60 protein-coding genes and 5 pseudogenes are annotated in these 55908 nt (G+C 40.7%); 18 read left to right on the forward strand and 47 right to left on the reverse strand.

Translation table 11 applies throughout. The features are described from left to right. Both D3222_RS16570 and D3222_RS16575 read left to right on the forward strand, forming a co-directional pair. The coding region (locus tag D3222_RS16570; protein ID WP_441339108.1) for a hypothetical protein at positions 1-490 on the forward strand (490 nt) is incomplete at its 5' end. A 91-nt stretch (positions 491-581) separates the two neighbouring features. Beyond that, positions 582-962: pseudogene (locus D3222_RS16575) on the forward strand (helix-turn-helix domain-containing protein); the annotation flags it as partial. Between the two features lie 284 nt (positions 963-1246). Here the strand turns inward: D3222_RS16575 and D3222_RS16580 are convergent. Then, positions 1247-2071: pseudogene (locus D3222_RS16580) on the reverse strand (IS110 family transposase); the annotation flags it as partial. Here D3222_RS16580 and D3222_RS16585 point away from each other — a divergent pair. From D3222_RS16585 to D3222_RS16605, 5 genes and pseudogenes are all read left to right on the forward strand, one after another. After that, a pseudogene (locus D3222_RS16585) lies at positions 2060-2677 on the forward strand (IS630 family transposase); the annotation flags it as partial. The pseudogenes D3222_RS16580 and D3222_RS16585 sit on opposite strands and share 12 nt — an antisense overlap. After that, a complete protein-coding gene (locus D3222_RS16590) occupies positions 2671-2895 on the forward strand; it encodes a 2Fe-2S iron-sulfur cluster-binding protein (protein WP_118987148.1) in 225 nt (74 codons plus the stop codon). The pseudogene D3222_RS16585 and the gene D3222_RS16590, both read left to right, overlap by 7 nt. 17 nt (positions 2896-2912) lie before the next feature. Then, positions 2913-3761 (forward strand): formylglycine-generating enzyme family protein, encoded by an 849-nt coding sequence (locus tag D3222_RS16595; protein ID WP_118987149.1) that lies wholly within the window; start codon positions 2913-2915, stop codon positions 3759-3761. Continuing rightward, complete coding sequence (locus D3222_RS16600) at positions 3751-4287, forward strand: carbapenem self-resistance protein CarG family protein (RefSeq protein ID WP_118987150.1); 537 nt, start codon at positions 3751-3753, stop codon at positions 4285-4287. Before D3222_RS16595 ends, D3222_RS16600 begins: the two co-directional genes overlap by 11 nt. Beyond that, a complete protein-coding gene (locus tag D3222_RS16605; protein WP_118987151.1) occupies positions 4268-4822 on the forward strand; it encodes a CpmK protein in 555 nt (184 codons plus the stop codon). The genes D3222_RS16600 and D3222_RS16605 overlap by 20 nt, the downstream gene beginning before the upstream one ends. 122 nt (positions 4823-4944) lie before the next feature. On the opposite strand, the gene D3222_RS16610 is transcribed toward D3222_RS16605, so the two are convergent. From D3222_RS16610 to D3222_RS16660, 13 genes are all read right to left on the reverse strand, one after another. Beyond that, positions 4945-5493: a Tn3 family transposase gene (locus D3222_RS16610; protein ID WP_118987152.1), complete on the reverse strand. Its 549-nt coding sequence runs from the start codon at positions 5491-5493 to the stop codon at positions 4945-4947. A gap of 28 nt (positions 5494-5521) precedes the next feature. Continuing rightward, the gene (locus tag D3222_RS25580) at positions 5522-6793 is read right to left on the reverse strand and encodes a transposase (RefSeq protein ID WP_255417041.1); all 1272 of its coding nucleotides are present in this window, start codon (positions 6791-6793) and stop codon (positions 5522-5524) included. Beyond that, positions 6790-7647, reverse strand: a complete 858-nt coding sequence (locus D3222_RS25585) for a hypothetical protein (RefSeq protein ID WP_198672839.1) — start codon at positions 7645-7647, stop codon at positions 6790-6792. The genes D3222_RS25580 and D3222_RS25585 overlap by 4 nt, the downstream gene beginning before the upstream one ends. Before the next feature lie 60 nt (positions 7648-7707). After that, positions 7708-7821 carry a DUF4158 domain-containing protein gene (locus D3222_RS26115; RefSeq protein WP_232832553.1) on the reverse strand — a complete coding sequence of 38 codons (114 nt, stop codon included), beginning with the start codon at positions 7819-7821 and terminating at the stop codon, positions 7708-7710. 428 nt (positions 7822-8249) lie between these two features. Continuing rightward, positions 8250-9356 (reverse strand): aspartate-semialdehyde dehydrogenase, encoded by a 1107-nt coding sequence (asd, locus tag D3222_RS16620; protein ID WP_118987153.1) that lies wholly within the window; start codon positions 9354-9356, stop codon positions 8250-8252. A gap of 205 nt (positions 9357-9561) precedes the next feature. Then, the gene (locus D3222_RS16625; RefSeq protein WP_118987154.1) at positions 9562-9783 is read right to left on the reverse strand and encodes an ogr/Delta-like zinc finger family protein; all 222 of its coding nucleotides are present in this window, start codon (positions 9781-9783) and stop codon (positions 9562-9564) included. A gap of 75 nt (positions 9784-9858) precedes the next feature. Continuing rightward, positions 9859-10944: a phage late control D family protein gene (locus D3222_RS16630; protein ID WP_118987155.1), complete on the reverse strand. Its 1086-nt coding sequence runs from the start codon at positions 10942-10944 to the stop codon at positions 9859-9861. Continuing rightward, positions 10941-11405 (reverse strand): phage tail protein, encoded by a 465-nt coding sequence (locus tag D3222_RS16635; protein WP_112878681.1) that lies wholly within the window; start codon positions 11403-11405, stop codon positions 10941-10943. Before D3222_RS16635 ends, D3222_RS16630 begins: the two co-directional genes overlap by 4 nt. Before the next feature lie 2 nt (positions 11406-11407). Then, complete coding sequence (locus D3222_RS16640) at positions 11408-13834, reverse strand: phage tail tape measure protein (protein ID WP_232832554.1); 2427 nt, start codon at positions 13832-13834, stop codon at positions 11408-11410. After that, on the reverse strand, positions 13827-13946 hold the full coding sequence (locus D3222_RS16645; RefSeq protein WP_011144425.1) for a GpE family phage tail protein: 120 nt from the start codon (positions 13944-13946) through the stop codon (positions 13827-13829). Before D3222_RS16645 ends, D3222_RS16640 begins: the two co-directional genes overlap by 8 nt. 14 nt (positions 13947-13960) lie before the next feature. After that, positions 13961-14278: a phage tail assembly protein gene (locus D3222_RS16650; RefSeq protein ID WP_011144426.1), complete on the reverse strand. Its 318-nt coding sequence runs from the start codon at positions 14276-14278 to the stop codon at positions 13961-13963. A 26-nt stretch (positions 14279-14304) separates the two neighbouring features. Next, positions 14305-14820, reverse strand: a complete 516-nt coding sequence (locus D3222_RS16655) for a phage major tail tube protein (protein WP_118987157.1) — start codon at positions 14818-14820, stop codon at positions 14305-14307. A gap of 10 nt (positions 14821-14830) precedes the next feature. Continuing rightward, complete coding sequence (locus tag D3222_RS16660; RefSeq protein WP_118987158.1) at positions 14831-16006, reverse strand: phage tail sheath protein; 1176 nt, start codon at positions 16004-16006, stop codon at positions 14831-14833. A gap of 467 nt (positions 16007-16473) precedes the next feature. Between D3222_RS16660 and D3222_RS16665 the strand changes: the two genes are divergently transcribed. Both D3222_RS16665 and D3222_RS26795 read left to right on the forward strand, forming a co-directional pair. Next, positions 16474-16770, forward strand: coding sequence for a tail fiber assembly protein (locus D3222_RS16665; protein WP_232832558.1), 297 nt, complete (start codon positions 16474-16476; stop codon positions 16768-16770). A 79-nt stretch (positions 16771-16849) separates the two neighbouring features. After that, complete coding sequence (locus D3222_RS26795; protein WP_118987160.1) at positions 16850-16942, forward strand: tail fiber assembly protein; 93 nt, start codon at positions 16850-16852, stop codon at positions 16940-16942. Positions 16943-16995: 53 nt separating this feature from the next. On the opposite strand, the gene D3222_RS16675 is transcribed toward D3222_RS26795, so the two are convergent. From D3222_RS16675 to D3222_RS25590, 9 genes and pseudogenes are all read right to left on the reverse strand, one after another. Next, complete coding sequence (locus tag D3222_RS16675) at positions 16996-17592, reverse strand: tail fiber assembly protein (RefSeq protein ID WP_118987161.1); 597 nt, start codon at positions 17590-17592, stop codon at positions 16996-16998. 265 nt (positions 17593-17857) lie between these two features. Next, positions 17858-18068: pseudogene (locus D3222_RS26800) on the reverse strand (phage tail protein); the annotation flags it as partial. 23 nt (positions 18069-18091) lie between these two features. Further along, complete coding sequence (locus D3222_RS16685; protein WP_118987163.1) at positions 18092-19213, reverse strand: phage tail protein; 1122 nt, start codon at positions 19211-19213, stop codon at positions 18092-18094. After that, positions 19210-19824, reverse strand: a complete 615-nt coding sequence (locus D3222_RS16690; RefSeq protein WP_118987164.1) for a phage tail protein I — start codon at positions 19822-19824, stop codon at positions 19210-19212. The genes D3222_RS16685 and D3222_RS16690 overlap by 4 nt, the downstream gene beginning before the upstream one ends. Next, positions 19817-20818 (reverse strand): baseplate assembly protein, encoded by a 1002-nt coding sequence (locus tag D3222_RS16695; RefSeq protein ID WP_118987165.1) that lies wholly within the window; start codon positions 20816-20818, stop codon positions 19817-19819. Before D3222_RS16695 ends, D3222_RS16690 begins: the two co-directional genes overlap by 8 nt. Before the next feature lie 4 nt (positions 20819-20822). After that, positions 20823-21164: a GPW/gp25 family protein gene (locus D3222_RS16700; protein ID WP_118987166.1), complete on the reverse strand. Its 342-nt coding sequence runs from the start codon at positions 21162-21164 to the stop codon at positions 20823-20825. Next, positions 21164-21958, reverse strand: a complete 795-nt coding sequence (locus D3222_RS16705) for a phage baseplate assembly protein V (RefSeq protein ID WP_118987191.1) — start codon at positions 21956-21958, stop codon at positions 21164-21166. Before D3222_RS16705 ends, D3222_RS16700 begins: the two co-directional genes overlap by 1 nt. A 433-nt stretch (positions 21959-22391) precedes the next feature. Beyond that, complete coding sequence (locus tag D3222_RS16710; RefSeq protein WP_118987167.1) at positions 22392-22595, reverse strand: tail protein X; 204 nt, start codon at positions 22593-22595, stop codon at positions 22392-22394. A gap of 289 nt (positions 22596-22884) precedes the next feature. Further along, on the reverse strand, positions 22885-23049 hold the full coding sequence (locus tag D3222_RS25590; protein WP_165603259.1) for a hypothetical protein: 165 nt from the start codon (positions 23047-23049) through the stop codon (positions 22885-22887). A gap of 423 nt (positions 23050-23472) precedes the next feature. Here D3222_RS25590 and D3222_RS16715 point away from each other — a divergent pair, with 423 nt between their 5' ends. After that, complete coding sequence (locus tag D3222_RS16715; RefSeq protein ID WP_369973526.1) at positions 23473-24060, forward strand: phage repressor protein CI; 588 nt, start codon at positions 23473-23475, stop codon at positions 24058-24060. A gap of 240 nt (positions 24061-24300) precedes the next feature. On the opposite strand, the gene D3222_RS16720 is transcribed toward D3222_RS16715, so the two are convergent. Further along, complete coding sequence (locus tag D3222_RS16720; protein WP_118987168.1) at positions 24301-24873, reverse strand: recombinase family protein; 573 nt, start codon at positions 24871-24873, stop codon at positions 24301-24303. Positions 24874-24934: 61 nt separating this feature from the next. Here D3222_RS16720 and D3222_RS16725 point away from each other — a divergent pair, with 61 nt between their 5' ends. Beyond that, positions 24935-25399 carry a phage tail protein gene (locus D3222_RS16725; protein ID WP_118987169.1) on the forward strand — a complete coding sequence of 155 codons (465 nt, stop codon included), beginning with the start codon at positions 24935-24937 and terminating at the stop codon, positions 25397-25399. A gap of 135 nt (positions 25400-25534) precedes the next feature. Here D3222_RS16725 and D3222_RS16730 read toward each other — a convergent pair whose 3' ends face one another. The 19 genes from D3222_RS16730 to asnC all read right to left on the reverse strand — a co-directional run bounded on the left by D3222_RS16730 (position 25535) and on the right by asnC (position 43075). Beyond that, a complete protein-coding gene (locus D3222_RS16730; RefSeq protein ID WP_198672840.1) occupies positions 25535-26167 on the reverse strand; it encodes a tail fiber assembly protein in 633 nt (210 codons plus the stop codon). Continuing rightward, positions 26167-27237: a phage tail protein gene (locus D3222_RS26120; protein ID WP_232832557.1), complete on the reverse strand. Its 1071-nt coding sequence runs from the start codon at positions 27235-27237 to the stop codon at positions 26167-26169. The genes D3222_RS16730 and D3222_RS26120 overlap by 1 nt, the downstream gene beginning before the upstream one ends. 396 nt (positions 27238-27633) lie before the next feature. Continuing rightward, the gene (gene ykgO / locus D3222_RS16740) at positions 27634-27774 is read right to left on the reverse strand and encodes a type B 50S ribosomal protein L36 (RefSeq protein ID WP_118987170.1); all 141 of its coding nucleotides are present in this window, start codon (positions 27772-27774) and stop codon (positions 27634-27636) included. Positions 27775-27791: 17 nt separating this feature from the next. After that, complete coding sequence (locus tag D3222_RS16745; RefSeq protein WP_118987171.1) at positions 27792-28046, reverse strand: type B 50S ribosomal protein L31; 255 nt, start codon at positions 28044-28046, stop codon at positions 27792-27794. Between the two features lie 151 nt (positions 28047-28197). Then, positions 28198-30027, reverse strand: a complete 1830-nt coding sequence (gene glmS / locus D3222_RS16750; protein WP_118987172.1) for a glutamine--fructose-6-phosphate transaminase (isomerizing) — start codon at positions 30025-30027, stop codon at positions 28198-28200. Positions 30028-30134: 107 nt separating this feature from the next. After that, positions 30135-31505, reverse strand: a complete 1371-nt coding sequence (gene glmU / locus D3222_RS16755; protein WP_118987173.1) for a bifunctional UDP-N-acetylglucosamine diphosphorylase/glucosamine-1-phosphate N-acetyltransferase GlmU — start codon at positions 31503-31505, stop codon at positions 30135-30137. A gap of 128 nt (positions 31506-31633) precedes the next feature. Further along, a complete protein-coding gene (locus D3222_RS16760; protein WP_011144452.1) occupies positions 31634-32056 on the reverse strand; it encodes a F0F1 ATP synthase subunit epsilon in 423 nt (140 codons plus the stop codon). Between the two features lie 21 nt (positions 32057-32077). Then, positions 32078-33460 (reverse strand): F0F1 ATP synthase subunit beta, encoded by a 1383-nt coding sequence (gene atpD / locus D3222_RS16765; RefSeq protein ID WP_021325025.1) that lies wholly within the window; start codon positions 33458-33460, stop codon positions 32078-32080. A 34-nt stretch (positions 33461-33494) separates the two neighbouring features. Continuing rightward, a complete protein-coding gene (gene atpG / locus D3222_RS16770) occupies positions 33495-34358 on the reverse strand; it encodes a F0F1 ATP synthase subunit gamma (protein WP_118987174.1) in 864 nt (287 codons plus the stop codon). Positions 34359-34416: 58 nt separating this feature from the next. Further along, positions 34417-35958 carry a F0F1 ATP synthase subunit alpha gene (atpA, locus tag D3222_RS16775; RefSeq protein WP_021325026.1) on the reverse strand — a complete coding sequence of 514 codons (1542 nt, stop codon included), beginning with the start codon at positions 35956-35958 and terminating at the stop codon, positions 34417-34419. 14 nt (positions 35959-35972) lie between these two features. Then, positions 35973-36506, reverse strand: coding sequence for a F0F1 ATP synthase subunit delta (gene atpH / locus D3222_RS16780; RefSeq protein ID WP_118987175.1), 534 nt, complete (start codon positions 36504-36506; stop codon positions 35973-35975). 12 nt (positions 36507-36518) lie between these two features. Further along, positions 36519-36989: a F0F1 ATP synthase subunit B gene (gene atpF / locus D3222_RS16785; RefSeq protein WP_021325028.1), complete on the reverse strand. Its 471-nt coding sequence runs from the start codon at positions 36987-36989 to the stop codon at positions 36519-36521. A 58-nt stretch (positions 36990-37047) separates the two neighbouring features. Further along, positions 37048-37287 (reverse strand): F0F1 ATP synthase subunit C, encoded by a 240-nt coding sequence (gene atpE, locus D3222_RS16790; RefSeq protein ID WP_000429386.1) that lies wholly within the window; start codon positions 37285-37287, stop codon positions 37048-37050. Positions 37288-37335: 48 nt separating this feature from the next. Beyond that, positions 37336-38160 (reverse strand): F0F1 ATP synthase subunit A, encoded by an 825-nt coding sequence (gene atpB / locus D3222_RS16795; RefSeq protein ID WP_118987176.1) that lies wholly within the window; start codon positions 38158-38160, stop codon positions 37336-37338. Between the two features lie 30 nt (positions 38161-38190). Further along, positions 38191-38568 (reverse strand): F0F1 ATP synthase subunit I, encoded by a 378-nt coding sequence (atpI, locus tag D3222_RS16800; RefSeq protein WP_118987194.1) that lies wholly within the window; start codon positions 38566-38568, stop codon positions 38191-38193. 609 nt (positions 38569-39177) lie between these two features. Then, positions 39178-39798 (reverse strand): 16S rRNA (guanine(527)-N(7))-methyltransferase RsmG, encoded by a 621-nt coding sequence (rsmG, locus tag D3222_RS16805; protein WP_118987177.1) that lies wholly within the window; start codon positions 39796-39798, stop codon positions 39178-39180. Positions 39799-39811: 13 nt separating this feature from the next. After that, positions 39812-41701 (reverse strand): tRNA uridine-5-carboxymethylaminomethyl(34) synthesis enzyme MnmG, encoded by a 1890-nt coding sequence (mnmG, locus tag D3222_RS16810; protein ID WP_118987178.1) that lies wholly within the window; start codon positions 41699-41701, stop codon positions 39812-39814. A 380-nt stretch (positions 41702-42081) separates the two neighbouring features. Further along, positions 42082-42522, reverse strand: a complete 441-nt coding sequence (gene mioC / locus D3222_RS16815; protein ID WP_118987179.1) for an FMN-binding protein MioC — start codon at positions 42520-42522, stop codon at positions 42082-42084. Between the two features lie 91 nt (positions 42523-42613). Then, positions 42614-43075, reverse strand: coding sequence for a transcriptional regulator AsnC (gene asnC, locus D3222_RS16820; RefSeq protein WP_118987180.1), 462 nt, complete (start codon positions 43073-43075; stop codon positions 42614-42616). Between the two features lie 165 nt (positions 43076-43240). On the opposite strand from asnC, the gene asnA reads away from it, so the two are divergent. Next, a complete protein-coding gene (asnA, locus tag D3222_RS16825; protein WP_118987181.1) occupies positions 43241-44233 on the forward strand; it encodes an aspartate--ammonia ligase in 993 nt (330 codons plus the stop codon). Between the two features lie 6 nt (positions 44234-44239). On the opposite strand, the gene viaA is transcribed toward asnA, so the two are convergent. After that, positions 44240-45697: an ATPase RavA stimulator ViaA gene (gene viaA, locus D3222_RS16830; RefSeq protein ID WP_118987182.1), complete on the reverse strand. Its 1458-nt coding sequence runs from the start codon at positions 45695-45697 to the stop codon at positions 44240-44242. A 3-nt stretch (positions 45698-45700) separates the two neighbouring features. After that, positions 45701-47203, reverse strand: a complete 1503-nt coding sequence (gene ravA / locus D3222_RS16835; RefSeq protein WP_118987183.1) for an ATPase RavA — start codon at positions 47201-47203, stop codon at positions 45701-45703. 266 nt (positions 47204-47469) lie between these two features. Here ravA and rbsD point away from each other — a divergent pair, with 266 nt between their 5' ends. From rbsD to rbsR, 6 genes are all read left to right on the forward strand, one after another. Further along, entirely contained in the window at positions 47470-47889 is a 420-nt protein-coding gene (gene rbsD, locus D3222_RS16840) for a D-ribose pyranase (RefSeq protein WP_118987184.1), read from the forward strand. Positions 47890-47896: 7 nt separating this feature from the next. Next, positions 47897-49402, forward strand: a complete 1506-nt coding sequence (gene rbsA / locus D3222_RS16845; RefSeq protein ID WP_118987185.1) for a ribose ABC transporter ATP-binding protein RbsA — start codon at positions 47897-47899, stop codon at positions 49400-49402. A gap of 6 nt (positions 49403-49408) precedes the next feature. Beyond that, positions 49409-50380 (forward strand): ribose ABC transporter permease, encoded by a 972-nt coding sequence (gene rbsC / locus D3222_RS16850; RefSeq protein ID WP_118987186.1) that lies wholly within the window; start codon positions 49409-49411, stop codon positions 50378-50380. Positions 50381-50404: 24 nt separating this feature from the next. Continuing rightward, the gene (gene rbsB / locus D3222_RS16855; protein ID WP_118987187.1) at positions 50405-51295 is read left to right on the forward strand and encodes a ribose ABC transporter substrate-binding protein RbsB; all 891 of its coding nucleotides are present in this window, start codon (positions 50405-50407) and stop codon (positions 51293-51295) included. A gap of 63 nt (positions 51296-51358) precedes the next feature. Next, entirely contained in the window at positions 51359-52288 is a 930-nt protein-coding gene (gene rbsK, locus D3222_RS16860; RefSeq protein WP_118987188.1) for a ribokinase, read from the forward strand. Between the two features lie 2 nt (positions 52289-52290). Further along, entirely contained in the window at positions 52291-53292 is a 1002-nt protein-coding gene (gene rbsR, locus D3222_RS16865) for a ribose operon transcriptional repressor RbsR (protein WP_118987189.1), read from the forward strand. Here rbsR and mdtD read toward each other — a convergent pair. After that, positions 53289-54680: a multidrug transporter subunit MdtD gene (gene mdtD / locus D3222_RS16870; RefSeq protein ID WP_118987190.1), complete on the reverse strand. Its 1392-nt coding sequence runs from the start codon at positions 54678-54680 to the stop codon at positions 53289-53291. The two genes, rbsR and mdtD, sit on opposite strands and share 4 nt — an antisense overlap. A gap of 69 nt (positions 54681-54749) precedes the next feature. Further along, positions 54750-55430: pseudogene (locus D3222_RS16875) on the reverse strand (FadR/GntR family transcriptional regulator); the annotation flags it as partial. Positions 55431-55908 lie beyond the last annotated feature (478 nt).

A 55908-nucleotide genomic window follows, 5' to 3' on the forward strand; every position in this document is an offset into this window, starting at 1 on the left:
CAAAAGAAATCTTCGACCAATATTCAAAATATTAGAATTCACCTGTACAAATATTGAATTACGAAGTGCGGTGACATTTTTTAAACGTTATCTCCTTGAAGGTGGTGTTAATTTTCACTCTATCTCTATGGACGATATTCCTTTTGACTTTTTTCCAAAAGCACAACGTCATCACCTATTTTATAAAATAAAATCAATAGATGGTAAACAAATCAAATCAATTGATTCAGGCCGTTACGAATTTATGCTGTATTTTTGCCTGATGAAAGGCATTGAAAATGGTACTGTATTTATTCGAGATAGCAATAATTTTAGGTCACTGGAAGATGAGTTAATTAATGCTGAGGTATGGAAAAGAGATAAAGAAAAAATTCTTTCACAGTTAAATATGCCATTGTTAAAACACGATATCGCTAATTTATTGGAGATAGTAGAAATATCCTTAGAAAATAAATACCATGCCGTGAATACCCGTATCCAGCATGAGTGATCTTATGCGTTTTGTTGCCGAAGAAACACGTTATACCCGTAGTCATTGAAGATGCTTGATTTTATCCGAAATGGAGATCATTATCCTCGCTATGAAAATATTTATTACATCAGAACAAAAAATCAAACTTGAGCGTCTTCACGACACCACTCGCGATGGTCAAGTACGAGACAGAATAAAAGCTATCCTTCTGGCTTCTGAAGGGTGGAGTTCTGTGATGATAGCCCAGGCATTGCGACTCCATCAGACCACCGTTGACCGCCATATCAGTGATTACCTTAATCATGGTAAACTTAAATCGGGTAATGGGGGGTCTGACAGTTTACTTTCCCGAGAACAAACTGATTTTTTAATCAACCACTTATCTCAACATCTTTTCCATCACACCCATGAAATCGTGGCCTATGTCACTCAGCTCTGGAATATTACCTTTAGTATTCCCGGCATGAATAAATGGCTACACCGTCAGGGGTAAAAATCTATGGTCACCCCCGTTTTTGCAACACAAATTTTGATGTATGGTGGGCTTGCGTAAATCTATTCGGCGTCTGCGGCGTCTGGTGAGCAGTCATGCCCGCGCCACGATGAGTTCCGTGCCTGCCGAACCTTAAAAACCGGTCGGCTTCAGAGAGCCATTTTCTATATCAGGTTCATCAGCAGGCCGATATGCCGTTCATGTCATCAATTATCTGTCGTCGCAAAACCAGATGGTAACTGCTTAACTTACTGAGCTAACGCAGTTTTTCGTTGGCTCTTTTATTTAATGAACACCGTCTGATGTGCCGTAACGGCCCAGGCTATTCGTGCCAGTTTGTTCGCCAGCGCGCACGCCACAACGTTCGAGTGATGGCGGGCAAGCTGCCTGTTCACCCACTCTGCCAGACGCCCTGGATTATGCTCCAGCCGCGGCATAAAGATCCTGGCACACTGCACCAGCAGCCGTCTCAGATTTTTATCACCCCGCTTGCTGATGCCCATCAGTGTCGTTTTTCCACCCGTGCTGTACTGGCGGGGAACCAGCCCTGTTGAAGCCGCAAAGTCACGGCTGCTGGCATAGTTTTTACCGTCCCCCAGCCGCCTGGCTAACAGACTCGCCGTTACCGGCCCAACGCCAGGAATGGTCAGCAGGCGTTGCGCGGTTTCATCTTCCGCCAGAGGCGTTTTCAGTTCCTTATCGACTTCCTCAATTTCTCCGCTGAGGTAAACATAATGACTGTGGAGTCTGCTCAGAACCCTTGCCAGATAAGGCGGAAAGTCATTTTCTTCCAGCACAGCGGCCAGACGTCGTATCACGGCAATACCGCGCGGCAGACTGACGCCGAACTCCAGCAAAAAAGCGTGCATCTGATGGGTGGTTTTAACGCGTTGCCATATCAGTGCGTCTCTGACGCGATGGAGGGCGGCCATCGCCTGTTGGTCTTCTGTGCGGGGGGGCACAAAGCGCATGGAGGGCCGGGAAGCTGCCTCGCAGATAGCTTCAGCATCGACAAAATCGTTCTTGTTACTCTTAACAAAAGGACGGACGAACTGCGGAGAAATCAGCTTTGCCTCATGGCCTAAATCAGCGATCCGGCGAGCCATAAGGCAGAGAAACAGCGACAATTTATTGAATATGATGAAAATCTTAAAGTCACAGCGAAAGACGAACCCCTCCTTTTTCTTGACGCGGTTCACCCGACTCAAGGCACCAAACTCGGTTATGGCTGGATGCGAAAAGGTGAGAAAAAAACAGTCAAAACAACCGGAAGCCGAACTCGCCTGAATCTATTGGGCGCCCTCAACCTGAATGCCATTGGTCGTACGGTGTTCCAGGAATATCAAACCCTCAATGACTACAACATTTGCTGTTTTTTCAATGAAATAAGAAGGTCTTATCCTGACTATCATCAAAAAATTCATCTTATTGTGGATGGGGCGGGTTACAACAAAGCTCATCTTGTGAAGGAGTGGGCTTATGTTAGCAATATTGAATTACATTACCTTCCTCCATACAGCCCAAATTTAAACCCGATAGAGCGATTATGGAAGGTCATGAATGAACATGTTCGAAATAACCGTTATTTCGCGGATAAACATGAGGTTCGAGACAAAGTCTTCAAATTTTTCACCACAACGCTACCTGATATAGCGGACTCGCTGACGTCTAGAATTAACGACCATTTTCAGGTGCTAAAAACTGCATCTTGAAGTTTCTTGGGTATAATGAGACAATTTTAAAATGTGCTTATAAAAATGGAGTAAAGTTAAAGTATCATTGTGCTTCTGGACATTGTGGAAAATGTAGAGTTAAACTTGTTTCTGGTCAGGTTAACTTAAAACATTCAGGAGGTATATCTAGAGAAAAAATATCAGATGGATATATTTTAACTTGCTGCTCGTATCCAATTAGTGATATTGAAATATAAATGTTTGGAATAATAAAATGAAGAATGCTGTTTTATTTTTATCTATAATTATATCTTTGAAATCATATTCATTTAATGATGTTGAATTTAGCTTTGTTGAAGGAGGTGAATTTTATGTTGGTAATGTATTTGGTGTTCAAGATTATGAAAATCACTTTAATGTTAAATTAAATTCATTTTATATCATGAAAAATGAAGTAACTTATTCACTATATAAAGAAGTATATGAATGGGCAATATTAAATGGTTATGAATTTGATGATGGCTGCAATGGTGCGTCTTATGAAGATTGTCTTCCCTCAGAAGAAGATAATGGGAAACATCCTGTAACTAATATTGAATGGTTAGATACTATTGTCTTTTCAAATGCATTAAGTGAAAAATCAAATCTCAATCCTGTATATTTAAAAAAAGGAAATGAAATTATTAAGAAAAAAAGAAAAGAATTAAATATTTATATAAATGAGAAAGCTAATGGTTATCGTTTACCAACATTAAATGAATGGCATGTTGCAGCAAGAGGTGGAAAACCTGCACTACGATTAGGAAGATATGGATATTATCATTCAGGGAGCAATGATCCAAAAAAGGTAGCATGGTATCCTGAATTTAATCTAAATCATTTTGGCACACAAATAGTAGGTAAATTATCTCCAAATGATTTAGATTTATATGATATGAGTGGGAATGTTTCTGAGTGGATTTACCATATTGATGATTTTTATGGAGTGAATATGTACTATTTTTGTGGAGGTAGTTATCTTTCTCACTCAAAAAATTTATCAAGCTGCGATATGCATAGTTCAAATTATTTTCTTCCAGATGTTGGATTTAGATTAGTAAGGAATCACTTAAATGAAAATTAAATATTATTTAATCTTTATCTTTCTTTTTTCATTTGATACATTTTCTTGTAACGGAAGTAAAGTAAATCTAAAGAATGGTGCTAATTTTTTAGATTTAAACAGAGATGGAAAAAAAGATGTGGTTTTTTATGCTGAATTTGAAAATAACACATCACATCCAAGCCATACTTTAACAGTTTTCATAAAAAATAAAGATAATAGATTCAATATAATTCCTGTTCCAAATGATAGTGGGTTCACTTGGTTTGATTACAAATTATCTGCATATGATATAAAAATACAAGATTATGAATTAAGAGTAAAGAACGGTATTTATTATATTTTATTTTCAAAGAAAAAGATTGATACAGAAGATATATTTGGTGAGCACCCTGTTGAATTTATTATATATGAAATAAAATATAATGATGAAGATGCCGGTATTTCTGATTATTATTGGGATCGCGTTAATGAGTTTATCACAAAAAAAACATATAAAAGTGTTAGCAATGCTATTTTAGAATTCGATGATAGGTGTAACTTATGAAAATAATTTTTTTGGTTTTTTTTTGCCCTTTTTTTGCCACTCAAAAGAGGTTTTAATTTACACAAAGGAAGTGCAAAAAGCGATCGATAAAACAACTAATTTATGTTTAGGTGAAACTGAATGGCCAGCTTCAAATAATGATAATTCTATATGGGTCAATGCAAGAATGGAATCTCTTGTTGATTCGGGTTTGATTAAATCAAATCTAAAAGGAAAAAATAAGACATGGACACTTACTGATTTGGGAAAGAAAGAATATAATAAAAATGGTGATTTCTGTTACGGTAGAATGATGGTAAAAGAAATTTTAAATATTACCTACATAAACAAAAAAAAAGGTTTTATAGTTTTTAACTATTACATTCATTCATTACCAAACTGGGCTAGAAATAAATCAATAAGATTTGCATATACTTATCTAGATAATATTATCTTAGGCATTAACACTGAAAAATATCAAATCGATTTTGAAAAAACAAATACTGGAATGATTAAAATAATAAGTGATCCTGTGCAAGTTGAAATTCTTTATTAAGAACATATTTTTATAATAGGTATTTAAGTAGAATAAGCTACTTAAATACCTATTAGGCTATTTTTGCCCATCCTCCGATAGGGTTCAAAGTTGCTTTTCAGGTCCTTCCACTGTTTATGACTTTAATCTGTAAATAATGTCGCCAAGTCAACCGACTTGACGAACTCATCAACGCTAAATGTTGTTGCTATGTCATTAAACTCAAATCGACCATAGAAATTAATGTGTTGCCACGCCACTGGCGATATTTTCCCTAGCTGTCCCATCTCAAATAAACCGTCAGGATCACCTCTTTCAAGCAAATTGGACAAGAGTTCTGCGTTGAAATAAATAACTGCATTGGCTATGAGTCTGGTACATTCGTGGATAATATGTTGTTCATTTTCACTTTTTACATTCATTTTGCCCCCGTTGATATGCGCTATCGCTTTTTTCAATCGGTGGTAAGCTTCATCACGGTTTAATGCTTTGGCAACATATTGGCGCAGGGATTTATTATCAATATAGTCAAGCATATAGATGCTTCTTATAATATTATCCAGCTCCCACAACGCTTTTTTTGTTTTATTTTGTCGAGCATAAGAGCTTAATTTCCTAACAATGGATGATTGCGTCGTTTCCTTCTGACCAAGAGAAGCCATTATATGGGGTTTTCTGACCATAGCCCCCATTTGTTCCCTCGCACCCTCTCAACCCTTGCTACGACAGGTTTTCAAGGCAAATATCGTTTTCTGCACTCATCAATAGTAATTCAATAACTTTTTGAATATTAATGCTTTTATCTTTGTTGCAAAATTCATATTTTCCTAAGAAGCTTAAATGCCGCCAAGCAACGGGGGACATTTGAACTATCGCTTTCGCTTTTTGCTGATCTTTCTTTAAAAAATACTCATATAGTCGACATAGCAACTGTGCATTATAAAAAATAACTATTGTTGCAATAAGGCGAATGGATTCTGCATTGATACCCAAGTCTATTTCATCTTTTCCATTTAACACCTTACCGCCACTAATCTTTGCTATTGCTGATGTTAATTGATGGTAAGATTCACCACGACAAAGGCCGGACTGCACAATTTCACGTATTTCCTTCGAATCTATATAGTCTAATATATAATCATTCATGATGATCCGATCAAATTCCATCAGTGCTTTCAATGTAGGATTCTTTTTATAAACCGATAACTTACGAACAATTTTGCTTTGTGTTGTTTGTTTTAATGCTAAGGAGGCTAAGATCCTTAAAACATTATCCCATTCATTAATAATCAACCCAATATCTGCTTTATCACTCGGTTTTATCACATATTTAGCGTATTTTTTGGGCTCCTGAAATCCCACTAAGTTATTATTGGCTTTATTGTTTAGCTGTTTAAATCTCGGCATAAAACGGTATCCAAATAAATGGAGTAATGCAAAGTTCACCCGATTAATGCTGTGCATATCACCGGAAATGGAAGCTATTTCAACGTCGGACTGATTACTTTCAATGATATCTAAAAGATAATGTGATTCATGTTCATGAGCTCCAATCACTTTAAGACAGAGAGGCAGATGATTTGCATTAAGAGAATATAAAATGACCCCTTTTAATAATCCAAAATACTTTTTTGAATACCGAGATTTTATTGTACTGTATTTTGTACCGAATTTTTGTCCATCAACACTGGCATGAACTCCATAGTCTGCAAGATTATATTTACTGAAAATAGGGAGTTTTTTCATTTCGTTAATAATCAGATCACTTGCGTGGCTGAGTGTTTGCTTTCGGATAAAATTGTTCTGCATATTTTCGAAATTGTTAGCTTCAACATCGCTGATTTCTTGCATTTTAGCCGGTTCTATACCTGTAGCACTTGCAACTATGACCACATGAAGCGCCTCTTGGTTCTGTTTTTGCGTGACGAGGCTGAATATGAGTAAAAGATTTGATATAACGTGTTTCTTCGGCAACAAAACGCATAAGATCACTCATGCTGGATACGGGTATTCACGGCATGGTATTTATTTTCTAAGGATATTTCTACTATCTCCAATAAATTAGCGATATCGTGTTTTAACAATGGCATATTTAACTGTGAAAGAATTTTTTCTTTATCTCTTTTCCATACCTCAGCATTAATTAACTCATCTTCCAGTGACCTAAAATTATTGCTATCTCGAATAAATACAGTACCATTTTCAATGCCTTTCATCAGGTAAAAATACAGCATAAATTCGTAACGGCCTGAATCAATTGATTTGATTTGTTTACCATCTATTGATTTTATTTTATAAAATAGGTGATGACGTTGTGCTTTTGGAAAAAAGTCAAAAGGAATATCGTCCATAGAGATAGAGTGAAAATTAACACCACCTTCAAGGAGATAACGTTTAAAAAATGTCACCGCACTTCGTAATTCAATATTTGTACAGGTGAATTCTAATATTTTGAATATTGGTCGAAGATTTCTTTTGATAACAAGAGATTGCTGTCCATACCATTCCCAGCGATAGAAATCACGGTTTAAATTTGGCTTATGGAAATCTTTCTGATCCTTTTTTATCAGCGTTAATTTATAAAATAAATCATCCATATTCAAAAGGTTATCTAATTGGCTTCGAATCGTCGGTTCGATTTTGGCATAAAACTTATTATTTAATCTCTGTTGTTCTTGGCGAAGTGCGCAAGAAACAATGTTCTGCATTGTTGAGTAAGCTGGACGTAATAGATTGTTATTTAAACAGTAATCTAATAGCTCTTGAAGGATAAATTTAGGTAAAGCGTGGCGTTTGACTAGTGATTTGGCTTCTTTCTCTAATTGGTCGCTTTGTCGTATCCTCATTGAAGTATGTAATTAATTTTCTGAGATATACTTTTTATTGAGTCAAGGTATTTTATGTCTTCAGCGTCCGTCTAACTCAAACAAAAATTCTCTTTCTTCGTCATTAATATCAGGGATTTCATAAAGGGAATGAATTTCTTCATCGGTAAGAATGGATAAACGCGAAGATGCCATCTGAGAGTTCCATATCAGTGAAAATTAGACTTAAAAACTGTCGGAAAACAGTGGTTTTTCGACAACCAAGATCGACAAAGGGAAATATATCTATTTAGGGTTAAAAAAATATACGAAAAACCCTGTCGGTATGTTATACCATACGAAAATATTAAATTATAGGTTATAGGTTTTCCGTACATGCTTATTGGTTATATGAGAGTTTCTTCTTAAAGCCAGACGTAACAAGGGCTAGGAGGGAGCGAGGGAACAAATGGGGGCTATGGTTAAAAACCCCCTACTAGGTAGATAAAAATCACAAATATAATTTATGTAATATAACAAAAATAAACCAATAAAGAAACAATCAACAGAACCATCAAATGCCATATAGAGAAATCCACCCGAATAACGAGTGGATTTTTACATAAATAAATAGATTAAAATGATTAAGCCAGAATACGTAGCATACGACGCAGAGGCTCTGCTGCTCCCCACAACAATTGGTCACCTACTGTAAAAGCCGACAAATACTCTGGGCCCATATTCAGCTTACGTAAACGCCCCACAGGAGTATTCAACATGCCTGTTACCGCTGCCGGAGTTAATTCATGCATACTCAATTCGCGATCATTTGGAATAACACGAACCCAATCATTATGCGCAGCCAGTAATTGCTCAATTTCAGGAATCGGAATATCTTTTTTCAATTTCAAAGTAAATGCCTGGCTGTGGCAACGCAACGCCCCAATACGGACACACAAACCATCTACAGTAATGATATTATTACCAGTATTCAGGATTTTGTTGGTTTCTGCTTGACCTTTCCACTCTTCACGACTTTGGCCGTTATCAAGTTGTTTATCAATCCACGGGATCAAACTACCTGCCAACGGCACGCCAAATTGCTCAGTTGACATAACTCCACTACGGGTAAAATCCGTTACTTTTCTTTCAATATCTAGAATAGCCGATGCCGGATCTTGCAGCTCTTTTGCTACCTGAGTATGTAGAGCTCCCATTTGAACCAGAAGTTCACGCATATGACGAGCGCCCGCACCAGAAGCTGCCTGATAAGTTGCAGCAGAAGCCCATTCAACCAAATCATTGGCAAACAAACCGCCCAAAGACATTAACATTAGGCTAACAGTACAATTACCACCAACAAAAGTTTTTATACCTTCATTAAGACCTTGCTGAATATGCACATGGTTAACTGGATCAAGAATAATGATAGAATCATCATTCATACGCAGTGCTGACGCCGCATCAATCCAATATCCCTGCCAACCTGTTGCTCTTAACTTTGGATAAATCTCATTAGTATAATCTCCCCCCTGACAGCTAATAATAATATCCAAAGCACCAAGAGCTTCAATATCGAAAGCATTCTGTAACGTACCTTGCTGACCAGTAAAATCAGGTGCGGGCTGTCCGTGTTGTGATGTCGTGAAGAATACCGGACGAATAACATCAAAATCCCGCTCTTCAATCATACGCTGCATTAATACTGAGCCGACCATACCGCGCCAGCCGATAAAGCCCACACTTTTCATCATTATTGTCCTATTTTAGTGAGTGTTGATCAGTGATTCTGATTACACCAAAACTGACAAAATATGACCAGGGACGCAAGTGAATTTATTAACTAATTCACAAGATATTTAGCAACGTAGCTAGCAGCAAGATATATAACAAATCAAGCATCCGAGTAAAAAGCCACCTGTTTGGTGGCAAATATTTACAATTAACTTTTAATTTTCAAGTCATATTCAATTGAGTTTTAGTTTTTTCTTTGGGATGCGGCTTAACGCTTATTACTTCACCAGGTTTGGAAATAAAGCGGACAAACGTTTCATGGCTGACGAAAGTTGCACCACAATTGATATTTTGACATTGATTATAACGTTCTTTTGTATGGCAGGAATGCTCAAAGCTGCTACGTGCATGAGCAGCTTTACCACAAAGAGGACACTTGATCATATTTTTTACCTTTAACTAAAACATGAGCTCTCACTATGTGAACAATATAGCAATGTGATCTCACTTAAAGAACAATTATTTCATGTCGAGATCATCAATTTTTAATTCCAGAGTCAGTGCTGTTGTAAAACCACCACCAGATCCATTCACCATGTGAGTAACTGTCGTTAATGTCCATTCGGCGGCATCTATTTCTGGTTTAAAGCCGGTAACTTTGATTGGTATTTCAGGGTAGAGATCTGCACGCCCCTGAGCCAGTTGAATCGAAAACGTCGCTGCCCCACGTTGTATTTTCTCCCAGGTAACCTTGGCAGCACGTTTAGCACTGGCTTCATCAGCATAAGTACGGGAAAGTTCCAATACGTTATCTTTGCTACCCACTAAATAAGATGTTAATTTATCAGCATTCTTCTGACCTTTTCGCTCAACGGTTAAGGTATGTTTTTTCTCCGGTTTACGGACATCCAACCAGTTTGCTATCACGCCGGTATAAGCTTCTCGGTCAGATAGGGTAAAATTGTGATTGTCACCTGACCGACGTGTAATCACTAATTCAGGGATAACCGCACCACTGGCTGTTTTATTCTGTCCTTGCCGAATAAATATCAACTTACTATTTTTTACTGAAGCAATTGCCCCTTCTTGCCTTGCCAAACGCGTAAGAAAACTACCATCTGACTCATTCGTCTGATCAATATGGCTAATAAATATCTTCGCAATATCTTGATGCAAATCGGCGGTAAGGTTATTTCTAGCCGCAATAGTATGGACAATATCACCTATCGTTTTCTCATGATAAGACTCTTCACGTCTCATATTGAGAGATTCACGGAAATCAGCACTACGGGCACGAATCGTTAATTTGTCCGGTGCTCCACTGTGGCCAATTTCATCTACAGTAAAACGGCCTTTACTAATCAGTGGTTGATCACGCCATCCCAATGCCAATGAAATCACATTACCTCTGGAAGGTAGCACCAAACTTCCATCTGCATCATCCAGTTCAATATCAAGCTGGTCGGCTTCAAAACCACGATTATCTGTCATTGTTAGTGATATCAGGCGCGATTGAATGCGCCCGCTGATATCTTTATTATCAATTTCCAAAAGAAATGCCGGTGCACTGCCTTTTTCGGAACCTCTGCCAAATTCAGACGTCATGGCAATACCTCTCTGACTCTATCTGACAAATTGTCTGTAAGCATAGAGAATTGTTCCTGAAGATCACCAAACATTTCACTTAGAGAACTATCCACTCGCCGCAATGTCAACGTGAAATCAATTTTGCGGGCAGAACCATTCGACATAAATTCAGTTTTTGTCTGGTCGATACTCTCAATGACAAACATACCGTAAACCGTGCCACTGCCATCTATAAAGGACCAAGCCTTACCGCTATCAGCCATCACTTGTAGTACCGTCAATGATAAACGACCACCGGTAATTTCTGGATATAACGAACCGGAAAGTGTCATTGTGTCGTTATCCGGCCCCAGAAATTGCCAGGCAGGCCGCATCCCGATACGGCTGTTAAAAGCATGTCGCCATGACTGCTGATGTTGCATACTCTGGTATGGTGTGGTTTTCAACATAAAAACAAATAAACCCAGTGCAGCCATCATAATTAGAATTCTCCTCTATCAGAGAATGAACTACGTAAACGAGCCTGCTGTTTACGCTCCCGATCATCCAATTCGCGCCTAACCGCAGCGGCAATATCCTGCGCAGACTGCCCCGGTGCACCATAGATATTTATGTGATAAACCGGTGATTCACTGCGGTACTCTACTATCTGACGTTTGTCCGCTTTCTTTTCCTGAATCTGCGGATAAGCATGAACTGGCAAGCTCTGAGTATGCAACGGTGCTGTTCTGGCTACGGTAGAAGGCGCCATTACGCTTAAAGAAAATGCAGCAGCCGCAGCAAGTTTAGCAGTCTGTCGTCTGCTAATAACATTGACAGGTCCAGTGACAATCTCTGGTCCATATTCACCAACAATGCCAAATCGTCCAGACGGAATAATGCCCCCTTTGTCATGTTTGGGCAGAACCGAACTGACATTAGGATTCACATTATTACTGGCATCTTTTGAAATATCTTCCTTCGACCGCATCCAGTCAGGGAGATACTCAGACAATGAAGTCAATTTCTTTTTCAGGGCTTCCCACTTTTCATTAATCCCATCTAGCAAACTATTAACTATCGCTGTTCCGAACTCTTTAAATTTATCGGGCAGACTCATTATGCCGGCAATAATTTCATTCCATTTATCCGAAATCGATATTTTAATATTTTCCCAAATATCCAATGTGTTCTGCTTAACTAATTCCCAGGCATTACTTATACTATTTTTAATGTTTTCCCAAGTTTGCAGGACACTCTGTTTAATAGACTCCCATTTCTCACTTAGGCTAATTTTAATATTTTCCCAAAGCTGAGAAAATTTCGGTCCCAATGTTTCCCAGTTTTGCCAAATATAAACAGCAGCCATAGCAATTACACCAATAATGGCGAGGATTGGGTTAGCCATCATCAGACGACCGACGATCATCATGGTGCTACCCAACATTTTCAGAGCATTGCCCACAAATCCGAGGGCTCTCACACCAGCACTACCAAAGAGAGTAAGACTATATTTCGCCACAGCTAACGGAAGTAATATTGAAGCGATCGCCTGAGCCAATGCGCCAAAAACAGTTAACACCCCTCCGATTACCATCGTAATAGTCGCAAGCGTTGCAGCCAAGCGTGGATTAGCCTCCATCCACTCACCGACTTTATTGACCACATTTGTCACTTGCTGAGTGACTCCCCTTAAAGGACCTTCTGCGCCGGAAAACATCTGAACACCCAGATCACTCCAGGCAGCATTAAGCTTTTGGATATCACCGGTAAGACTATTCGTCATTGCAGATGCAACTTTTTGGGATTCACCTTGAGCATTTTTTAGTTCAGCGATAAAAGATTGCAATCCCCCCTGCCCTGCCTGATTTACCAGCACATCCAAAGCAGGAGCGGCATTTTCACCACCAATTGTTGTGAAATAACTCGTACGTTGTTTACTGCTCATTGAGCGGGTTTTATCATCTAGTTCAACGAGAATATCAGGTAATTGCCGTAAATTACCTTTAGCATCACGAGTTTTAATATCGAGTTGTTTCAATGCAGCAGCAGCAGCTTTAGGTGGTTCAGCCAACCGGCTTAGTACACTGCTCAAAGCCTCTCCAGCTTCATTTCCCTTGATATTGGCATCACTTAGCTTTCTTGTAGCAGCCGCAACGGTTTCAATATCAATCCCCAAAGAAGCGGCCGCTGGAGCGACAGATTTCATGGTGTCACCCAATCCTGCCAACGTTGTTTTTGAACCAATAAACGTTGCCGTCAAAACATCACTAACATGCCCCATCTCTTCGGATTGCAATTTAAACCCTTTCAGTACATCGGTACCAATATCAGCTACAGCGGTAAAATCCGTACCGCTTGCCTGCGACATTAATACCGCGCCAGGCATCATATTCTTTATCTGGTCAGGAGAATAACCCTTGGAGGCATAAAGGCTCTGTCCCTGTGCAATCTGACTGGCAGGAATCCCAGTGCTTTTACTCAGCTCACGACTTTGATTGAGCAACATGGTGTATTCAGGAGAATTCTTTTCAATATTAGTTTGCGCTTGAATTTTGGACATTTGAGCACTAAAATCATAACCCGGCATCAGAAAGTTTTTACTGGTTGTCAGTATCTTACTACCGGCTGATTTTGCACTAGCACCATATTGGCTGACGCGGTCACGAAGCTCTTTGATTTTGCTATAACGACCTTCACTGCGATTTTCTTCCTTTTTGTTACTGGTATGCGCAGTTTCCTGCGCATATTCAGGAGCAGAATAAGGTTTAATTGCTTTATAAGTCTGATTTAATCGCTTGAATTCGTCACGATTTTGCCGGATAGAATCCGCCAACCTTTTATTATTTCGCTGCGCGGATTTCAAGGCGCTGGTCAGCTTATTAACGGACTGTATTACCCATTTAAGCTGTGACTGTGTATTACTCATTTTCTGCACCACTTCGTAAGATGGCCCGATGTCGCCAGTCCAGTAATTCCGGTAGTGACATTTCATCTGTCACTGCCGGAGACCAGTGGAAAACGGTGGCAATATCTGCCACCAATTCATCTACGGTTAGTCGGTCTGGAAACCGGACTTCGCCGACTTCGGTAACAAAAAATTGACCACCTCAACACTGAGATTAATCAGATCGCCGGGTGTCATTGACAACAGGTCGCTTTTAGTGAGCGCTGGTGTGGTGACGCGGGGCAAAACCAATATCATTGAATCCACATCCATCTCCAGCAAAGCCTGTAGCCGAGCACCACGCAGCGCGCCACTGTTCGGTTTGCGCACCACCACTTCAGTGATGTTGCTACTACCACGTGCAAGCGGTTCTTCTAATACGATTGTGCGCTGCTCGTCATTTTGAGTAATTAGTGTTTCTGTCATGGTTCAACCTTGTTTATCCGATTAGATTAAAGACCCATAGCGCGACGGTGATCTGCCAGGCGATCCTCACCATCAACGACTTCAACCATGTTAACGGTATCCACTTCGATCAGAACTTGACCATCCCATGTCAATTTGAAATAGGTATTTTTAGCGCTGATCTTGGTCTGAGTATTATCTCCCTGCTTATAGGTACCGTGGTCAAACTCATGGAAACGGCCACGCATCACGATTTCAACAGCAATCACATCGCTGGTATCATCGCGCTGGCAGGAGCCCGCAAAGCGCAACATTACGCCGTCTGCTTTGGTCAGTCCCCATTGCCGATAATGTTGAGCTTCCATACCTCCCAGAGTAAATTCAACGTCCAATGCACCTTCATCCAAGCCTAAGTCCACGGTTGCGCTACCGTTCATGCCACCACCACGATAGGTTTCCAGTTTACGACTCAGCTTAGGCAGAGTAAGTTCTTCCACTACTCCCTGATAACTATTGCCATCATTAAACAAGTTCAGGAATTTAAGTTTGCGAGGTAATGCCATCTGTGTCCCCTTAGCCGTTTATGCTTTTCGCGAAATCCATCAAGTAACGATCTGTAATACGCTGGCGTAACATCATGTTTTCCAGTGGTGGTACAGGTGTATAGTCGTAATCGAGGGTCAATTTACCCGCTTTCAAGGTGTCTTTATCATTGGCGTTTTCGTCATACCAACACTGACCGTCAATAATGTAACCCCCAGATTTCAGTTCGCGGAACTTAGCGTTAATACCTTCGATAATGTCTCGTACGAGTGAAGGAGTAAGTGGTTTATCGATCGCCCACATATGCGCTTCCGCCATAGTGTCAGCCAATACTTGAGCGGTACGAGTGTAACTTTCGAACTGGAACAATGGGTCATCAGCACAGGTACGGGAACCCCAGAAACGGAAGCCATTTTTACGGATAAGTGTTGTGATACCATTTTGGTTTAGCAGACCTGAATCTGTTGCTGGCTCTTGAAGATCCCAGAATACGTCTGCTGAAAGACCGGTCACACCATTGACGCCGATATTGGACAGTGTTTTGTGCCAACCTGTTTCTTCATCAATTTTTGCGCGCAAACCCAGTGCACGAGCAGTAGCGTAGGCGATAGTCTCTTTATTAGAAACAGTATCCCAACTCAGGAAATCAGGCCAAATCAGCATCAGTTCTCGTTGACTGAAGTTTTTGCGATATTCGATAACTTCTGAGATAGTCTTACAACCATAAGCACTGGCATAAGCCATTGCTCTCAGTTTATGCGCAATACTCGCTAACTCAATAGCAACAGCCTTCGTATCCAACCCAGGAACGCCCAGAATACGTGGTTTCACACCTAATTGGCTTTGTGCTGCCAACAATGCCTGTATACCGGTTTTCTTACCTTCATTAGTCGTAGTACCAATAATGTTGCTGGTGGTTTTCTCTTCCGTGTCACCTTCTGCCACACGGACAACAACAGTGACAGGTTTAGACTGATCTGCGATAGCTTTAAGTGCCTGAGGCAATGTACCGGTTGTACCGGCTTTGCCAATGGCAGTTGAAACATCAGTAATCAAGACTGGCGTATCTAATGGAAAAGTTTTGTCTACTTCAGGACCACCACCCGTACACACCATACCGACAATAGCGGTGCTAACAGTGGTGATGGTGCGTGTGCCTTCGTTAATTTCCTCTACACGGACGCCGTGATGATATTCTTGTGCCATATTAGCGGTTCTCCTATTAAGGTGTCCCGCTATGTTGAAGTATCCGAATTATTAAATCATTCGATGGGAAATGTGTGGGAGATGATACAAATCAGGTTAGTTAATTTATTATTTTTTCTAATAATTTAATTGTAAGTACTTTATTATCGTGGAAAGGGAAACCTCTATAAATCAATGCCTGCTTCTTCCTATTATGAGTTCTTAGCTCTGTTCGTTGGTTATTTTTTCACAGATTTTTCCTACAAAAATAGATTGTAATTTATACACATCAACGCATTTCCCTGTAAACCACAGTTCTGGTCATTTATTGACACCCGAATATAGACAATCTTTCCCATATGTAACCCTGCTTAGTACCAATATGAGACTATCTTTTCGGAAATTATCATGGATTGGTGAGTTTTTAAAAATCTTCTATCTCAGGAGATGCATCAGCTTTTAACCCAGATGGAATGAGTGTGGCTAAGATGAGTAATCTGCCTGATGCTTGTGATATATCTGGTAAATGGCAATATATAAATGGCGCTATTGTTCCGTATGAGTACACAAAGGCTGAGTTAATTATTCAAGCAGAAATACGTAAAGAAGAATTGTTAGCCCTCGCCAGCAATAATATTGCTCCCTTACAGGATGCCGTTGATCTAAATGAAGCAACTCTGGAAGAGATAGAACAGCTCAAAGCCTGGAAAAAATACCGAATGCAAGCAAACCGAATTGATCCCACTATAGCACCAGATATTGAGTGGCCTGCACAACCTGTATAAATAATATAAGCCCGCAGTTCAAAAAACGCGGGCCCTTTTCTACTCTGGCTTTTTAGGGTAATCAATAAGTGTTTACCTAATGCGCCAGGTCTTATTGGAATGGAAAAAATACCTAGCCATACTTAACCAGGTTGATACTTCAAAAGCATCGGAAATCGATAGGCCAACATAGCCTTAACTGAAAAAAGACCGGAGACAGAATGACGCCCGGTCTTGATAATTTTATTATTCTGGTATTTGTGGCCACTCAATATCTGAAGCCATTGAAGTATCAACACGGCTCAGTAATACCACATACTTTTTCCAGGCAAGCAATAATACTTTTTCTGTGTCTGAGGCCATCTCAGTCTCAATAGCATATTGTAATAAAGTCATGGCTTCATCAGCCTGTTGGCGAAGAGTGACACGTTGTTGTTCTGCCTGTTTAATCTGATTGGCTTTTTGAGCTTCAATGTCTGTTACCCATCTTTCACCATCCCATTTATCAAAATCGGTAGCAGGCTGTTTAAATGTCAGTATTTCTGATAATTCACCGGGTTTAATGATTTCTTTCTGTTCCCCAGTTTGTGTGCTGTAAGCTATTTTTCCTCGATACTCTGGCACAATTTGCCAACCGGTCAAATCAGATGAACGACAAGCAACATACCCCTCTTGGATATCAGGTGGCGCGTCTGTGCAGGAATTAGCAGGAAGACCGATACCAATAGAAAGATACTCATCAGAACTATTTAAATATTCCAACGTAATCGCATCGTAATTAAACACAACGATACTTCCGCTACTGGTAGCAATATTATTTTTATCCAGTACAGCCTTATTCATCAGGCAATCCTCACAATGTAATTAAATGCCACGTTTCGTGGACGTGTTTCTATTCCTGTTGAAGCAGCAATTGCATTATCCATATAACCGAAACCACCAGCTCCCATTCCGATAGCGATGCCTAGTCCGCGCAGATCAATTCCGTAGTTAACGCCTTGGTAGACACTATTGAGAATACGGCTTGGTGTACCTAAACCATCGATTCCACCATTTGAGTTGGACCACATTCGGTTAAGCCTGTGACTGTGTGGAGCAATATCTGCCAATTGAGTGGACAGTAGATATCGACCAATATCTACCCCACGTCCATCATCCCAACCACGGATAAATTCACCACGTAAATCAGGTAATCTACCACTGGGATAAGTTTCCGCTAATTTCGGATATAGAGACTTATCAAAGATTGCCCCATTACATTTCACCCACCCATTTGGTGGTATGTCAGTCGGCCAAGGAAGTGGTATTCCTACTGGGATCTCTTCAAGTACAGACATGAGCATTATGCTGCCCTTACAATGTAGTTAAACGCTACGTTACGTGGCCTTGATACCCCCATATAACCTGCACTGGTAGTCCAAGTCGTTGCTGAACCGACAGATCTAGCTCTCAGTGGAATATCTTTATTTTGGGGAGTATCCCATTGTAATTTCGTACGCTCGTTGAGTGAGAAGTTAACAACATTATCAACTTGACCAATTTCCTGTAGTAGATAAGACCCTTCTTGCCATACCAATAATGTACGATCTGGATCAACGCCACGTTTGTCATCCCAACCGCGAATAAATTCACCTCGCAAATCGGGCAAATTACCACCAGGATAAGCCTTGGCTAATTCCGGATATTTCGCTTTATCAAAGGCCGCGCCATTGCATTGCACCCACCCTTCCGGCGGAGTGGCCGTCGGCCAAGGAAGTGGTACACCTACCGGAATTAATTTTTCCAATAAACCAAGGTTTTTCACAAAAGCATTTTTATCTGGGATATCCGCACCATTTTGGTTTTTTGCCAATTTACTATTAGCATTATCATAAGCTGCTTTTACTGCTTTAGGTGTTGCTGCTGTAGTTTCATCATTACTGTTAATGGCACTATTAAGTTTTGTAAAACCTTTCTCTGTCAACGTGGCATCTGGGTGATTGCGGCTTTTTTCATGTTTCTGAATGGAACTATCTACATAATCACGAGTTGCCAGAACTACAGAGGGATCGATTTTCAGCGTTACCGAATCCGTATTGCTGACAATCAAGATCATTCTGACAGTTTGTGTTCTACCCGAACCTTCCTGTAATTGTGGTTTATAGGTTTCCGGGCAGTTTGCTACTGCAATCAAGTTACCTTCACTGTCAAGCAGACCAATTTCACGCATCCACCAACCACCCTCACTTTCAGGGATAATTTGTTCAGCAATAATTTGGTTTGTGTTTACCAGGTCGACACTTAATGTATTAATTGCAGCACGACGTTTTTCATTAACTAATTTGGTCTGATTGACATCAGGGGAGGGTAATTTACCATCACCATCACCAACAGCCATGTAGGTAATATCAACCTTTGTCCCCAAAGCAGCAGCATTTGCTAGCTTTGCCGCTCCCAAATTGGTTAGAATTGCAAAGTATTTCATTGTGAAATCCTCAATGTATCTGTTTCGATCAAATGAATTGCTGCCCCTAAAGGCATATTGTCGCTAGTTGTGATTATTTCAGGAAGATATTGGTAAATAGTAAGATCATCTCCACTATAACTCGTTGCAGCGCAATAAAATTCGCCCTTAACATCCAGATTGATTGACAAACCTATCAAATGACGGCTTACAGGCTTGGCATCAGAAATTAGCCGCTCCAGTTCTAAAAAAGTTTCTTCGGTGATCCCGTTTTCCTGCACTCCTATCGCCAACCGGAATGTGCCCGGTGTTTCGTTGTTCTGCCACCATTCTTTTATTTGAATGAGATAGCCAAGCGGTTCTACCACGCGACGGACGGCACCAATGGTTCCTTTATGTTTGTGCAGAAATAGCGAGTTTTTTATCACTTCTCGCTTAGTACTCTCCGACCAATTTTCGTCCCAGCGATCAACCGACCATGCCCACGCCAGATAGGGTAATAACTCCTCAGGGCAAGTATCAGGATTCCAGAGTTGGCGAAGCGGTACTGGAATATTTTGCAATTGCGAACACGCCTTAGCCGCAGCCAACTCCAAAACAGTAGAACCTGTTGGTAACAGGCGGTCATTCATCAGAACCTCCCACTATCAAACCTGGATTTGGTTTGGAACAATCAGCAGTGTGTGTTTTTGTACCTATTTCCAGTTTCGCGCTCGTACAATAAGGAGCTTGGTCTTTACACAGAATTATGTCCTTCGTCGGGGCTCTCAGTTCTACCTGCTGTACTCCTGCGACATGCAGGGCAGCGTAAATGGCAGATAACCGAATATCTCTCCCCAACTTATGTTGATCTAGCACGTACTTATCCATATTTTGTTGAGCCAATTTACGGATAGGCTCAGATTCAGGTGTCGGATAGAGATGAAGCACAGCATCAATTTGATATTCCACTATTTGGGCTGACTGCACTTTTACCAGATCAGCAACGGGCCTGACATTTTCATCATTAAGTGCCGCAATCACTTTACTCAGTAACTCTTGTGAAGCTACACCGTTATGTTCTTTATCTTCTTCATCTTCTTTATCTTTTTCCCATATCCATTTCCGCGACAAAACAGTCACAGTTACATTGGCCGGAGATGGGCTGATGACGGAAACATCTGTAACAGTTTGATATTCACCTTTGTATTCATTTCTATTAGCACGAATACTTTCATTAACTTTAAGGGCATGATATTCATATGCCCCTATCGGCCCTGCAACACTTAGCCCTTCGAAGGCTCTTTGGATGCGATCACGGAAGGTACTATCAGGCTCCATGACTGCACGGGTAACGTTATAGTTCGCACCTAACTGGTCTAAATCGCTATTGGTTGCATAGGCCAACATTACTGCACGGGCAGCTTCATTAACCCGCTGGCGCAATATCAATTCTCGGTAAGCGTTTTCCTCAAGTAACTTAACCAGAGGTTCGGATTCCAATTCCAATGTTCGAGTAATAGCATCCCGTTGTTCTTCAGGATAAAGAGATATTAATTTGGCTTTACGTTCAGCCAACAGGCTTTCATAATCCAGTGGCTCGACTACATCAGGTGGCGGCAACTGGCTTAGATCAATGGTCGGCATTGTTTTACCTCACAGGGATAGATAGAGAAAACCCCCCGGCGGACTGCTGATAATGACCGGCGATATTTACCGTCATTTTGCCGTCTTGCTGGGTAGTTATGGTAATAGCTGTCAGATTAATCCTTGGTTCCCAGCGGCTGATAGCTGTATAGGTGGCTGCCATAATTTGCAAGCGCAGAGCCGCGTTCTGTGGCCAGTCAATTAATTCGGGTAGCAGAGAGCCATAAGTACGACGTGCTAAACGACTACCAACTGGGGTTAGTAAGATGTCGCTGACAGATTGGCGTACATGATCCAAATCTGTCAGGCTACGACCGGTTTGTCGGTTCATTCCAAGATACATCATTATACTGGACCTCCTGTTGTCGCACCGCCGGACATGACTCCAGTGTGTTTATGAGAATGTAGGGTCACACCATTAGAGCTGAGTTTTCCGCCGGTATTTTCAACATCACCTTCCAGTTTAGTTTTTCCTTTCAGAGCCAGTTCTGGTGCTTTCAATTCCATTTCTTTTTTTGCATTTAGTGCAATTTTGATGTCTGCTCCCATTGAAATTTCGTTGTGCGATGTCAATCCAATTTTGTTATCTGCCGACATTGAGATTTCGTTGTGCGATGTCAATCCAATTTTGTTATTTGCCGACATTGAGATTTCGTTTTGCGATGTCAATCCAATTTTGTTATTTGCCGACATTGAGATTTTATCGTGTGCTTTTAGTGTTATATTCGTTGCCTCAAGTGTTATGGAATATGCAGCTTGCACATTAGCGGTCTTAATACCTTTTACGGTTAAGGCACCGAATTTCGGCTCATACACCATTACGGCCCCATCAGGGAAAGCAATATGGACAGCTTCGGAAGAAACTGATGGAGCTAGAAATCGATCGGAATAAACAGCCGGTAATACAAAGGAGGTGGTCAGCTCTCCACCAACGGATAGTAATAAAACTTGCTCACTAACACTGGGGGCCCACCAGGTACGGGAATGACCTGCTCGCATTGTCAACCAAGGCCGCCAATCGGTTTCAAGATTGCCTGTTGCGACCCGGCACATACCTCGAGCATGATCTACCTCGGTAACAACACCAGTTCTGATCAGATTACGCAATAAACGCAGAAGTTCTGTTAGTTGTGTATCCATGTTTGGAAAAATGCCATTTGGTGGTTGTGGGTTTATGTATGAAAGAATGCCAGCAAAGGCAGTTGCCAACATCAAAGAGGAATTGTAAGAAAGACAAAACAAGTTTCTTGAAAAGGGAAAATGTAACAACATAAATTAAAAAGCCCTTCCCATAATCGAGAAAGGCTTTTATATAATCTGTGCTATTTTGTTAAAGCTTGACTCTAATAGTTCAAAAAATTCAAATTTGCGCTGCTTGACTATATTAAGTATAACGTTCCAGATAATTTGATTTGATCACTGGTTATTCTTGTTTGAACAACGTAAACAATATGCCCACAGTTGCAATCAATCCACTTCAACCGTTTATTTATCTAGCCAGAATAGATAAGTTTAATTTGCTGATATAGAATGATAATTCTGTTTAAAAACCGTCAACTTAGTATGGATATATTTAATCCCATAGTTGCAAAATAGGTTTCGTTGTCGCTGTCATAATTTCCGGCATCTCAACTTCTGTACCATGTGGTAGAATTATACCATATTCTGCCAAGCCTGGGTTAACTAATAGTACCTGTTCTGTCATGCCTTGAGTCCGACCATAATGACGCCAGCATAAAGCATCAACAGTATCATTCTGCTGTGCAATTATTTTCATTAGGTATACCCTCTCTAATTTAGTCTATTGTTAAGTTAAAGTGCTATGGTGCACTGAATAGTGGGAAAGAAACAATAAAACAATATTGTTAAGAAAACAGTACAAATGAGAAGCAAGAAGCCACTTTTCAGTGGCTAATTTAATAATTAATCATATCTTCCAAAATTTGCTGAATTCATAGGAAAAATCTATTTTTCAGCTTATTTTCCAATGCAATCATTATCAACTTAGAAACTTTAGATTATTTATCATACAGAATTTCCACATTTATATCATTTATCTGTCGCATTTATTCTTCAAGTGTTTCATGGTGGTTAATAAGTTGTTTTGCAAGTGGTGTCGACAACTCAGCAATCCAAACTAAAGCAAGTTCTTTATCCTCAGCATGATTACATTCACAGCTCGTTGCCATTCTGGCTATAAAATTAATACGTTGCGCTATTACTGATTCCATAAGAAAGTCCACTGACAAACTTACCTCCGTATAACATAACTGTATATAAGAACAGTACACTTTGATTAGAAAAATTTAAAGTGGTTTTTCATCTTTTTTGGGAACTATATTTGATAGTGTTAATATATTAATTATTGTTTTTATTGAAATAATTAATGGTTAAAAAGGTTTCTTTCTGATCACAATCCGTTGTAATTAATAAGTTTTTCTTCTTTTATCTCTTAGAAGATTTTTTCTCTTTATTTAAATGACATAGTTTCACAAAGTATATAGATTGAAATTTAGATGCCCATGATGCAATATCCCTTATCGGATCTAATAAATTTATTTGGGATCACTATAGCTCTTAATCAGAGGGCTTTGTGGAGACGGCAAACTCACTAAACTGTACTTTCAATGAAAAAAAACATAACTGAGATAAAAATGGGTGCAGATAGTGGAGGAAAACAAGCTATCGAGCGTCTTGTCCATGCATATGGATTCAAATCACGTCAGGCACTTAGCGACCATTTGGGTGTGTCTAAGAGTACAATGGCAAATCGTTATTTAAGAGATAGCTTTCCAGCAGACTGGATTATTCAATGCAATCTTGAAACTAATGCTTCATTGTCATGGCTAAGCACAGGACAAGGAGAAATGTTCCCTGATGGAGAAAAGGAAAAAGAATCTTTAGAAAATATTATTGCACCGACAATCCCGCGCGTTAAATTAGTAGGTGGAAGGCTTAATGTTGAAAACCCTGTAATTTTAGATAATGAACTTATCGCCGGAGAAATTAAAAAACCTCTCATTATTGATGACAACAACTCTTGGTATTTGTTGGATGCAGAAGAACCTGATATTCAGGATGGTTTATGGTTGATTGATATTGAAGGGATGCATAGCATTAAAAAGATCATAAAAATCCCGGGCGGTAAAATTCGTGTCTGTGATCACGATGTAACTTTTGACTGTGCAATTAATGAAATTAATTTCATTGGTCGAGTTTGCCTAATGATTTCCAGGTGCTGACAACCTTTTCCATTGTTAATAAATTAATTCTCAAGTATGTAAATCCTATGCTTAATGGCAATTTTTTGTTCAAAAATGCCCTGATGCAGTGGATTTCACATACAATAAGCTTTTTTTTTTGCCAGTAGTACTTACTTGTTTTCATCTGTTAGTTTTTTGTAAAGCAGTGTCAACGTTTTCCATTAGCCTTGGGTATTACACAGTACAAAATTAAACATTTAACTAGCCGCACTGAAAATACTAAGTTGATCGACAATCTGTTTTATTTACTGGAAAATATTTATATATTGTGGATAACGATGTGTTGTAAATTAATGATAACTGTTTCCGTGTATGGCCTTTCGCCAGTAATCTCGCAGCTTGTTGTTGTTCAACAAATGAAAGTGATACTGGTCTACCACCAACTCTCCCCTGGGCACGAGCGGCTATTAATCCTGCATTTGTTCTTTCAACGATTAATTCCCGTTCCATTTCAGCCAATGCACTCATAACGTGAAAGAAAAATCGCCCCATAGAAGTGCTGGTATCAATACTGTCAGTCAGGCTCTGGAAATGAACACCACGTTCACTTAAGTCAGAAATCAAAGTGACCATATTTTTTACGCTACGCCCTAGTCGATCCAATTTCCAAACGACTAAAGTATCGCCTTTTTTAAGTTGTTTTAAAGCCCTTTTTAAACCCGGTCTATTGGCTGTTTTTCCACTGATTTTATCCTCAAAAATCTGCTCACAATTTATACTTATCAACGCATTTCTCTGTAAATCACTGTTTTGGTCATTTGTTGACACCCGGATATAGCCAATCTTTGCCATGTGTGATCCTTGTTAATACCAATAAGAGACTATTTTTATRGRARTYATCAYGKATTGASTWATTTTGAAAAACCTTGGTTTATTGGAAAAATTAATTCCGGTAGGTGTACCACTTCCTTGGCCGACGACCACTCCGCCGGAAGGGTGGGTGCAATGTAACGGTGCAGCCTTTGATAAGTCACTATTTCCGGAATTAGCGAAGGTCTATCCTGGCGGTAATTTACCCGATTTACGCGGTGAGTTTATCCGTGGTTGGGATGACGGGCGTGGTGTTGACATTGGACGTCAGATACTAAGCACTCAAATTGATGCAATTAGAAATATCACAGGGAGGTTTACTACAGATAATTTTTCTAAAACTGCTGAAGGAGTATTCCAGTTCGGTGCTCCTGTGTTGGAGCAATCAGTATCAGGGAACCCAGGTGGTGCTACGATTGTTAATTTTGATGTATCCAAGGTAGTGCCAACTGCGAATGAAAATCGCCCTCGTAACATTACATTTAATTACATAGTGAGAGCAGCATAATGACAATATTAATTAATAATCTAAGAAAAATATGTCAATAAATTCAATGCAAAAAATAGTTTCAGAAACGATAAATACCTACAAGTCAGTTTGTAAGTATTAAATCTACGGCCTGAAAAACAGGCCGTTATTATTTTATTCTGGTTTTTCAGGCCAGTTAATATCTGGCGCTGATGAAATGTCAATCCTACTCAGTAATACTAAATACTTTTTCCAATCTAACAACAATAGCTTTTCTTTTTCTGAAGCCAACTCAATATCTACAGCATGTTGTAACAATGTAACTGTTTCATTCGCTTGTCGTAATAGTACTACCCGCTGCTGCTCTGCCTGTTTAATCTGGCTATCCTTTATAGCATATTTGTCAGTTACCCACTGTTTTCCATCCCATTTATCAAAATCAGTGACAGGTTGTTTGAATGTCAGAGATTCTGGTAGTTCACCTAACTCAGTAATCTCATATTGTGCTAGGGTTTGTGTGTTATAAACTATTTTTCCTCGGTAATCAGGTACAATTTGCCAACAACTTTTATCTTTGCTGCGGTAAACAGCCATATCATCAGAATCTGGAAGTTTTGGTGCATCTGGATAAGAATTGGCAGGAAGTCCCACTCCTTCCATTAGATATTCTGGTCTGGCGTCAATAAATTCTCTGGAATAAGGCGCTGCATGGTAGATTGTCAACCAACCAGCCTTGATTGCTAATTCGTTATTTCCCAATATTGCGGTTTCTGGTTCTAGGGAATATTTTTGTTTCTGTGTTGTCATTATGCTGCTCTCACTATGTAGTTAAATGCGATATTACGGGGACGTACTCTAAATGTAGATAATGAAACTGAACCACTAGGATTTAATTGAGTCGAAAAATATTTTCCGCTCCCGAATTCTGTTTCCTCAAAATCACTAGCCATAATTTCTGATGGATAATTACTTGAAAAACGATTAATAGGAGGAGATACCAATACTCCTATATTTGCAGAAGCAGCATGGGTGTAAAGATTAGGTAACTTTGTTGAATTCTGATGGGATAATATCTCCCTTCCTGAATCAATACTTCTCCCATTATCCCAACCTCGGATAAATTCACCACGTAAATCAGGGAGTGTGCCAGAGGGATATGCTTCCCCTAATTTAGGGTACACAAATTTGTCAAACTGCTGACCACTACAGATAAGATAACCTACTGGTGCGGTTGGCTTAGACCACGGTAGCGGAATACCAACAAGAATATCATCCTCTGTTAATATCTTACGTTTCCCCCTGAAGTTACCATTTTCATCGAAAGCGTAAGTAGAAATGCTAAATGCTTCTGAATAACCCCCATACCCGAAAGAAAGCCCGCGAGCGTGCTGCGAACTATCAACGCCAGGATGAGCTATATGAATTGCTAATGCCCCTAGATTATCAATTCCATTAGGCCTTAAAAATCCCGAGCGGCCCAAATGACGTGAATTAGGATCATTATAATAGTTTGCAGCTTTAGCTAATATATAACCTGATGTTTTTGTATCCGTATTTAACTGAATAAATCGACGGTCAGACTCTACTTTAGAATAATGCTCATTAGCTATTGCAGCATAGCCGCTCTTTCGAGGGAGGTGAACAACATTTATATTTGAGGAGTCAGACTCACGATATCCTATTGCACAAAAAGAGCCTTCTTCATGAGAAGTAGTTTCTATGAAAATATATCGGCCATCTCCCTTTGTTAGTGACAAATTGGAATAATTTCCACCTGTTTTAATATTGTGATTGCCTGACGTAAATGGTTCAATTGAGTCCTTAGGAACTGCATCTTTAGCCAAATTCACCGTTTCTATCAAACCAAGGTTTTTCAAAATAACTCAATACATGATGACTCCCATAAAAATAGTCTCTTATTGGTATTAAGCAGGATCACACATGGCAAAGATTGGCTATATCCGGGTGTCAACAAATGACCAGAACTGTGGTTTATGAAAAAATGTGTTGATAAGAGTAAATTATGAACTATTTTGGAGGATAAATTTGTCGCAAAAAACAACCAATTGAAGGCTTAATTTTATACTATATAACAAGCAATTATGAGGTTCCACATAAAATATAAATTTTATTTATCGTAAATTTAATTATGCCAACTCCATTCCCAAACAAAGTTTAGGTCAGTTATTTTCAAAACAATCAGAAGTAAAATTAAATATGGACAGTAAAACTCGCAGTTATAAGCTGCAAGTTCTACCATTAGCAATTGAGCATCAGCGTTTCTTTTTCTTTCCCTGAACTGCCTTAAAACGTGGATTGGATTTACAGATAACATATAGCCGGCCACGACGGCATACGATTTTGCAATCAGGGTGACGGGTTTTCGCCGTTTTAAGTGAACTTAACACCTGCATTTTTACGATCCCTCAATTTATTTATTGCCAATAAAACGCCCAAATTTTTTCTGGAATCGTGCTGTACTACCTTCTTGAGATAAAGTTTTCTGCTTACCTCTATAGAAAGGATGTGATTCCGATGACACATCAACAGTCACATACGGATACTCTTCTCCATTCAAGGTAATTGTCCGCTCAGTACGAATAGTGGAGCCAACTGTAAAATAGGCATTAGCACTAGTATCGTGAAATACAACTACCCGGTAGTTTGGATGGATATCTGGTTTCATAACTTCGCCATAAATGTAATAATATAACATTACAATATCGCGATTTGTTTTTATCATCAAGGAAATAATGAGAAACTCTCTCAATTAAACACAAAAAGCCCCTGTATTTTTAATGTACAGGGGCTTATTTTAACTTCTTATTATAAAGCGATTATTCTACAGTCACTGACTTAGCCAGGTTACGAGGCTGATCAACATCAGTTCCTTTAATCAGAGCAACATGATAGGAGAGCAGTTGAAGTGGCACAGTATAAAATATTGGTGCAATCAGCTCTTCAACATGCGGCAACGAAATAATCTTCATTCCTTCGCTGTCATTAAAACCAGCATCCTGATCAGCAAACACATATAGCAATCCGCCACGAGCACGTACTTCCTCAATATTGGATTTCAATTTTTCCAGCAGTTCATTGTTCGGAGCTACAATGATAACCGGCATATCTGCATCAATCAGTGCCAGTGGGCCATGTTTTAATTCACCGGCAGCATAAGCCTCAGCATGGATATAAGAAATCTCTTTTAATTTTAGAGCGCCTTCAACCGCAATCGGATATTGATCACCACGGCCAAGGAATAAAGCATGGTGTTTGTCAGAAAAATCTTCCGCCAGCGCTTCAATAATTTTATCTTTCGATAACATGCTTTCAATACGGCTTGGCAGTGCATGTAATGCATGAACAATTTCTTGCTCCTGTTCAGTATTAACACCTTTTAAACGCCCAAGATAAGCCACCAGCATTAGCAATACTGTCAGCTGGGTTGTGAACGCTTTAGTTGAAGCAACGCCAATTTCTGCACCAGCCTTGGTCATCAAAACAAAATCAGATTCACGCACCAAGGAAGAGCCTGCTACGTTACAAACCGTCAACGATGTGAGGTATCCAAGCTCTTTGGATAAACGCAGTGCTGCCAGTGTATCTGCGGTTTCACCTGATTGAGACAATGTAATTAATAAGCTTCCCGGACGACGTGCCGATTTGCGGTAACGGAATTCAGAAGCAATTTCCACATCACAAGGAATACCCGCCAATGCTTCAAACCAGTAACGGGAAACCATACCAGCGTTATAGGATGTACCACAGGCAACAATCTGAATATGTTCAACTTCAGATAACAATTCAGCTGCATTAGGACCAAGTTCAGACAAATCTACCTGCCCATGGCTTAAGCGCCCTTCCAGAGTACTTTTGATTGCCATTGGCTGTTCATAGATCTCTTTTTGCATATAGTGACGGTAAACACCTTTGTCACCAGCATCATACTGAATATTGGACTCGATCTGCTCCCGTTCAACCGGTTCGCCCTGAGTATTAAAAATATGCACAGTACGGCGAGTGACTTCCGCAATATCACCTTCTTCAAGAAAGATAAAACGACGGGTAACAGGCAGCAGAGCCAATTGATCAGATGCAAGGAAGTTTTCCCCAACGCCTAAACCAATAACCAGAGGACTACCCGATCTTGCAGCGATTATTGTCCCAGGATCACGGCTATCCATGATAACTGCACCATACGCACCACGAAACTGGGGAATTACACGCTGGACAGCCTCCAGCAAGGTACCACTCTGTTTTTGCTCCCAATGAACAAGGTGGGCAATAACTTCTGTATCAGTATCTGATGTAAACTGATAACCGCGCTCAATTAACTGAGTCCGCAATTCTTCGTAATTTTCAATAATGCCGTTGTGAACAACAGCAATATAATCAGATATATGCGGGTGAGCATTTTTCTCGTTTGGTTCACCGTGTGTAGCCCAACGGGTGTGAGCAATACCTGTTCCACCAAGGACCGGGTGCTTGTCAACCTCATCAGCAAGTATTTGCACCTTACCCACTTCACGCAGGCGAAGCATATTATTTTCGTTATCAACAACCGCCAGCCCAGCGGAGTCGTAACCACGGTATTCCAAACGACGAAGCCCTTCAATCAGGATTTCAGCAATATCTCGTTGTGCTACTGCACCAACAATTCCACACATCAGTTTTATTCCTAAAAACAGGGCCGATGAAAGCCCTTTATATGTCACGAACCTGATTGTTTTCCGGCTTTGCCGGTCCCCGAGCCTGTAGAGTGGGGATTATTATTTTATTTTTTCTTTACTGGGCGTTTCCAACCCTGAATATGGGTTTGCTTAATTCTGCTTACTACCAATTCATTTTCAGCGATATTTTTTGTCACTGTTGTCCCCGCACCAATTGTTGCTCCTTTGGCAACAGTCACTGGCGCAACAAGCTGAGTATCAGAACCAACAAAAACATCATCGCCAATAACGGTTTTGAATTTATTAACACCATCATAGTTACAGGTAATAGTACCTGCACCAATATTTACATTACGTCCAATCTCAGCATCGCCAAGATAAGTCAAATGTCCAGCTTTAGAACCTTTACCCAGATAAGATTTCTTCATCTCAACGAAATTCCCTACATGGGCTTTTTCAGCGAGTTTAGAGCCAGGACGCAAACGGGCAAAAGGTCCAACAGTACAGCCAGTTTCCATTTCAGAACCTTCAACAACGGTATATGGACTAAGAATAGAATCATCGCCGATAATACAATTCTTTAATATGCAACCTGTGCCAATTTGCACGTTATTACCAAGGGTTACATTACCTTCTATAATTACATTGGTATCAATAACCACATCACGCCCATGAGTCAGTGTACCGCGTAAATCAAAACGGGCAGGATCCAACAGCATAACGCCCGCCAGTAATAATTTTGCTGCTTGTTCAGATTGATAAATACGCTCAAGAGCGGAAAGCTGGAGACGATTATTCACACCTTCCATTTCACTCAAGCGGCTTGGATGTACTGCTTCAATTTTCCGGCCTTCTTTATAAGCCAGAGCAATCACATCCGTAAGGTAATATTCACCTTGAGCATTGTTGTTATTTAATTGGGACAACCAACGTTTTAAATCACCACCATTAGCGACCAAAATACCTGTGTTGATTTCATTGATTTTTCGTTGATCTTCAGTCGCGTCTTTTTGCTCAATGATTCCGGTTACTTCTCCGTTCTCACGAACAATGCGACCATAACCCGTTGGATTATCCAGAATTGCTGTCAGTAAACCAATACCACCTTCAGGTTTAACCACCAGCAGACGTTCAAGGGTATCTGCTCCAATCAGAGGCACATCGCCATACAGTATCAGAATATCTTCATCATCAGTAAAATAGGGTGCAGCCTGTTGCATTGCATGTCCAGTCCCTAACTGCTCTGACTGCAATACCCAATTCAACTTTTGATCAGATAAGGCATGCTTCATCAGATCACCACCATGCCCATAAACCAGATGAACATTTTTAGCATCCAACGCTATTGCAGTATCAATAACATACTGAACCATAGGTTTACCGGCCAGCAGGTGCAGTACTTTAGGGAGATCAGAATACATGCGGGTTCCTTTACCCGCGGCAAGGATCACAACACTTTTTGCACTGTTAGACATAAGAAACCTGATAACTCCAATTTAAGAGAAAAAAGTAAACCTGTTTGCGAGATAAATTACTACATATTTCGCAATACAAAAAAGCCAGTTAGCTTTCACCAACTGGCTTTTTCCTTTAACTGCCTGTATTACATCGCCTTTTTTGTCAACTCGATTACACGAAGTTTTGCAATCGCTTTAGACAATTCAGCTGATGCCTGAGCATAGTCAACATCACCGTGAGAATTACGGATGTGTTCTTCAGCTTTACGTTTAGATTCCAACGCCTTAGCTTCATCCAAATCTTTACCACGGATCGCAGTGTCAGCCAGTACGATAACGCCGCTCGGTTGTACCTCAAGGATACCACCAGAAAGGTAAATCACCTCTTCTTCACCGAACTGCTTAACAATACGTACCATGCCAGGTTTTATGGCAGTCAGTAGTGGTGCGTGTCCTGGGTAAATACCCAGCTCACCTTCACTACCTGTCACCTGAATTTTCTGTACCAAACCTTCAAACATCCGGCTCTCAGCACTGACAACATTCAGATGGTAAGTCATTGCAGCCATGTCAACCTCCGGTCAGCCGTATTAAAGTTTCTTCGCTTTTTCCACAGCTTCTTCGATGGTACCAACCATATAGAACGCTTGTTCTGGCAGGTGGTCATAGTCGCCGTCTAAAATACCTTTAAAGCCACGGATAGTATCTTTCAGGGAAACGAACTTACCTGGTGAACCAGTAAAGACTTCTGCAACGAAGAATGGCTGAGACAGGAAGCGCTGGATCTTACGAGCACGCGCAACCACCAGCTTATCGTCTTCTGACAGTTCATCCATACCCAGAATAGCGATAATATCTTTCAGTTCTTGATAACGTTGCAGGATAGACTGAACACCACGGGCAACGTTATAGTGCTCCTGACCAACAACCAATGGATCGAGCTGACGGCTAGTAGAATCCAACGGATCCACCGCAGGGTAAATACCCAGAGAGGCAATCTGACGACTCAGTACTACGGTTGCGTCCAAGTGGGCGAAAGTTGTCGCTGGAGATGGGTCAGTCAAGTCATCCGCAGGTACGTAAACAGCCTGTACAGAAGTGATAGAACCGGTTTTGGTGGAAGTAATACGTTCTTGCAGAACACCCATTTCTTCCGCCAGAGTTGGCTGATAACCTACCGCTGATGGCATACGACCCAGCAATGCAGATACTTCGGTACCTGCCAGGGTATAACGATAAATGTTATCAACGAACAACAGAACGTCACGGCCTTCATCCCGGAACTTCTCAGCCATTGTCAAGCCAGTCAGCGCAACTCGCAGACGGTTTCCTGGTGGCTCATTCATCTGACCATATACCAGAGATACTTTATCCAGTACGTTAGAGTCGGTCATTTCGTGGTAGAAATCGTTACCTTCACGGGTACGTTCACCTACACCGGCAAATACAGAGTAACCTGAGTGCTCAATCGCGATGTTACGGATCAGCTCCATCATGTTTACGGTTTTACCTACACCCGCACCACCGAACAGACCCACTTTACCACCCTTAGCGAATGGGCAAATCAGGTCCATTACTTTGATACCGGTTTCCAGCAGCTCTTGAGAGTTAGATAACTCTTCATAGCTTGGAGCCGAGCGGTGAATTGCCCAACGCTCTTCTTCGCCGATATCACCTTTCATGTCGATTGGTTCACCCAACACGTTCATGATACGGCCAAGTGTCGCTTTACCAACGGGAACTTCGATTGGGTGACCTAAATCAGTAACGCTTAAACCACGGCTTAAGCCATCAGAAGTACCCATTGCAATACAACGAACAACGCCGCCGCCCAACTGCTGCTGTACTTCCAGCACCAATTTAGCTTCGCCGTTTTGAACCTCAAGTGCATCGTATACTTTTGGTACGGTATCTTGAGGGAATTCGACGTCCACCACGGCGCCGATTACCTGGATAATCTTTCCAGTAGCCATCTTGAATCCTCTACGTAATTCGTAAACCTAGCTGTTAAACCGCGGAAGCACCCGAGACAATCTCGGTCAGCTCCTGAGTTATGCTGGCCTGACGAGCTTTGTTATAAACCAACTGCAGCTCTTTGATCAGGCTGCCACCATTATCAGTCGCGGCTTTCATCGCCACCATTCGTGCGGCCTGTTCACTAGCCAGGTTTTCAACGACGCCCTGATAAACCTGCGATTCGACATAACGACGCAGCAGTATATCCAGCAACGCCTTAGGATCAGGTTCGTATAAATAGTCCCAGGATTTCTTCTTCAGTGTCTCATCATCTCCGGCAGGCAGAGGCAACAACTGAGTAATAGTAGGTTCCTGAGACATTGTATTGATGAACTTATTTGTCACCACATACAATTTATCCAGACGTCCTTCATCGTATGCTCGCAACATGATATTAACCGGCCCGATTAATTCGGACAGTGAAGGGTTATCTCCCATGCCTGTTACCTGAGCAACAACATTGCCCCCAACAGAAGCAAAGAAAGAGGTCGCCTTAGAGCCGATAAGTGCCAGATCACACTGGACACCTTTATCAGACCAGTCTTTCATGTCTAACAACAGTTTTTTGAACAGATTAGTGTTCAAACCACCGCACAAGCCACGATCGGTAGAAACAACCAGATACCCGACACGTTTGGTTGCACGTTCTTCAAGGTATGGGTGTTTATATTCCAGATTACCTAACGCAAGGTGACCAATCACGCTGCGTATGGTTTCTGCATAAGGACGGCTGGCCGCCATGCGATCCTGCGTTTTACGCATTTTGGACGCAGCAACCATCTCCATCGCTTTAGTGATTTTTTGCGTGTTTTGCACGCTGGCGATCTTGGTACGTATCTCTTTTGCGCCGGCCATTCCTGATTCTCCTCATTAACCAGACGGCCCATGTTTAATTAAACCGGGCCGAATAGTGTTACCAGGACTGAGTTGCTTTGAAGGAATTAAGCAGAGCGTTTAGCTTTGCTTCGATCTCATCATTGTAACCACCAGACTGGTCAATCTCTTTCAGAAGATCAGCATGTTCACGGCTGGCATACGCAAGCAGCGCAGACTCGAAATCAATAACTTTAGCAATTTCGATATCTTCCAGATAACCACGCTCCGCAGAAAACAGAGACAGTGACTGCTGTGCAACAGACATTGGTGCATACTGTTTCTGTTTCAGCAACTCAGTGACTTTTTGACCATGATCCAACTGCTTACGGGTTGCATCATCAAGGTCAGAAGCAAACTGAGAAAACGCTGCCAGTTCGCGGTACTGAGCTAAAGCAGTACGGATACCACCAGACAATTTCTTCACGATCTTAGTCTGAGCAGCACCACCGACGCGGGATACAGAGATCCCAGGGTTAACTGCCGGACGAATACCCGCGTTGAACAGACTGGATTCCAGGAAGATCTGACCATCAGTAATTGAAATAACGTTCGTTGGTACGAATGCTGATACATCACCTGCCTGAGTTTCAATGATAGGCAGAGCGGTCAGAGAACCCGTTTTACCTTTCACTTCACCATTAGTGAATTTTTCTACATATTCAGCGTTAACACGCGCAGCACGCTCCAGCAAACGGGAATGCAGATAGAAAACGTCACCAGGGAATGCTTCACGCCCTGGCGGACGACGCAACAACAGGGAAATTTGACGATAAGCAACAGCCTGCTTAGACAAATCATCGTAAACAATCAACGCGTCTTCACCGCGATCGCGGAAATATTCGCCCATTGCACAACCAGAATATGGTGCCAGGTATTGTAATGCAGCAGATTCTGAAGCTGTCGCAACAACAACAATAGTATTGGCAAGAGCACCATGCTCTTCTAATTTACGAACAACGTTCGCAATAGTAGAAGCTTTCTGACCAACTGCGACATAAACACATTTAATACCTGAGTCACGCTGGTTAATGATTGCGTCAATAGCCAGTGCTGTTTTACCCGTCTGACGGTCACCGATAATCAGTTCACGTTGACCACGACCGATAGGGATCATGGCGTCAACAGATTTATAACCAGTCTGTACCGGCTGATCAACGGATTGACGGTCGATAACGCCCGGAGCAATCATTTCAACAGCAGAGAAACCATCATGCTCAACAGGACCTTTGCCATCAATTGGCTCACCCAGCGTGTTTACCACACGACCAAGCAGACCACGACCAACAGGAACTTCAAGAATACGGCCAGTACATTTGACCTTCATGCCTTCTGCTAAGTCAGCATACGGGCCCATCACAACCGCACCTACGGAGTCGCGCTCCAGGTTCAATGCGATTGCATAACGATTGCCAGGCAGTGCGATCATCTCACCCTGCATAACTTCGGCTAAACCGTGAATACGAATGATACCGTCATTAACGGATACAATCGTACCTTCATTGTGAGCTTCACTCACTACATTGAACTGAGCAATGCGCTGCTTGATCAGTTCGCTGATTTCGGTGGAATTCAGTTGCATATGCTCCAGTCCCCTTAAGACTGCAAGACGTCTGTTAAGCGATCTAAACGGCCACGAATACTGCCATCGATCACTAAATCACCTGCGCGGACTACCACACCAGCAATAACAGACTTATCAATTTTGCAATTCAGCTTAACTTTGCGTGACAGACGTTTTTCCATCGCCGCAGAAATTTTAACCAGCTGTTGTTCACTCAGTTCGGCAGCAGAAATCACTTCAACATCAACAGTTGATTCAAGTAACGCACGCAATTGAATAAATTGCTGCAAAACTTCAGGTAACGCCAATAAGCGGCCGTTTTCTGCCATAACACGAATAAAGTTCTGAGCATGTTCATCAACCTGTTCACCGCAAATTGCGATAAAGGCATTGGCTAATGTTTCCGATGCCAATGAACCGGAAAGCAGCTCACCAACTTGCTCATTACGAGTCACTTCAGCTGTGAACACCAGCATATTCTGCCATTGTTCTAGCGATTGTTTTTCCACAGCAAAGTCAAAAGCTGCTTTGGCGTAGGGGCGAGCTACAGTAGCAAATTCAGACATGCCCCTCCCTCCTTACAGTTCAGCGACCAGTTTATCAACGATGTCGCTGTTAGCAGCTTCATCCACGGAACGTTCGATGATTTTCTCGGCACCTATGATAGCCAACATAGCGACCTGCTTACGCAACTCTTCCCGAGCACGCTTACGTTCGGCATCAATTTCTGCCTGAGCTTGCGCTACGATTCTGTTACGTTCCTGCTCAGCTTCCGCTTTTGCATCATCAAGGATCTGGGCTTTTTGTTTATTAGCCTGTTCGATGATGACCTGAGCTTCCGCTTTCGCTTTCTTCATTTGGTCGGTCGCATTGGCTTGCGCTAAGTCCAGGTCCTTTTTGGCGCGTTCCGCAGAAGATAAACCGTCAGCAATTTCTTTTTGACGCTTTTCAATGGCCGCCATGATTGGTGGCCATACAAACTTCATACAGAACATAACAAACAGGACAAACGCAATGGCCTGGCCGAGGATTGTTGCATTAAGATTCACAGCACAATACCTCTTTTAAAATTAATGAGTTGACGTAGTTTCAGATTTTTTCTGCAAACTACGCGACAGCAAACATTACGTACAAGCCAAGGCCCACAGCAATCATCGGGATGGCGTCAACCAGACCCATAACGATAAAGAACTGTGTACGCAGCAGAGGGATTAAATCCGGCTGACGAGCAGCGCCTTCCAAAAATTTACCTCCGAGGATGCCGATACCGATCGCAGCACCGATTGCCGCCAGACCCATCATTACAGCGGCAGCCATGTACAGCAGATCCATATTCAGGTTTTCCATGACAATCTCCAGTTTGTTTCAGTTAAAACACAGTTATTGTGGTAAAAATTAATGTTCTTCAGATGCCATCGACAGATAAACAATCGTCAGAACCATGAAAATAAAGGCTTGTAACGTAATAATCAGTATGTGGAAGATAGCCCAAGGCAGGCTGAGCATCCACTGCGACCACCACGGTAACAGACCAGCTATAAGAATAAAGATCAATTCACCTGCATACATGTTACCAAACAGTCGCAGACCGAGTGATACCGGTTTTGAAAGCAGGCTAACCCCTTCCAGAATTAAGTTAACCGGAATAAACAATGGATGATTAAAAGGCTGTAAAGTCAGCTCTTTTGTAAAACCACCAACTCCTTTCATCTTAATGCTGTAGTAGAGGATGAGGACAAAGACACCAATAGCCATCGACAAGGTAATACTGACATCTGCTGTTGGTACAACACGCAGAGCAGGTAAGCCGAAGACATGTTCACCGATATAAGGGAGAAAATCGATTGGCAATAAGTCCATCACGTTCATTAATAACACCCAGACGAACACGGTCAGTGCCAAAGGGGCAATAACTTTGCTCTTGCCGTGATACATATCACGGACACTGTTATCAACAAAACCCATGATTAATTCTATAGCAGTCTGAAGCTTGCCAGGTACGCCACTGGTGGCATTAACCGCAACCTTTCTGAATACACACAGAAATAAAATCCCTAATACGACTGAGAAAAAAAGCGAGTCAATGTTCAACGTCCAGAACGTTGCAGAACCACCAGAGTTGGGATCGACCAACTCAAAGGTACGCAGGTCCAACTGAAGGTTATTCAGGTGGTGGCCTATGTAGTCCCTTGCAGTTGAAACTTCTCCTGATGCAGACATGATGCCTCTTACCCTTTTGTTGTTGAAAACCTAACTGTTTATCACAGCTGGTGCGATGATCTGCACAACCAGCACCGCTAAATAAGTCAAACCCAGTGGTGCAAACGCCGCTTTAAACACGCCTAAAGCAACAACCAGTACAGCTATTGCAATAATAACCTTCAACCCTTCGCCAACAGCGAAAGACCACGCCACACGTACAGGAACACCCTCTTCTTTTACTTTCTGAAAACTGGCAAACAGCATAAAAATGGCATGAGGTAACCAACATGCTAATCCACCAACAAAAGCAGAAGCGCCCCATTCTATACTTTTGGTACAAAAAGCCACACTGAGAACAACAAAAGTCATTAACTGCAAAAAAAGCAGTTTCAGTGCAATTCTACCGCTGTAAAGGGATACAGACATGACTTTTGTTTTCTCCCCTTGCACGCCTTGCATATCAGGTTTTGCTAAATGTTGTATAAAACTGCCTTTGCTTAAGTGTGTCAAGTGACAAAAACGTGCAAATTATACGGGCAGCCAAAATGAATTCAATCCATAAGTAGCGAAAAGGTGAACAATTATTTAAATTTTTTACTCTGGCGCCAGATTGTAAGCTAATTATTGTGCTGATTTTCTCTCTCTAATAATTTCATGCTCTCAAACTTAAATGTGATTTAAATCACATAAAATTTTCATTTGTTAGTTATATTTAACATTCTCAGAGAATGAAAATAAAAAATATTAACATTTAAATCAATAAGTTAATTTAAATTTATAGGATAAGGTTATTATATTATTGACTTAAATTACCAAGCTAATTTTTAGCTGCTTTAAAAAAGCAAATCTGATGAAAAAACGCTTTATCTGATTTTTAAAGTCCCAACTATCTTAATATCAAGATAACGTTATTTTTATGTAATCACGCGGTAAATTAAAGCTGAAACGAGACAAATCATAATTGACGATGTTGACCACAGTATAATTGTGCTCAACATCACTAATTATTTATAACTTTATTGACAAATAACAAACTTAGTTTGATTTAAGGATAACCAGATGGCGTTGCCCTTCCAGTTCAGGAACATCTAACTGAATAACCGAATCAACAACAATTCCGGAAGGTAACATGGTAAATTCTTCCTCAGGAAACACGCCTTTAAGCGCATAGAATCGTCCATGAACAGACTCAGGCAAATGGCAACACCAAGAGACCATATCCTGTAATGAGGCAAAAGCACGGCTTATAACGCCATCAAAAAGCAGCTCAGAAGAGTATGTTTCAACCCGGCTTTGCACTGGTTCTATATTATCCAAACCAAGTTCATGCTGAACCTGGCGCAAGAATCTGACTCTTTTACCTAAACTATCCAACAATGTGAAATGAGAATCTGGACGAACAATAGCTAATGGGATCCCTGGCAACCCTGGACCTGTGCCTACGTCTATAAAACGATGACCCTGTAGATAAGGGCTGACAACAATGCTATCCATAATATGACGTACCAGCATTTGTTCTGGCTCACGGACAGACGTGAGATTATAAGCTTGATTCCATTTGTTGAGCATATCAACATAGGCCGTAAGCTGCTGTTTTTGCTGTTGTGAAAGCTCTATTCCTGCTTTAGTCAGCAGAAATTCCAGTTTATTAAGCACAATAAAAATCCTCTCAGGCACTACGGCGCAGTAAGCCCTGTTTTTTCAGCCATACAAGTAAAATCGAAATTGCAGCAGGTGTTACCCCTGAAATACGTGAAGCCTGACCAATTGAGTTTGGCTTGTGATCATTAAGTTTAGCGACAACTTCATTAGAAAGACCACTAACTTGACGGTAATCGAGATCAATCGGTAATGACGTATTTTCATTACGCAATTGTTTTTCAATTTCTTCTTGTTGACGGGCAATATACCCTTCATATTTGACCTGAATTTCAACCTGATCAGCTGCTTGTGGTTCTTTAAGACCAGGTGAAAACAGTGGTAATGAGGTTAGGATTTCATAATTTATTTCAGGGCGACGCAATAGATCTTCACCATTAGCTTCTTTCGATAATGGCATTTTTAATATGTCGTTGATGTCACCAAGATTATTTGAATGAGGATGAATCCAAATATTACGCAAACGCTGACGTTCTTGTTCGATCATCTCCACCTTACGGCAGTAATGTTCCCAACGGTAATCATCCACCAATCCTAATTCGTGGCCCTTCTCTGTCAGACGAAGGTCAGCATTATCTTCACGTAACATCAGGCGATATTCAGCGCGGGAAGTAAACATACGGTATGGTTCTTTAGTGCCCAGAGTACACAAATCATCAACCAGAACACCAATATAAGCTTGATCACGACGAGGGAACCATCCCTCCTCTTCTGAAGCGTAACGGGCTGCGTTAAGCCCGGCTAAAAGCCCTTGAGCGGCAGCTTCTTCATAACCAGTCGTACCATTGATTTGCCCGGCAAAGAATAAGCCATGAATAAATTTACTTTCCAGTGTCTGTTTCAGATCTCTTGGATCAAAGAAGTCATATTCTATTGCATAACCAGGGCGAATAATGCGGGCATTTTCCATCCCTTTCATGGAATGAACAATTTGCATTTGTACATCAAATGGCAAGCTGGTAGAAATACCATTTGGGTAAATTTCATTACTGGTCAATCCTTCTGGTTCAAGAAAGATCTGATGAGCATTGCGATCCGCAAAACGCATGACTTTGTCTTCGATCGAAGGGCAGTAACGTGGGCCGATCCCTTCAATGATCCCTGCATACATTGGGCTGCGATCTAAATTATTGCGGATCACATTGTGTGTTTTTTCATTGGTATGAGTGATGTAGCATGGCATCTGTTGTGGATGTTGTCCCGTATTTCCAAGAAAAGAGAATACAGGTGTTGGATTATCACCCAGTTGTTGTGTTAGCTGACTAAAATCAATAGTTCTGGCATCAATACGTGGTGGCGTACCTGTTTTTAATCTGTTTACACGTAAAGGTAAATCACGTAAACGCTGTGCTAATGAGATCGCAGGAGGATCACCAGCCCTCCCTCCACTGTAATTTTCCAGACCGATGTGGATTTTACCGTCAAGGAATGTACCTACTGTCAGAACAACGGCTTTGGCCCTGAATTTAAGTCCCATACGAGTTATTGCACCAGTGACAGTATCGTTTTCAACAATGAGATCTTCTACAGGTTGTTGGAAAATCATTAAGTTAGGTTGATTTTCTAATGCTGTTCGTATGGCTTGACGGTAAAGAACTCTGTCAGCTTGAGCACGTGTTGCGCGAACAGCGGGCCCTTTACTGGCATTTAAGGTCCTAAATTGAATACCAGCTTGATCAGTGGCTTTAGCCATTAAACCACCCAGAGCATCAATTTCTTTAACCAGATGTCCTTTACCGATCCCACCGATGGCTGGGTTACACGACATTTGGCCCAAAGTATCAATATTGTGAGTCAGTAATAAGGTTTGACGGCCCATACGAGCAGCTGCCATGGCAGCTTCAGTACCGGCATGACCACCACCGATAATGATGACGTCAAATTGCTCTGGATAAAACATGGTGATGAACCTTCAGTTATAAGAATGCTTAGTGTTGCATTAAGGGAAGAGAATTCTACTCAAGTTTTGGCGATAGACCAAGTAGGTAAGATCGCCGCTAATTAAAAGAAGATCTTTTTTATTTAAAGATCTCTTTATTAGATCTTTTATTAGGATCATGATCTTTTGTGGATAAGTTATTTTTACTTATAAAGATCATAACATTGTAAAGGATCATTTACTGTGAATGATCCGTGATCCTGGCCTGTATAAACTGGGATCTAAACAGCAAGTTATTCACAATGTGATCATGGACTGATAGTTATACTATAGATAACTACGGGTTAACCCCTGCTTTTTATATGAGTTATCCACAATCGTTCGCTGTTTTTTTGTTCAAACTAGAGTGACTTTGCCCAAATTTTAACCCATTCTTCTGCGGGATCTTCGGGGATCTGATGTTGTTGGATATCAATTTCCAGACGATCGCCGAGGCGTTTGGCTCCATTCTCCACCAATAGTTGATCAAGCGATCTTATCGCCCCACAGAAAGTATCGTATTCAGAACTGCCAATACCAACAGCACCAAATGCTACTTTGCTGAGATCAGGTTTTTGTTCAGAAATTTCTTCTGCCAGTGGTTGTATATTTTCTGGTAATTCCCCAGCCCCATGTGTGGATGTGACTACCAACCAGATCCCTTCCTGAGGAAGTTCATCAAGAGAGGGGCCATGCCGCATTTCGGTGGAAAAACCAGCATCTTCCAGAATTTCAGCCATATGTTCAGCTACGTATTCAGCACTGCCCATCGTGCTGCCGCTGATTAAGGTAATAGTGGCCATAGTGATCCCAACAGATTTCAAGAGCCGCTATTGTACGCTGTGAATCTGTTGGGATCTACCTGTGGATAATATGGTTATAACAAATTTTATCTTATGGCTTGATTGTTCGCATAATCGGGTTTTGCAAGGAGATCAGGGTTTCTGTTGATTGGATCTCATCGATAGTCTGGATTTTGTTGATAAGTACATCTTGAAGAGATTCAATTGAGCGGCACATAACTTTAGTAAAGATGCTGTAGTGACCTGTTGTGTAGTAGACCTCAACGACTTCATTCAGGTCACTTAATTTTTTTAGGGCTGATGGGTAATCTTTAGCGCTTTTAAGAATAATGCCAATAAAGCAACAAACATCATAACCCAGTTGTTTAGTACTGATATCTACTCTGGTACCGGTGATGATCCCTGCTTGCTTCATTTTTTCTACACGAACATGAATGGTTCCTGGGCTGACAGCAAATTTCTTTGCCAGTTCGGCATAAGGTGTACGTGCGTTGTCCATTAAAGCGTGAAGTATGTCACGGTCCAGATTATCGATCTGATAAATTTCTGCCATTTTCAGCTCCATTTTTTATCAAATTTTCATTTTTTCTATATTAAAAATGAATTTTATAAAGCATAAAGACTATTTTTATTAAAGTATATTGAATTTATACCTCATTCTATTGCTTAATGTTTGCAACAGGACATCAGGGCTACCTAAAAATTTGAGAATAATATTATGAAAAAGTCATTTATTGAGAAGCAGCAACAAATTAGTTTCGTGAAATCCTTCTTTTCCCGCTTGCTGGAAAGCAAGTTGGGTCTGATTGAAGTACAAGGGCCAATCCTAAGTTGTTTGGGTGATGGTATTCAGGATAACTTGTCCGGCCATGAAAAGGCTGTTCAGGTAAAAGTGAAAACGTTACCGGATTCAACTTTCGAAGTAGTGCATTCACTGGCTAAATGGAAACGTAAGACACTGGGCCGTTTTGATTTTCAGCCGGAGCAAGGGCTTTACACTCACATGAAAGCATTGCGTCCGGACGAGGATCGCTTAACACCAATCCACTCTGTTTATGTTGATCAATGGGATTGGGAAAAAGTGATGGAAGATGGGCAACGCTCACTTGCTTATCTAAAACAGACAGTAGGCAAAATTTACGAAGCAATAAAAGAAACAGAAAAAGTTGTCAGCAAAGAGTTTGGTCTGGCACCGTTCCTGCCAGATCAAATTCATTTTGTTCACAGTGAAACGCTTCTGAGCCGTTATCCGGATCTGGATGCAAAAGGTCGTGAACGTGCTATTGCTAAAGAACTGGGTGCTGTTTTCCTCATTGGTATTGGTGCGAAATTATCTGATGGTCAAGCACATGATGTTCGAGCACCGGATTATGACGACTGGACGACGTCAAACAGTGATGGTTTTGCTGGTTTGAACGGCGACATTATTGTCTGGAACCCTGTTTTAGAGGACGCTTTTGAGATCTCTTCCATGGGTATCCGTGTTGATGCAGAAGCGCTGGAGCGCCAATTAGGGCTGACCGGTGATGAAGGGCGCTTGCAATATGATTGGCATCAGGCGTTACTTAAAGGCGATATGCCACAGTCGATTGGCGGAGGTATTGGTCAATCCCGTTTGGTGATGTTACTGCTGCAAATGAAACATATCGGTCAGGTTCAATGCAGCATATGGTCACCTGAAGTACGCGAAACTGTAGAAGGCATGCTCTGATTCAATTCAGTGACGCCATTTTCGCAGTAAACGGCTTTTAAGTCCGGTATCAAAACGCCAGATATGATCGAATATCCGCATAATACCGGGCTTACCATATTGGGACATGGAGACCGCATGGAAGCGGTGTTGCTGATGCTGTTGCAGATTTTTTATCTGATGGATTAGTGGGTCCGGTAAACGCTGGACAATGAAATCTGAAATAACAACAGCATCAGCATCTTTCCAACATTGCTCTTTCATTTTTTCTATTGTGCTTGCCAGACAAAAAGCTAAATCTGTTCCTCCTCTAAAAGTCTGGCTGAGAAAACGAATAGCTTGCTCCAGACCATCTGGTGAAGATAGTTCATAGTGCACAATTTCTGTAGCAAATAACATGATGTGACAGTTACGATCATCTGCTAGTGCAATGCGTAACAGTGCCAGACAAAAAGCTTTGGCACATTTTTCATTGAATCCTCCCATAGAGCCGGAAGTATCCACACAGACAATAAATGGCCCTCTTGGCTTTTCCTCCTTATTATAATGAGTGACTGGTCGTAATGTTGTTTTCTGTTGCCAGCTATCGCCTTGTAAGCGATAGGCCAATAAGCGCTTTTCCACCAATCTGCGATAAAATTCATATTCCAGATCTTCAATTCCTAATATTGCCAGTTCTGTTGGTAACAGGCGTAAAATATCATCACTTTGCCCTATGCCATTTACCTGCTCAGGAACGGTATCAGGTGTCCGTTCAATGGTAGTACAGGGTTCGAGAAGATGGCTTTCCTGTGGTTTTGATTTTGCAGCTTGGCTGCGACCAAGTAATTGAGCCAGTTTTTCCAGTTCTGGTTGTTGGTGAAGAAATTCACTGTAGCGAATCAATAACTGTTCATCATTTCGGGAATGGTTTAACTGACTTTTACTCATATCCCATAACCGTCCCGCCGCCCTGTCATTTTCACTGAAAACAGGATCAAGATTACCGCTTAGTGTTAGCCGTTGTTGCAATTCTGCCAGTAATTGCTCTTTTTCTTGTTCCAGTAATTTCTTGTGGAAAGTTGTAGTTTGCAGGATCAAGCTGAGCCGCCATCGTTGGATAAACAGGATTTGTAATGTATTTGAATGCTCGGTAGTGCTGGTTACCAATTTCTGTGCTTCTTCAATAAAAGGGGATTTAATTTGGTTCAGTATTTCCAGAATATCGGGAAGTTTAAAATAAAAATTATCGGTGTTGGTAGACAGTAATTGTTGATATAACTGAAATTCTTCTGCCAGGGGGGCAGGAATTAGCGCTTCTTTAATTCTTTGTTGTAAATCTTGTTTCCAACCGGGAATGTCTTTCAGTAGCGCACGTTTTAAACGAGGATATTTTTCAAAAAAGATAGCTAACTGAGGTGAAGCCAGAAGAGTTAATATGATCTCTTCTATCAGCTCTCCTTCGTTTACTGACAATAAAAGATCAAGAGTGGTTAGGCTAATCATTTGTTAGCTGCCCATTTTTATTTTCAACTGGTTGATTTTATCCGTCAGTTGGATAAAGCTTTGTTCTATGGCAGCAAACCAATGGTTTTCAATGAATAGACATGGCTGATGCTGACTAAATAATTGGCGTTGATGGTGAATCTCTTGGTTAATTTTTTCCAGTTTTTCCAACCACTCGCTGTTTTTTTCGTTTTGTTGATATTGACTATTCGGTAAATATAAAGTAGAGGAACGACGGCTAATATCAAAAATCTCTGGTTGATGTGCTGAATTAATTTCGGCTGCTATATCTTGTGGAAAACCGATACCGTTCAGGCGGGCTGGTAAACTTCCACCTTTATTTATCCAGGTATTTAGCATCTTTTTTTCCACTTCAATAAAATTAACCTGAATATCATGGATATGAAGAAATGTATGCAGGAACAAAGTCAATTTTTCTTCATTGATGTGATCGGGTAGCGAATATTGTATTTTGCGTCCAAACAAACCTGTTTGTTTTTCCAGGTACAACGCCTGCTGATTATTTTTATCCTGACGAGCTTGAATCCATTGGTGATAAAGTGAATCAATTTGCTGAGATGATACTCTTTGCTGATAGGCTTGTTCGATCATGAGAGTATTCAGATATTGAGGTAATAATTTGAAAGAGTGAAGATCATACCACAGACAATCTTTCAACAATATTAAATCAAGTGGCGATATTTCTCTTCTGCCATTGAAGAAAGCACTAGCTTGTAATAAATGAATTGCTTTCTTCCAGCGCCGATCTGAAACGTAAGGTGAATGTTCTGTTGCATCAAGTTGCTGACGTAGATGATAGATAATATCAAAACAATTCTCTGGTAGGACTATTTTATTAATCTCTTGTTGCCATTGATGAAACTCTTCACTTGTTATCTGAATATTTTCTGGGACAGGGTTATCATTTTCATCTTTTTGGTTAGTAAGTAATGCCCGGAAGTTCTGTTTTTCTTGAATTTTATCCAACCAAATACGGATTAGCATTCGGTCATAAAGAGCCTCAAGGCTGCTATCTGTTTCAGGTAATTCATTAGATGCTGTTATCAGTAATCGCATCGGAATTTTCTCTTCTGTATCCCCATTCCTGAATTTTCTTTCGTTAATTGCAGTCAGCAAGGTATTGAGAATTGCCGGGCCGGCTTTCCATATTTCATCGAGAAAGACAATTTCAGTTTCAGGTAAATAGCCAGTGGTCAGTCGTTGATAACGTCCTTCTTCTTTCAATGCCTGAATAGAAAGAGGACCAAAAATTTCTTCGGGAGTGGAGAAACGGGTCATCAGATACTCAAATGCTCTGGCATCACGAAACGTAAATTTTAATCGGCGGGCTATCAGACTTTTCGCGATCCCTGGGGGACCCAGCAGGAAAACGCTTTCCCCGCACAGTGCGGCTAGCAGGCATAAACGAATCGTCTGTTGTCTTTCATACAGACCACTTTCCAGATAATTACTTAAACAAGCTATTTTTTCCACTAATTGTTGCATAATTCATACCAATATTATCTGTTGGGATAAATAAAATCTAATCACTCTTCTTCATAGATTTTAATCATCATTTATTGATGAAGACTATATTTACCTTAAAAATCGATTCAGCGTCAAATATTCAATAAGTTAACGTTTGTTTTTGGTTTTTTTATTGTCGAAACGTTATCGATAACGATCACACTTTTGTATTATTAATGTTGCATTTTAAATGTTACTTTATATATTACTTTAATAGCGAAACGTTTCGCTAATGGAATAAAAAAATGAAAAAAGGTGTATTACTTAATTCTGAAATTTCAGCCGTAATTTCTCGGCTGGGGCATACTGACCAGATTACAATTGGTGACATTGGGTTACCAATTCCTTCTTCGGCCCAGCGGATTGATTTAGCGCTAACCCAGGGGATCCCTAGTTTTATATCCGTTCTTAATGTCGTGACTCAGGAAATGCAGGTTGAAGCTGCATTTTTAGCAGAGGAGATCATTATCTATAATCCTTTGATACATCAATTAATATTATCTCAGATTAAGGAACTAGAGGAACAACAAGGGAATTCAATTATTGTGGAATATATCAGTCATAATATATTGAAAGAGAAAACGGAATATAGCCAAGCGATGATTCGTACTGGAGAGAATTCTCCTTATGCCAATATCATCCTTTGTGCTGGTGTGACTTTCTGAGGTGGTTATGCGACCTGCACTGGAACTAAAAGGAATTAGTAAATCTTTTCCTGGTGTTAAAGCATTATCTGGCGCGGCACTACGTGTTTATCCGGGTAAAGTCATGGCATTGGTAGGGGAGAATGGTGCAGGTAAATCCACGATGATGAAAGTGTTGACCGGAATATATACCAAAGATACAGGCACAATTCATTATTTGGGAAAAGAAGTGATTTTTTCTGGTCCTAAATCCTCTCAGGATGCGGGTATTGGGATTATCCATCAAGAATTAAATCTTATTCCTCAACTGACTATTGCAGAAAATATTTTCCTGGGGCGTGAATTCGTTAATAAATTTGGTGCCATTGATTGGAAAAAAATGTACCAGGAAGCCGATCGCCTTTTGAAAAAATTGAATTTAAGTTACAGCAGTCACTGGCGGGTAGCTGAACTTTCTATCGGTGATCAGCAAATGATTGAGATTGCTAAGGTGCTGAGTTTTGAATCCAAAGTTATCATTATGGATGAACCCACTGATGCACTGACTGATACAGAAACTGAATCATTGTTTAACGTAATACGTGAACTGACATTGCAGGGATGCGGTATTGTTTATATCTCTCATCGTCTGAAAGAAATTTTTGAAATTTGCGATGATGTTACGGTATTCCGTGATGGACAATTTATTGGTGAAAAGCCGGTAAAGCAGTTAAAAGAAGAGACGCTGATTGAAATGATGGTTGGGCGAAAACTGGAAGAGCAATATCCTCGCCTAAATTTGCCTCGTGGTAAGAAGCGGCTTGAAGTTAAGCAAATTTCTGGTCCCGGTGTGACAAATGTTAGCTTTTCCCTTTATAGCGGAGAAATTTTGGGTATATCGGGGTTGATGGGGGCTGGCCGCACTGAATTAGTGAAAATTATTTATGGTGCGTTGCCAAAAACTCAAGGACAAATCACTCTGGATGGGGCGCCTGTTGTAACCCGTCGTTCTCAGGATGGGTTAGCTTGTGGGATTGTTTATATTTCAGAAGATCGGAAGTGTGATGGATTAGTTTTGGATATGTCGGTTAAAGAGAATATGTCTCTTACCGCTTTACGTTATTTTAGTAATAAATCAGGTAGCCTGAACCATAAAAAAGAGCAGCAGGCAGTCAATGACTTTATCAAGTTATTTAATATCAAAACACCTTCAATGGAACAGACTATTAGTCTGCTTTCTGGAGGTAATCAGCAAAAAGTGGCAATTGCTCGTGGATTAATGACCAGACCAAAAATTCTTATCTTGGATGAGCCAACTCGGGGAGTCGATGTCGGTGCAAAAAAAGAAATTTATCAACTCATTAATCAGTTCAAAAAAGAGGGTTTGAGTATCATCCTTGTTTCTTCTGAAATGCCGGAAGTGATAGGAATGAGTGATCGTATTTTGGTCATGTATGAAGGTTATATCAGCGGAGAATTTTTTGCTGAACAGGCAACTCAAGAAATTTTGATGGCGGCGGCTGTTGGCAAGCAATATGGAGCGATTCCGGAGTAATTCAGTATGAATTCGAACATATCACCGACATCTAAGTGTTGGTTTACTAAAGAGTGGTTACTGAAACAAAAGTCATTGATTGCGTTGTTAGTATTGATAGCCGTAGTTTCTTCTCTTAGCCCAAATTTTTTCACGTTAAATAACTTGTTTAATATTCTGCAACAGACATCAGTCAATGCCATTATGGCAGTTGGGATGACATTGGTTATTTTAACATCGGGTATTGATCTGTCTGTTGGTTCATTGCTTGCATTAACAGGCGCAGTAGCAGCTTCATTGGTTGGTATGGAAGTTAATGCGCTGGTGGCTATAGTGGGGGCTTTGGCTTTAGGTGCTGTGATCGGTGCTTGTACAGGAATAATCATTGCGAAAGGTAAAGTACAGGCTTTTATTGCCACTTTGGTCATGATGTTATTACTTCGTGGAATAACCCGCGTTTATACTGATGGTAGCCCAATAAATACAGGATTCAGTAATAATGCGGATCTGTTTGGCTGGTTTGGTATTGGTCGCCCATTGGGAATTCCTACTCCAATATGGCTGATGTTGATCGTTTTTGTTATTGCATGGTATCTCCTACACCACACCCGCTTAGGTCGTTATATTTATGCTCTGGGTGGTAATGAATCGGCTACCCGTTTGTCTGGTATCAGTGTCGATAAAATCAAGATTATCGTTTACACCTTATGTGGTTTACTGACGGCATTAGCAAGTATTATTGAAGTGGCCCGTCTTTCTTCTGCTCAACCAATGGCGGGGAGTGGTTATGAATTGGATGCTATTGCTGCTGTCGTTTTGGGCGGAACCCGTCTGGCTGGTGGTAAGGGATTAATTACGGGGACTTTGATTGGTGCGCTAATCCTCGGTTTTTTAAATAATGGCTTAAATTTATTAGGTATTTCTTCTAACTACCAGATGATTGTTAAAGCAAGTGTAATATTGCTGGCAGTTCTGGTTGATAACAAAAGTGGTAAATAACCTCATCCTACAGGAAATAATATAATGAGAATGAAGAAATTAGTCACAATTTTATCTGCTGTTGCACTAGGCGCGACTATAAGTGTAAATGCGTTAGCGAAAGATACTATCGCGCTAGTCATTTCTACACTAAATAATCCATTTTTTGTCTCCATGAAAGAGAGTGCTCAAAAAGAGGCGGATAAGTTGGGCTATAACCTAATTGTATTGGACTCTCAGGATAATCCAGCGAAAGAATTAGCCAATGTTCAGGATTTGACGGTACGTGGTACTAAACTCATGCTAATTAACCCGACTGACTCCGATGCTGTTGGTAATGCCATTATTATGGCTAACAATGCCAAAATTCCGGTCATTACTCTAGATCGGATAGCGAATAAAGGTGCTGTTGTCAGTTATATTGCTTCTGATAACCGCTTGGGTGGTAAAATAGCGGGTGATTTTATCGCCGAAAAATTGGGGAATGAAGCCAACATTATTCAGCTAGAAGGTATTGCCGGCACTTCTGCTGCCCGTGAACGTGGTGAAGGATTTAATAAGGTAGCACAGGAACATAAATTCAATGTGCTGGCTAGTCAGCCTGCTGATTTTGATCGTACCAAGGGACTGAACGTTATGCAGAACTTACTGACGGCTCATCCGGCTGTACAAGCTGTATTTGCTCAAAATGATGAGATGGCGTTAGGTGCTTTGCGTGCTTTACAGACAGCAGGTAAAAGCGATGTATTAGTTGTTGGTTTTGATGGTACTGGAGATGGTATCAAAGCTGTTCAACGTGGAAAATTAGGCGCGACAATCGCTCAGCGTCCTGATCAAATAGGTATCGTTGGTGTTCAGACAGCGGATAAGGTGCTGAAAGGCGAAAAAGTTGATGCTGTTATTCCTGTAGAACTGGAGCTGGTTATTAAGAAATAAATCGGTATTTGTGCCGTTACTCATTGATGGTGGTGACGGCATAATTGAAAAGGAATAAATGTAATGAGTACAGCAAAACTTGCAGTGCTTGGCAGCATTAATGCTGACCATATTTTGAATCTTGAATCGTTCCCTCGTCCGGGTGAAACGGTGATCGGGAAACAATACCAGATTGCTTTTGGTGGTAAAGGTGCTAATCAAGCGGTAGCAGCAGGTCGCAGTGGTGCTGATATTGCATTTATTGCTTGTGTCGGTGAGGACGATATTGGTTCCCGTATCTGCCAGCAGTTAGCAATGGATAATGTTAAAACTTCTGGCATTGAAGTTATAGAAGGGGAAACAACCGGTGTAGCGTTGATTTTCGTTAATCAGCAAGGTGAAAATGTGATTGGTATCAATACGGGGGCTAATGCTGCACTGACACCGAAATATTTCTATCGCTACCAAAATATTATTGAAGAGGCGGATGCATTATTAATGCAACTTGAGTCTCCATTGGAAACTGTACAACTTGCCGCAGAGATAGCTAAACAAAATAATACAAAAGTAATACTCAATCCGGCGCCGGCCCGAAAATTATCTGATCAATTGCTCTCGCTGGTGGATATCATTACACCGAATGAAACTGAAGCGGAGTATCTCACTGGAATTAAAGTAGAAAATGATTCAGATGCAGAAAATGCGGCTCAAATACTGCATGATAGAGGTATTGAAACGGTAATTATCACATTGGGTAGCCGTGGTGTATGGTTGAGTGAAAACGGTCAGAAAGGAAAAATTGTTCCGGGATTTAAAGTTAACGTTGTAGATACTGTTGCGGCAGGAGATACTTTCAACGGTGCGTTGGTGACAGCATTATTGGAAAGAAAACCCATGTTATCTGCCATACGATTTGCTCATTCTGCTGCTGCGATAGCGGTAACCCGTCAGGGAGCTCAGCCTTCCGTCCCGTGGCGAAATGAAATTGATGCATTTTTAACTGAACAGGACTGACTGTGGCTACAATGAAAGATGTTGCTCGTTTTGCAGGTGTTTCTACATCAACTGTATCTCATGTTATTAATAATAATCGTTATGTCAGTGATGGTGTAAAAAAGAAAGTTAATGATGCGATTGAGCAATTGAATTATACGCCATCAGCGCTTGCACGAAGTCTTAAAATCAAGCAAACCAAGACCATTGGTATGTTGGTAACGACCAGTAATAATCCCTTTTATGCTGAAATTGTAAGAGGGGTTGAACGAAGCTGTTATGAGCGTGGTTACAGCCTTATCTTGTGTAATACAGAAGGTGATGCCAAACGAATGGATTACAGCATGGAAACTTTGTTGCAAAAGCGAGTAGATGGAGTGCTGGTTATGTGTACTGAAAATCAACACAGCTCCTGTGATGTTTTGCGCCGTTATCCTCCTTTACCGATGGTTATGATGGATTGGTCTCCATTTGATATTGTCAGTGATGTTATTCAGGACAACTCCTTGTTGGGTGGTGAGATAGCTACTAATCACCTTATTAGCTGTGGTTTTAAAAAAATAGCCTGTATTGCAGGTCCACAAGATAAAACACCTGCTAATCATCGATTGAAGGGGTATAGAAAGGCAATGGCAAATGCTGGCCTTATTATTCCTGACGGATATGAAATTCATAGTGATTTTGAATTTGCTGGTGGTTTTAAATCAATGCAGGAATTACTACAACATCCAGAACCGCCAGAAGCTGTTTTTGCCGGAAATGATGCAATGGCCGTTGGCGCTTATCAGGCTCTGTACCAGTCGGGGCTTTCTGTGCCGGGTGATATTTCCATCATAGGTTATGATAATATCGACCTTGCCCCTTATATGATCCCACCGTTGACAACCATTCATCAGCCAAAAGATGAGTTAGGAAAATTAGCTGTTGATACTTTGCTTTATCGGATGGATAACCCAGAAAGTGATCCTAAATTATTAGTATTAACTCCGACACTGATTGAGCGTAGTTCAGTTTCTCATTCTTAGGTATTCTTTTTTTTGATCATGTTATCTCCATCTTCCTTATGTAATAACAGGAAGGTGGAAGAAGAGAGTAAAGTGATTATTCCTACGGTAATAAAAGTATTGTGGAAGTTATCAACGGTTGTTCCATAAGGTATCGATTCATAGAAACGAAGAATAGCTGCACTTACTGCAACACCGAAGCTAATAGATAACTGCTGAGTTACTGCTAATAAACTATTTCCTGAACTGGCATTATTATCGGTCAGATCAGCGAGAGTAATGGTATTCATCGAAGTAAATTGAATGGATACAGCCATACCCAGTAAAAATAGTGGAATAGACAAAAGGATAGCGGGCATTTCTGGTGATTGCAGTGAAAATTGAGAAATCATTAATCCAATAATGATTGTTATGCTAACCAGCGTCTTACGATATCCAAAGCGAGTTAATACATTAGTAACGAAAGATTTGGCTATAACAGAACCAATAGCTGTTGGTGCCATCATCATTCCGGCAATGACCGCTGAATAGCCAAATCCAACTTGTAGCATCAAAGGCATCAGAAAAGGAATGCAACCCGTTCCCAAGCGTGTAACAATATTACCTATAACACCGATAGAGAATGTGCGAATACGGAATAATTTCAGACTGATAAGGGGTTGGATTTGTTTTCTAGCATGCATCAGATAACCAAATAATACCATAAAACCACCAACCATAATTGTCAGAGGTATATAGCCTGGTAACGAACTCTCTCCTAGTAAATCCAAACTGACAGAAACCATTATCAAACTCAGTCCAAAAAGTATGAAACCGAAAAAGTCGAATGAACGTTTTGGCATTGTAAAATTAGGCATATGCTTTTTAGCATAAATAATCCCCAATAAACCAATTGGAATATTGATAATAAATATCCAGTGCCAGGTAGCATAAGTGACTAATAACCCACCGAGCATAGGACCAAGAATTGGCCCTATTAACCCTGGCATGGTGACAAAATTCATAACAGATAGAAGTTCACTGCGTGGGTACGCACGTAATAAAGCAAGGCGAGCAACTGGCATCATCATTGCACCACCAATTCCTTGAATTACACGAGAAACAACTAGAAAAGCTAAATTACCTGACAAAGCACAGGCAAGGGAACCTAAAGAAAATAAGGATACAGCAAGCATAAATATCCGGCGGGTACCGAAACGATCTGCTAACCAGCCACTGACTGGAATTAGCAAAGCGACAGTCAGAGTATAGCTGACAACAGCAGATTGCATCGCCAGAGGTGAATGTTTGAGGCTTTCAGCAATAGCGGGCAATGCTGTGTTGAGAATTGTTGCATCTAAAGCTTGCATAAAGAAAGCTATTGCAGCAATCCAGGGTAGCCCCGCCATATTACGAGCGGTTTTTACCATTAATAATCCTACTTATTTTATCTAGCTAATGTTTGATTAGATATTAATCTAAAACACTACTATATAAGATCATTCGCGCTCTGTTAATAACTTTTGGCAAACGAGAAGTGCGCTGTGACTATCACCTTGGATGATTGAATTAACAATTGTTTTATGAGTTTCCAGTTGTACAACTTTATCGGAAATAACAGCTTTGAAGTAGTTCTGGTAAACCAAATGAAATAAGTTGGTAAAAGAACATAAGAATGGATTTCCACAAGATTTATAAATGGTGTAGTGAAACTGGTAATCAATCTCTATCCATTTTTCCCGGTTAAAATTTTCTTTTAGTAGATACATTTCATCTACTATCTGTAAGAACTGCTTCTTTTATTGTTGTGTGGCATTTTATGCAGCAAGAAAGCAAGCTTGTGGTTCTCCTATTGCTAATCTTACCATATGGAAATGTTCAACCACTTGGCTAAGATTGTCACGATTCATCCACCACTTTAATAAATCCTGATCAAGGCAATTCCAATGAATTGTTGGCATGATTCGAGTACCAATATGTGGGCGAGGTAGAGGTAATAGCATACCTTTGGCTGCAAGTATTTTTATTGCTTCACGAACAGAAGTTCTGCTGATGTCAAATTGTTCAGCGAGTTCTATTTCACCAGGGAGGATAGTTTCAGCTTGATATTCACCAGACAAAATCTGTTGTCCGATTTTTTCAGCTAAAAGATAAGCAAGGTTTTTCTGGGAAGCTTTTCTTTATTCTTTAAATTGCGTAGTAGATTTGAACCCTTTCCCGCATTTGTCTACTTATATTACTTTAGTTTGGGAATAATTGTTGTCGATGTCATCAGTTTTTGTATAGAAAAAACACACAAATACAAGTTTTGTTGAAAAAATGCGCGAACGATGGTTTTTTTTAAATAAATACTTGCCAGCGCCGAAGAACGCCCTATAATGCGCCCCCACTGACCGACACAACGCTGATAAACATTGTGAGGTCAGGCAGAGGGAAAGCAAATAAGCGCTTGACTCTGCGGGCGAAAAGCGTAGTATACGCAGCCCGGCTGAACGAGAATGTCATTTTTTAATTCAGCCTGCTCTTTAACAATTAATCAGACAATCTGTGTGGGCACTCACAAGACCGTATCATCAAAAAATACGTTTTAAAGTCTTGAAGAGTGAACAACAGTGAATTCATTACGAATGAACGGTCAGTTTCTTTGAGCATCAAACT

The organism is Photorhabdus sp. CRCIA-P01 (assembly GCF_003545805.1).
GTDB lineage: Bacteria > Pseudomonadota > Gammaproteobacteria > Enterobacterales > Enterobacteriaceae > Photorhabdus > Photorhabdus antumapuensis.

Coding starts and splice junctions, on each gene's coding strand:
- atpB (WP_118987176.1), bottom strand. CDS start 38,160: ATGTCTGCATCAGGAGAAGTTTCAACTGCAAGGGACTACATAGGCCAC.
- D3222_RS16690 (WP_118987164.1), bottom strand. CDS start 19,824: ATGAATGACCGCCTGTTACCAACAGGTTCTACTGTTTTGGAGTTGGCT.
- D3222_RS16655 (WP_118987157.1), bottom strand. CDS start 14,820: ATGGCATTACCTCGCAAACTTAAATTCCTGAACTTGTTTAATGATGGC.
- rbsB (WP_118987187.1), top strand. CDS start 50,405: ATGAGAATGAAGAAATTAGTCACAATTTTATCTGCTGTTGCACTAGGC.
- asnC (WP_118987180.1), bottom strand. CDS start 43,075: ATGGCAGAAATTTATCAGATCGATAATCTGGACCGTGACATACTTCAC.
- D3222_RS16720 (WP_118987168.1), bottom strand. CDS start 24,873: ATGGCAAAGATTGGCTATATCCGGGTGTCAACAAATGACCAAAACAGT.
- rbsK (WP_118987188.1), top strand. CDS start 51,359: ATGAGTACAGCAAAACTTGCAGTGCTTGGCAGCATTAATGCTGACCAT.
- ravA (WP_118987183.1), bottom strand. CDS start 47,203: ATGCAACAATTAGTGGAAAAAATAGCTTGTTTAAGTAATTATCTGGAA.
- D3222_RS16695 (WP_118987165.1), bottom strand. CDS start 20,818: ATGCCGACCATTGATCTAAGCCAGTTGCCGCCACCTGATGTAGTCGAG.
- viaA (WP_118987182.1), bottom strand. CDS start 45,697: ATGATTAGCCTAACCACTCTTGATCTTTTATTGTCAGTAAACGAAGGA.
- D3222_RS16665 (WP_232832558.1), top strand. CDS start 16,474: ATGAGTAATCTGCCTGATGCTTGTGATATATCTGGTAAATGGCAATAT.
- asd (WP_118987153.1), bottom strand. CDS start 9,356: ATGAAAAGTGTGGGCTTTATCGGCTGGCGCGGTATGGTCGGCTCAGTA.
- mdtD (WP_118987190.1), bottom strand. CDS start 54,680: ATGGTAAAAACCGCTCGTAATATGGCGGGGCTACCCTGGATTGCTGCA.
- D3222_RS26795 (WP_118987160.1), top strand. CDS start 16,850: ATGCGCCAGGTCTTATTGGAATGGAAAAAATACCTAGCCATACTTAAC.
- glmS (WP_118987172.1), bottom strand. CDS start 30,027: ATGTGTGGAATTGTTGGTGCAGTAGCACAACGAGATATTGCTGAAATC.
- D3222_RS16635 (WP_112878681.1), bottom strand. CDS start 11,405: ATGATGGCTGCACTGGGTTTATTTGTTTTTATGTTGAAAACCACACCA.
- atpA (WP_021325026.1), bottom strand. CDS start 35,958: ATGCAACTGAATTCCACCGAAATCAGCGAACTGATCAAGCAGCGCATT.
- D3222_RS16685 (WP_118987163.1), bottom strand. CDS start 19,213: ATGAAATACTTTGCAATTCTAACCAATTTGGGAGCGGCAAAGCTAGCA.
- D3222_RS16760 (WP_011144452.1), bottom strand. CDS start 32,056: ATGGCTGCAATGACTTACCATCTGAATGTTGTCAGTGCTGAGAGCCGG.
- rbsC (WP_118987186.1), top strand. CDS start 49,409: ATGAATTCGAACATATCACCGACATCTAAGTGTTGGTTTACTAAAGAG.
- rbsA (WP_118987185.1), top strand. CDS start 47,897: ATGCGACCTGCACTGGAACTAAAAGGAATTAGTAAATCTTTTCCTGGT.
- asnA (WP_118987181.1), top strand. CDS start 43,241: ATGAAAAAGTCATTTATTGAGAAGCAGCAACAAATTAGTTTCGTGAAA.
- mioC (WP_118987179.1), bottom strand. CDS start 42,522: ATGGCCACTATTACCTTAATCAGCGGCAGCACGATGGGCAGTGCTGAA.
- D3222_RS16650 (WP_011144426.1), bottom strand. CDS start 14,278: ATGACAGAAACACTAATTACTCAAAATGACGAGCAGCGCACAATCGTA.
- D3222_RS16715 (WP_369973526.1), top strand. CDS start 23,473: ATGGGTGCAGATAGTGGAGGAAAACAAGCTATCGAGCGTCTTGTCCAT.
- glmU (WP_118987173.1), bottom strand. CDS start 31,505: ATGTCTAACAGTGCAAAAAGTGTTGTGATCCTTGCCGCGGGTAAAGGA.
- atpD (WP_021325025.1), bottom strand. CDS start 33,460: ATGGCTACTGGAAAGATTATCCAGGTAATCGGCGCCGTGGTGGACGTC.
- mnmG (WP_118987178.1), bottom strand. CDS start 41,701: ATGTTTTATCCAGAGCAATTTGACGTCATCATTATCGGTGGTGGTCAT.
- D3222_RS16610 (WP_118987152.1), bottom strand. CDS start 5,493: ATGGGGGCTATGGTCAGAAAACCCCATATAATGGCTTCTCTTGGTCAG.
- D3222_RS16630 (WP_118987155.1), bottom strand. CDS start 10,944: ATGACGTCTGAATTTGGCAGAGGTTCCGAAAAAGGCAGTGCACCGGCA.
- D3222_RS25585 (WP_198672839.1), bottom strand. CDS start 7,647: ATGAGGATACGACAAAGCGACCAATTAGAGAAAGAAGCCAAATCACTA.
- D3222_RS16600 (WP_118987150.1), top strand. CDS start 3,751: ATGAAAATTAAATATTATTTAATCTTTATCTTTCTTTTTTCATTTGAT.
- D3222_RS25590 (WP_165603259.1), bottom strand. CDS start 23,049: ATGGAATCAGTAATAGCGCAACGTATTAATTTTATAGCCAGAATGGCA.
- D3222_RS26115 (WP_232832553.1), bottom strand. CDS start 7,821: ATGGCATCTTCGCGTTTATCCATTCTTACCGATGAAGAAATTCATTCC.
- D3222_RS16700 (WP_118987166.1), bottom strand. CDS start 21,164: ATGATGTATCTTGGAATGAACCGACAAACCGGTCGTAGCCTGACAGAT.
- atpI (WP_118987194.1), bottom strand. CDS start 38,568: ATGTCTGTATCCCTTTACAGCGGTAGAATTGCACTGAAACTGCTTTTT.
- atpH (WP_118987175.1), bottom strand. CDS start 36,506: ATGTCTGAATTTGCTACTGTAGCTCGCCCCTACGCCAAAGCAGCTTTT.
- atpE (WP_000429386.1), bottom strand. CDS start 37,287: ATGGAAAACCTGAATATGGATCTGCTGTACATGGCTGCCGCTGTAATG.
- D3222_RS16710 (WP_118987167.1), bottom strand. CDS start 22,595: ATGAAAATAATTGCACAGCAGAATGATACTGTTGATGCTTTATGCTGG.
- rbsD (WP_118987184.1), top strand. CDS start 47,470: ATGAAAAAAGGTGTATTACTTAATTCTGAAATTTCAGCCGTAATTTCT.
- D3222_RS16605 (WP_118987151.1), top strand. CDS start 4,268: ATGATAGGTGTAACTTATGAAAATAATTTTTTTGGTTTTTTTTTGCCC.
- ykgO (WP_118987170.1), bottom strand. CDS start 27,774: ATGCAGGTGTTAAGTTCACTTAAAACGGCGAAAACCCGTCACCCTGAT.
- D3222_RS16675 (WP_118987161.1), bottom strand. CDS start 17,592: ATGAATAAGGCTGTACTGGATAAAAATAATATTGCTACCAGTAGCGGA.
- D3222_RS16640 (WP_232832554.1), bottom strand. CDS start 13,834: ATGAGTAATACACAGTCACAGCTTAAATGGGTAATACAGTCCGTTAAT.
- D3222_RS16730 (WP_198672840.1), bottom strand. CDS start 26,167: ATGACAACACAGAAACAAAAATATTCCCTAGAACCAGAAACCGCAATA.
- D3222_RS16705 (WP_118987191.1), bottom strand. CDS start 21,958: ATGGATACACAACTAACAGAACTTCTGCGTTTATTGCGTAATCTGATC.
- D3222_RS16660 (WP_118987158.1), bottom strand. CDS start 16,006: ATGGCACAAGAATATCATCACGGCGTCCGTGTAGAGGAAATTAACGAA.
- D3222_RS16745 (WP_118987171.1), bottom strand. CDS start 28,046: ATGAAACCAGATATCCATCCAAACTACCGGGTAGTTGTATTTCACGAT.
- D3222_RS16625 (WP_118987154.1), bottom strand. CDS start 9,783: ATGATCAAGTGTCCTCTTTGTGGTAAAGCTGCTCATGCACGTAGCAGC.
- atpG (WP_118987174.1), bottom strand. CDS start 34,358: ATGGCCGGCGCAAAAGAGATACGTACCAAGATCGCCAGCGTGCAAAAC.
- D3222_RS16595 (WP_118987149.1), top strand. CDS start 2,913: ATGAAGAATGCTGTTTTATTTTTATCTATAATTATATCTTTGAAATCA.